Consider the following 55,503-nt stretch of genomic DNA (forward strand, 5'->3'; position numbering starts at 1 on the left):
ACCGGCCGTGAGCCGAGCGTCCGTACGGGTCAGCGCGCGGCCCGACGGCCGACCACCCCGCCGCGGTGCCACCCGGCCCAGCCGTCAGGGGTCCAAGGTCCCGGGCCGGTGCGGTCCGGTCGGCCCTGCCGCCCCGAGGGGCCGAGGGCGTCCACTGGAGGTGCCACCGGGAAGCGCGGTGCGAGGCTGAGAAGGGACGTGGACACCATGACCACGACGATCGACCGGACCACCGCCGGGACCCCCGCTGCGGCGACCGACACCACCCGAGCAAAGGCCGCCCGGTACGTCCTGGCGGGCACCCGGATGGCGCTCGGCTGGATCTTCCTCTGGGCATTCCTCGACAAGCTGTTCGGCCTCGGCCACGAGACCGAGTCGAAGAACGCCTGGATCAACGGGGGCAGCCCCACCAAGGGCTTCCTCACCTTCGGGGTCGCCGGTCCGTTCAAGGACATGTACACGAACATCGCCGGCGCCGCCTGGGCGGACTGGCTGTTCATGGTCGGCCTCGCCGGGATCGGCGTCGCGCTCCTGCTCGGTGTCGGCATGCGGGTCGCGGCCGTAGCCGGCGGACTGCTGCTGGTCCTCATGTGGACCGCCGTCCTGCCCCCGGAGAACAACCTCTTCATGGACGACCACCTGATCTACGCCGCGGTGCTGGCCGCCCTGGCGCTGGTCAACGCCGGCGACACCTGGGGCCTCGGGAAGGTGTGGGCGAAGCTGCCGATCGTCCGGCAGGCGCCCTGGCTCCGGTGAGCCCCTCCGACGCGGGCGTCACCCTCCGGGGTGACGCCCGCGAACGTGCGCGTGCGCCCGTGGGCCCGTGGGGAACCGTGTCGATCATCCGCAGTCGGTTCACGGGTGTGGCGTACATCGGCCGTCGGCGATCCGGCAGGATCGACGGTGACCGGACACATCACCGCAACACGGCAGGAGATCCCGCATGAACCAGGCAGCAGGCGCCCGATCGGGCAAGCCCGAGGTGGGTCCGATCGAGGGTGCGCCGCCGGCCGACCTCGTGATCGAGGACATCACCGTCGGCGACGGCCCGCAGGCCGAGCCCGGCCAGTTGGTGAGCGTCCACTACGTCGGCGTGTCGCACTCCACGGGCGGCGAGTTCGACTCGTCGTGGAACCGGGGCGAGGCGTTCGAGTTCCCGCTCGGCGGCGGTCAGGTCATCGCCGGCTGGGACCAGGGCGTGGCCGGCATGCGCGTCGGCGGCCGGCGGCGTCTCACCATCCCGCCGCACCTGGGGTACGGCGACCGTGGCGCCGCCGGCGTCATCAAGCCGGGCGAGACGCTGATCTTCATCGTCGACCTGCTCGGCGTGCGCTGACCGACACCTCGCGGGGGTCGTCCGGCTCGACGCCGGGCGGCCCCTTCGCACGTCAGACCCGGCCACAGAAGGTCAGCGTCGCTCCACAGGACTCAGCGTCCCCGGCCCTCGGCCCTGTCAGGGTCAGGCCGCCAGCACCAGGTCACCGGGCGCGGCCGGCGGACGGCGGACGGGCACGACCAGATCGGCCGGCGCCGCACGACGGGCGGCCTCGACCACCCGGGCGGGCTCGAGGATCGGCATCACCCGGTGCAGGCCGGTGGCGCGCAACACGCGGGCCACCACCGGCGTCGGATCGACCACGACCAGCTCGCCGCCCCGGCCCCGGACGCGCAGATGCGCGGCCAGCAGGGCCCGCACCCCGGCGGCGGAGAGCAACCGGAGCCCGGACAGCTCGAGCTGGACGACCGGACGCGCCGGCGCGGACCACAGCGCGGACCGGAACACGGCCACGGTGGCGATGTCGACCTCACCGGCCACCCGCACCTGGACCGCCTGGTCACCCACGCTGACCTGCACGTCGATCCGGTCGCTGCGCTCTTCCATGCCCTGAAATCTAGCCCCCACCACCGACAGTTTCGCCCGTCCGGGGAGTGATTCCGGGTACGTCCAGGGTCATCCCCCAGACTTCCCCTCATCCGCCCGAGGGTGGAGGCCAGGGGCGTCGGGGTCGGCCGAACGACCAGGTGGCGCGCCGTACCGGGCACGCCCCGCATCAGCGTCGGAGAATGGGGCGATGGTGATCCCCCGCCCCCGGCCGCCACGGTTGATCCGGTCCGTCCGCGAACCGGCCACCGTCCCGCCTCCGCTTCGCGGCGTGTGGGCGGCCACCGATCGCCGCCTCGACCAGGTCGACCTCCTGCCCCTTCCCGAAGGCGCCGTCGGGCCCGAGGACGTGCTCGTGGACCCGGCCGGTCGGGTCGTCAGCGGCGACGAGGACGGCAACCTCTGGTGGTGGCCGGTCGACGCGCCGGCCGGCACCCGGGGACGGCTGCTGGCCGAGACCGGCGGCCGGCCGCTCGGCATCGAGCTGGACCCGTCCGGGGAGGCCCTGGTCGTCTGCGACGCGTACCGCGGGTTGCTACGGGTCACGCCGGACGGAACGGTCCGCGAGCTGACCGGGACGGCGCCGCCCGTGCACCTGGCCAACAACGCGACGGTGGCCCGCGACGGCACCGTCTACTTCACCGACTCGTCGGACCGGTTTCCGGTCTCGCACTGGAAACGGGACCTGCTGGAGCACCGCCCCAACGGCCGGGTGCTGGCCCACCACCCGGGCAGTGGGCGCACCGAGGTCGTGGCCGAGGGGCTGTACTTTCCCAACGGCATCGCCCTGACGCCCGACGAGTCGGCGCTGATGCTGGTGGAGACCACCACCCACCGGCTGCTGCGCGTCGAGCTGAGCGGCGGGGTGCGGGTGCTCGCCGACCTGCCCGCGTACCCGGACAATCTCTGCGCCGTGGGCGACGGCACGTACTGGATCGCCCTGCCCAGCCCCCGCGTGCCCCTCGCCGAACGGCTGCTGCCGCACCCACGGCTGCGCCAGCTCGCCGCGCTGCTGCCCGACGCCATGCAGCCGCAGCCACGCCGCTACGGGCTGGTCGCGCTCGTCGACGGCGAGGGCACGGTCCGTCGTACGCTGCACGGCCCGGCCGGGCACTACTCGATGATCACCGGGGTACGACAACACGGCGACCACCTCTGGTTGGGCAGCCTCACCGGGTCCGGCGTGGCCCGCGTACCCCTGGGGTGACGAGCCTGGCCCGCGCCCGACGCCCCCGGGCGGCGGCCGGCCCCGACGGCGGCGGTCCCCGCCCCCGCGAAGGCGAGCGGGCCGGCCCACCGCGTGGGTGGACCGGCCCGAAGGGTGTCTGTCAGCGGCCGCTCACCGAGGGCGCCGGGGCGGGCGACCCGCCGGCGACCGCCCCCGGATGCGCCGGGGCGGCCGGCGCGGGCTTGAGCCCCGGAGGCACCGGCAACGCGCTGCCCCGGACGAACTCGTCCCAGCTCACGTTCCACGCCGTCCAGCCGTTGCCGGGCTGCAACTCGACCTCGGTGCCCTTGACGGTGACCAGGTCGCCGACCTGGGTCACGCCCATCAACCAGTCGGCGGCGGTGGCGGAGACGTTCGCGCAGCCGTGCGAGGTGTTGGTGTAGCCCTGCTCGCCCTCCGACCAGGGCGCCGAGTGGATGAACTCGCCGCCCCAGGTGAGCCGCTGGGCGTCGTCGACGTCGACCACGTAGCCGCCGTTCGGCTCACCCCGGGTGTCGAAGGTGGTCCGCTCGTGCTTCTCCATGATCACCATCTTGCCGCTGGAACTCGGCGTACTCGGCTTGCCCAGGCTGACCGGGATCCGGCGGACCAGCTTGCCGTCGCGCAGCACCGACATCTGCTTCGTGGCGTTGTCGATCTCCAAGGAGACCTGCTTGCCGATCTTCGAGGTGGCGGTCCGCTCGGCGTCCCCCATCAGTTTCTTACCGATCGGCAGCCCCTGCAGACCGGCCCGGACGCTGATCGTCGTCCCGGGTCGCCAGAAATCGGGTGCCCGGTAATAGACCTGACTCCCGTCGTCCAGCCACGACCAGGTGCCCGGCTGCGGCGGATTCGTCTTCACGAACAACCGGCGCTGCACATCCGCCCTGGCCTCTTTCGGAATTGCCGGGTCGAACGCCACCGTTACCGGCATGGCAGTACCGTACGTCCGGTTGCCGACGAAATAGAGCGTGCTGGTCACCTGCGGCTTCGTCGACGTGGCCATCGTGGTGAACGTGGTGGTCCGCGTCGTCGTCGCACCCGAGTCGCCGGTCGCCGTCACCTCCGCGGTGTACGTGCGCCGGGGTTGCAGCGGCGCGCTCGGCACCCAACCCGAGCCATCCTCACGCGGCTCCGCCTTAACCTGCGCGCCCTTGTCGTCGGTGAGTCGGACAGCGGTGACCCGTCCGCCCTTGACCACCGTGCCGACCTCGGCGCTGACCGGGATCTCGCGGGTCTTGTCGCCCGGCGTGACGGTGAGTTCCGGCGGCGCGGCGTGCCGCTTGGCCGGACCGGCCACCGGGTCCCGACCGATGGTGCACCCGCCCAACACGAGCGGTGCGGCCGCGACAGTTACCGCCAACAGCGTCAATCGCCGCCTAGACGTCATGTTCAGTCCCCCCGTTTTCGGCTTCCCTCACTCATATTCTGGCCGCCTCGACGGGAGCATTCAGGGCATTCGGAGATAATCGCGAGCGCATTTATCGACGCATTTTCCGCCACTGAGCCGCTTGCCGAGAAAGCGCACCACTGCCGGTTGTGGGTGCTCTCCGGCCGCCCGCATGCCCGCCGACCCCAACGTCCGGTCCGACCACGCCGCCGCCACTCCCGCCCCTATCGCCCTAGGTGCACGACTGCCGCAGCAGGCACACGACCGGCCGGACCGGTCTGGGCTGGGCTGGGCTGGTCAAGATCCGCACAACTTCCCCGATGTTGCTGCCTCCGGCCGGCGGGAGGCAGCAAGATCCCCGATGTTGCGCGGATCTTGGCAGCCCCACAACCCACGAGCAGCAGCTGAGCCCGCCCGAGGGAGCAAGTCCCGGGTCCCACCCCACCCGTCGCGCCGATCTTGCACTTTCGGTTGCCGTTATCGGCAGGCAAGTCCGGTATGTCGGCGCAGAAAGTGCAAGATCGGCGCGGCGGGTGCGGGGCGTGGGTTCTGGGGTCGCGCACCTGGTGGGCGGACTTTTGTCAGGTGGAGCGAAACTTCTGCTGATCGTGAGGGAGCTTTGCCTTTGTCCATGGTCAAGGGTAGGGTCGCTTTCCAGATAGAGGGTTGCCCATTCGTCGATCAGCCTGCCTGCCGCCCCTGCCGGGGTCGGCCGCGGTCCGCCCAGAGGGTCGCCGACCGCGGAATAACGCGTCGTCCACACCGTCCACGCCGGAGCACATCTCCGGCCGGTTCGGCGCGTCCCGGTACGGGCAGCCGGTTGACCGCTGCCGACGGCACGCCATCCGTCAGGAAGGAACCACCACCATGGATCACCAGGCCAACCGCTCGGAGTCGACCGGGGCGTCCGAGTCGGTCAGTCGGCGAGGGTTGCTCCGCGCCGCGACCGTCTCCGCCGCCGCTGTCGGCGCTGCCGGGCTTTTCGCCGGCCCGGCCAACGCGGCGCCCGCCGGTGACACCGCCGCCGCAGGTCAGTCCCACGGCCGGCGTCGGGTGCCGGTGGACCGCATCAGCATCCAGCTCTACACCCTGCGCGACCAGCTCGCCGCCGACCTGCCGGGCACCCTCGCCGCCCTGCGTCGCATCGGCTACCGACGGGTGGAGCACGCCGGCTTCGTCGGGCGTACGGCCGCGGAGTTCCGCGCCGCGCTCGACGCCGCCGGGTTGCGGGCCACCTCCGGGCACACCGGTATCCCGCAGCCGTTCGACGCCGCCACCTGGGAACGCGCCCTGGCCGACGCCAACACGCTGGGCTCCAAGAAGATCGTGCACCCGTACTTCGGTCGGGACGCCGAGGGCCGCCCGTACCGGGACCCGGCCATCTACCGGGCCCTGGCCCGGGACCTCAACCAGGCCGGCCGGCTCGCCGAGCGCGCGGGCCTCGACTTCGGCTACCACAACCACCAGTTGGAGTTCGTGCCGCTGACCGACGGCTCGACCGGCTTCGAGATCCTCACCGGGCAGACCGATCCCCGGCTGGTCCACTTCGAGCTGGACCTCTACTGGACCTGGCGGGGAGCGCACGACCCGGTCGACGTCATCCGGGAGAACCGGGGGCGGATCCGTCAGGTGCACGTCAAGGACCTGGACGTCGAGGGTGGCTTCGCCGATCTCGGCAACGGCGTCATCGACTTCGGTCGCATCTTCGCCCACGAGCGCGAGGCGGGCATCGAGGAGTACATCGTGGAGCGCGACGACGCGGGCACCTCGCCGCGGGTGCCGGCCGACGCCCTCGAGACCGCCCGGGTCGGCTTCGAATATCTCGCCTCGCTCCGGTACTGAGCACCGTGAAGGGCTATTTGATGAACAGAACCGCATTCGCGTCCGCCCTGCTCCTGGTGACCGCCGGCCTGGTCGCGCCGACGACGGCGGCGACCGCCGCGCCGGCTCCGCCACCGGACAGCAGCTTCCAGAAGGTGACGCTCAACGACTTCCCGGGCGAGCCGATGAGCCTCGCCGTCCTGCCCGACCTGCGGGTGCTGCACACCTCCCGGACCGGCGAGGTACGCATCAACGACCCGCGCACCGGGCTCAACACCCTCGCCGCCGACATCGACGTGTACCAGCACGACGAGGAGGGGTTGCAGGGCATCGCAATCGACCCGAACTTCGCCCAAAACAAGTGGGTGTACCTGTACTACTCACCACCCATGGACACCCCGGTGGACGACCCGGCCACGCCGGACGTCAACGAGGGGGACGCGCCGGAGGTCGGCACCGCGGCGGACTGGCAGCGGTTCAAGGGCGCGCTGCGGCTGTCCCGGTTCAAGCTGGAGGGGATGAAGCTCAACCTCGCCAGCGAGCAGCAGATCATCGACGTGCCGACCGACCGGGGGATCTGCTGCCACGTCGGCGGCCAGATCGACTTCGACAGCAAGGGCAACCTGTACCTGTCGACGGGTGACGACACCAACCCGTTCGCCTCCGACGGCTACGTCCCGATCGACGAGCGGGCCGACCGGAACCCGGCGTACGACGCCCAGCGCACCGCGGCCAACACCAACGACCTGCGCGGCAAGCTGCTGCGCATCAAGGTGAAGTCCGGTGGCGGGTACACGGTGCCGGCGGGCAACCTGTTCAAGCCGGGCACCGCGCAGACCCGACCGGAGATCTACGCGATGGGGCTGCGCAACGCGTTCCGCTTCGCGGTCGACCGGCGCACCGACGACGTGTACGTGGGCGACTACTCCCCCGACGCCTCCACGGCGAACCCGCAGCGCGGGCCGGCCGGGCACGGCCGGTGGATGGTGGTCGACAAGCCGGCGAACTACGGCTGGCCGTACTGCGTGACGCCGACCATCGCCTACCGCGACTACGACTTCGCCACCGGCGTGTCCGGTCCGAAGTTCAACTGCACGCGCCCGGTGAACGACTCACCGCACAACACGGGCAAGCGCGTGCTGCCGCCGGTCGAGGCCCCGCAGGTCTGGTACTCGGCGGCCGCCTCGGCCGAGTTCCCGCAGCTGGGCACCGGCGGCATCGCCCCGATGGGTGGCCCGGCGTACGACTACGACGGGACCAGCACGTCGCGTACCCGGTGGCCGGCCTACTACGACGGGGTGCCGCTGTTCTACGAGTGGACCCGGGACTACATCAAGGAGTTCCGCCTCGACGCCGACGGCGACGTCACGGACATCCGGCCGGTGGCGCCGTCGATCGTGGTGGACAACCCGATGGACATGGAGTTCGGTCCGGACGGCGCGCTCTACGTCCTGGAGTACGGCGACGGCTACTTCGCCGAGAACCCGGACGCGCAGTTGTCGCGGATCGACTTCGTCCGGGGCAACCGGACGCCGATCCCGAAGATCAGCGGTACCCCGACCGTCGGGCAGGCCCCGCTGACCGTCGCGTTCTCCAGCGCCGGCACCACCGACCCGGACGGCGACAAGCTGAGCTACGCGTGGGACTTCGACGCGGACGGTTCGGTGGACAGCACCGACCCCAATCCGTCGTGGACGTTCCAGGAGAACGGCTCGTACACGCCGACGCTGAAGGTGACCGACCGCACCGGACGCTCGGCCTCGGCGACCCTGCCGCTGGTGGTCGGGCCGACCGCGCCGGTCATCGAGTTCGTCGCCCCGGTGGCCGGGCAGCCCTTCCAGTTCGGGCAGACGGTCGCGTACGAGATCAAGGTCACCGACGACCTTCCGGTGGACTGCTCGCGGGTGAAGGTCACCTACGTGCTCGGCCACGATGAGCACGGGCATCCGCTCTCCACGGCGACCGGCTGCTCGGGCACCATCCCCACCTTCCTCGACGGTGGGCACAGCGGCGCGGACAACCTGACCGCGGTGTTCGTCGCGGAGTACACCGACGCGCCGACGGAGCCGGGCGTGCCGCCGCAGAGCGCCACGGCGACCGTGGTGCTCGATCCCACGCCGGTGGCCGGCCTGGCCGGCTGACCTGTCGACAGTGACGGCGGCGGCGTTCGGAGATACTTCCGGTCGCCGCCGCCTCGCGTCGCGGCCCGGGGCCTGCCGGCCGGAGGGCACCTCGCTCCAGTCGACGCGAGCGCCGGTCAGCTCCAGTCGTTGTCGACGTGGTTGTCGCGCCAGCGTCCGCCCACCGGCGGGGTGTCCAGGCACATCCCGTCGTCGGCGTTGCCGGCCAGGTCGTTGTCCTCGACCCGGCAGTCCACGCAGCTCCCCCGACCGGTGATCCACAGGCCGTGGGTCTGGGTCCGGTCCTCGTGGTTGTCCCAGATCCGGTTACCGCGGATGGTGGCCGAGTCGAACGCCGCGTCGATGGTGATGCCGGCCCGCCGCTCGGGTGCGGCGGACAGCTCGTACCCGCACCCCGGAGGCGGGATGTCCCCGCTCCACGCGCTGATGCCGTCGGGACGCACCGGGGCGAGGGTGAGTTCGTCGCCGGTGTTCGCGGCGACCATCGCCACGGCCCGCCCCACCCGCAGGACCTTGCCGCGGTGACCGTCGTGCGGCCAGTTCGCGGACCGGTCCACCACGGACCGTTCGGCGTAGCGGACGGTCTCGCCGCTACCGCTGGCGGCCTGCGCGTACTGTCGGCCGTTGTTGCGGATCCGGTTGTTGAGCAGCACCGCGTCGGTCATCTGGTGGCCGATCCGGATGGCGTCCAGCCCGTTGCCCCAGAAGTCGTTGCTCTCGATCACCACGTCCCGCACCGGGCCCTGGTAGCCCCGCCCGAGGTCGTACGCGTGGTAGCCGTGCTGACCGTTGCCGCTGATCCGGTTGCCCCGGATGGTGTACGGGCCCGGGGTGTTGCCGACGCTGACCCCGTCGCGGATGTTGCCGTCGATGACGCAGTCGGCGACCAACCCACCCCGCCCGGCCACCCCGGCGGTGCCCTGGGCGGAGATGTCGAAGCCGGCCTCCAGGTTGCCGGCCATGGTGCAGGCGGAGACGATGAGACCGTCGGCGCCCCAGTCGGAGATGCCGAACCGGTTGCCCTGGCTGTGGCAGCCGATGATGCGGTAGCCACGCGGCGGCGTCCAGTAGTCCTTCTGCAGTTCGAGGAAGATGCCGTTGGTGCCGTTGGCGAGGGTGGTGCAGTTCGCGATGGTGAGGCGCTCCACCGAGCCCCACCCGCCGATGCCCACGCCGATCCCGGCGCCGCCGATCTGCTCGCCGTTGTCCAGTCGGCCGCAGCCGACCACGACCACGCCGTCGATCAGCGAGTCCTGCAGGAAGTCGCAGCCCAGCCCGGTGGCGGCGGTGTGGTGGATGTAGAGGTTGCGGAACACGCCGCGCACCACGTACTGCAGGCCCAACCCCTTGGCGAGGTAGTTGTACTCGGCCATCGCCACGCCCGAGCCGTCGATCTGGAAGTCGGCGAAGGTGCAGTCGGCGATGTGGCGGTCCCGGTCGGCGCCGTGCTGCACGGTGGTCCAGAACGCCAGTGGGGTCGGGTCGGCGCGGTTGCCCTCGTTGCTGAGCATGAACCGGGTCGCCGCCGGGCCGGCCCCGACCAGCGAGACGCCGCTGCGCCACACCGTTCCGGCGTCGCGGATCGAGTAGATGCCGGGCGGGCAGTAGATGACGCGGGCCCGACCGTCCGAGGCGTACCCCGCACCGAGGCGGTCCACGAGGGCGGCCAACGCCGGCTGGTCGTTGGTCGCGCCGTCACCGGTCAGGCCGTACTCCCGGGCGTCGCAGTAGAGCGGCGCGCCGGCCGCGGCGGGCCGGCGGACGCGGATCGAGTTGAGTAGCAGCTCGTTCGCCACGGCCACGGGTCGGCTCCCTTCGACGCGTCCGGCGCGTACCGGCGGGGCCGACTTCCCAATGACACGGCCGGGAAACCCCGGGGCACGCGCCGGCCCCGACGCCGCGCGGGCGACGTCGGGGCCCAGGGGGTACGCGTCAGACGGCGGCGATCAGCAGCGCCGGGCGCTCCACGCAGTCTGCGACGTGCCGCAGGAAGCCACCGGCCACCCCGCCGTCGCACACCCGGTGGTCGAACGTGAGGCTCAACTGGGTGACCTTGCGGACGGCCAACTGCCCGTCGACCACCCACGGCTTGTCCACGATCCGCCCCACTCCGAGCAGCGCCGCTTCGGGGTGGTTGATGATCGGCGTGGAGCCGTCCACGCCGAACACCCCGTAGTTGTTGAGGGTGAAGGTGCCGCCGGTGAGCCGGGCCGGCGCGAGCGTCCCGGCCCGCGCCGCGGCGGTGGTCTCCGCCAGCGCGGCGGCCAGTTCGGCGGTGGTGAGCCGCTGGGCGTCCCGCAGCACCGGCACCAGCAGGCCCCGGTCCGTCTGCGCGGCGATACCCAGGTGCACGCCGGCGGACTGGACGATCCGCTGGCCCTCGGTGTCGACGCGGGCGTTGAGCTGCGGGTACCGGCGCAGGCCGCTGAGGCAGATCCGGGCCAGCAGGGCCAGGATGCTCACCGGGGCGTCGGGCGTCGCCGCGTTGATCGCCGCACGGGTCTCCAGCAGCCCGGTGGCGTCCACGTCGACCCAGATGGTCACCTCGGGGATCTCCCGCCGGCTGCGGGAGAGCTTGTCGGCGATGACCTTGCGGATGCCGGTGAGCGGGATGACCACGTCGCCGTCCCCGGTCGGGGCCAGGGCGACGTGGGGCTCCGGCACGGCGGCGAGCCGGGGCGCGGTCGAGGCCGCCTCCACGTCGGCGCGGCGGATCACGCCGCCGGGTCCGGTGCCCCGCACGGTGGCGAGGTCGACGCCGCGCTCGCGGGCCAGCCGGCGCACGATCGGCGAGATGACCAGGGCACTCGACGACTGGGCACCAACCGTCGCGCCACCGTCGGCGGCAGCGGAGTGGGAGGCCGGACTCGCGCCGGGCCGGTCAACCCCGACCGTGCCGGTACCGGCCGGGCCAGTGACGGCCGAGCCAGTGACGGCCGAGCCAGTGACGGCCGAGCCAGTGACGGCCGGACCGACACCGACCGGACCGGCGGCGGCCGAGCCAGCGCCGATCGCGCCAACCTCGCTCGCGCCAACGCCGGTCGGGCCGGTGGCGGTCGGCGCGGCGTCGGTCGGGTCGGGGGCGAGGGTCAGGCGCGGCCGGCGGCGACGGCGCGTCGCGCCGCCGTGCCCGGTGCCGTACCCGATCAGAACGTTGCCGGAGCCGGCCCGCTCCTCCTCACGGTAGGTGGCGTGCCCGGCGGGCTCGTCGCCGCCGCCGTCCAGCGGCGCGATGGTGATCAACGGCTGGCCGACCGGGCGTACCTCGCCGGCCGCGCCGTGCAGGGTCACGACCCGTCCGGCGTACGGGCAGGGCACGTCGACGACCGCCTTGGCGGTCTCCACCTCGACCACGCTCTGGTCCACCTCGACGACGTCACCGACGGCGACCCGCCACTCGACGATCTCGGCCTCGCTCAGCCCCTCGCCCAGGTCGGGCAGGAGGAAGACCTGGGTCCGCTCGACGGTGGTCATGCCGCCGCCCAACGCGCGTCGGGCTGGTCGTCCCACTGCAGGCGGGCGACCGCGTCGAGGACGCGGTCCACGCCGGGCAGGTGGGTGTGCTCCAGCATCGGCGCCGGGTACGGGATGTCCAGCCCGGCCACCCGCAGCACCGGGGCGTGCAGCGCGTGGAAGCAGCGCTCCTGCACCCGGGCGGCGATCTCCGCGCCGACGCCCGCGAAGCCGGGCGCCTCCTGGATGACCACGCACCGGCCGGTACGCCGGACCGAGGCGGTGATGGTGGCGTCGTCGAACGGCACGATGGTGCGCACGTCGACGACCTCCAGGTCCCAGCCCTCCTCGCGGGCGGCCTCGGCGGCCTCCAGGGCGACCGGCACCGCCGGTCCGTACGCCACCAGGGTGGCGTCGCGGCCGGGCCGGCGCACGACGGCCCGGCCGAACGGCTCGGTCCGCGTCGGCAGGGCCGCCTCGGCGCTGGCGAAGTAGAGCTTCTTGGGCTCCATGAAGACCACCGGGTCGGGGTCGTCGATCGCCTCCCGCAGCAGGGAGTACGCGTCGTCGACGGTCGCCGGGGTGACGACCTTCAGACCGGGGGTGTGCGCGTAGTACGCCTCGGACGAGTCGCAGTGGTGCTCCACCCCGCCGATCCCACCCGCGTACGGCACCCGGATGACGATGGGCACGCTGAGCGCGCCCCGGGTGCGGTTGCGCAGCTTCGCCACGTGCGAGGCGATCTGCTCGAACGCCGGGTACGCAAACGCGTCGAACTGCATCTCGACCACCGGCCGCAGCCCGGACATGGCGAGGCCGACGGCGAAGCCGACGATGCCGGCCTCGGCCAGGGGCGTGTCGAAGCAGCGGTTCTCGCCGAAGCGGGCCTGCAGGCCGTCGGTGATCCGGAAGACGCCGCCGAGCTGCCCGACGTCCTCGCCGAAGACGACGACCTTCTCGTCGGCGGCGAGGGCGTCGGCGAGCGCGGTGTTGAGCGCCTTCGCCATGGTGGTGGCCATCAGGCGTCACCCTCCTCGTCGCGTGCGGCGGCCAGCTCGGCGCGGATGAGTTCGCGCTGCTCGACGAGCTGCGGGGTGGGCTCGGCGTAGACGTGGTCGAACAGGCTCAGCGGGTCGACCGTGGGCTGGCTGTTCATCCGGGCGCGCAGGTCCGCGGCGTACGCCTCGGCCTGCTCGGCGATCTCGGCGACCGCCGCGTCGTCGAGCACACCACGGGCGCGCAGGTAGGCCTGGAGGCGGGCGACCGGGTCCCGGTCCCGCCAGGCGTCGACCTCGGCGCCGTCGCGGTAGCGGCTGGCGTCGTCGGCGTTGGTGTGCGGCTCCATCCGGTAGGTGTGCGCCTCCACCAGGAACGGCCCCTTGCCGGCGCGGGCGTGCGCGACCGCGCGGGTGAGCACGGCGAGCACGGCCACCGGGTCGTTGCCGTCGACCTGCTCACTGGGCACCCCGTAGCCGATGCCCTTGTACGCCAGCGACGGCGCGGCGGTCTGCCGGGACAGCGGCACGCTGATGGCGTACCTGTTGTTCTGCACGAAGTAGACGACCGGGGCTTTGAACACGGCGGCGAAGTTGATGCCCTCGTGGAAGTCGCCCTCGCTGGTCGCCCCGTCACCGATGAAGGCCAGCGCCACGGTGTCGCGCCCCTGGTACGCCTCACCGTGGGCGAGGCCGGCCGCGTGCACGCACTGGGTGGCGAGCGGGGTGCACTGCGGCGCGGTGTGCACCCGGGTCGGGTCGTAGCCGCAGTGCCAGTCGCCGCGCAGCAGGGTGAGAACCTCGACCGGATCGATGCCTCGGGCAACCAGCGCCATCGATTCGCGGTAGGTGGGGAACACCCAGTCGGTGTCGCGGACGGCGAGCGTGGCGGCCACCTGGCACGCCTCCTGGCCCCGGGACGACGGGTAGACGGCGAGGCGACCCTGCTTGGTCAGCGCGGTCGCCTGGGTGTCGAACCGGCGGCCGAGCACCATCCGGCGGTACAGCTCCCGCAGCGCCTCGACGGGCGGTTCCGGGTAGTCGGTGCGGGCCGGCAGCGGCGTGCCGGTCTCATCGAGCAGGCGGACCGGTTCGGCGTCCGGCAGCAGCGGACGCGCCGGGTCGGGCGGGGTGACCGTCCGACGGGCGCGCGGGGATGCCCTGCGGACCGCCTGGGGTGTGGTCGTCACGGCGGGACCTCCTGGGACGTGTGGTGAGCCTATGCTTCCGCCTGACGGATGATTGACTCAAGATCCACGAAGAAGGCGGGACGTCTGGCATGCGGAAGGCAGATCGGTGAGCCAGGAGACCGGAGACGGGGTGGGCCAGGCGACCGGAGCGGGACGATCGGTCCGAGCCTTGGACGAGGTCGACCGGCGGATCGTGGACGAGCTGGTCCGCGACGGGCGTACGTCGGTGCGCACGTTGGCCGAACGGATCCACATCTCGCGCACCAACGCGTACGCGCGGGTCGAGCGCCTGATGCGCGACGGCGTGATCACGGGGTTCCGGGCACAGGTCGCGCCCGAGGCGGCCGGGCTGGGCACCTCGGCGTACATGGCGTTGACGATCGAGCAGAACACCTGGCGGGAGGTGTCGGCCGAGCTGGCCCAGGTGCGCTACGTCGAGCACGTCGCGCTGCTCAGCGGCGAGCACGACGTGCTGGCCCTGGTCCGGGCGCCGGACAACGCCGCCCTGCGGGACGTCGTACTCGACCGGGTGCAGCGCATCTCCGGGGTGCTGTCGACAAGGTCGTGGCTGGTCTTCGAAGAGTTCGAGGGCACACAGAGCCCCTGGGCCTGAGGTGTAAGGAAGGGCCCCCTATTACCGCCTGGTGTCTAATAAGGGGCCCTTCCTTACACCTCGGGCGGAGCCTCCAGGCGCTCGCGGTCGGCCAGGGCCAGCAGCGGCTCCAGCGAGTGCCGGTCGCCGTCCAGGCCGGCGTGCGGGTCGCCGCGCTCGGCGAACCGGGCCGGCACGGTGAGCACGTCGAAGTCCTCCGGACGGGCGTCGTCCAGCTCCGCCCAGTCCAGCGGCGCCGACACCAACGCTTGCGGCGTCGGCCGGATCGAGTACGCCGACGCCATGGTGTGGTCGCGGGACATCTGGTTGTAGTCGACGAAGACCGGCCGGTCCCGCTGGTCCCGCCACCAGGTGGTGGTGACCAGGTCCGGCAGCCGACGCTGCATCTCCCGCCCCAGCGCGAGCACCGCCCGGCGGCACTCGCCGAAACTCCACCGCGGCTCGATCGACAGGTACACGTGCAGGCCCCGGCCGCCGGTCGTCTTCGGGTAGCCGGTCATGCCCAGCTCGGCGAGGAACGCACGCACCTCCCGGGCCACCGGCACCACCTGCTCGAAGCCGACGCCCGGCAGCGGGTCGAGGTCGATGCGCAACTGGTCGGGGCGCTCCACGTCGCGGGCGGACACCGGCCACGGATGAAACCGCAGGGTGCCCAGGTTGGCCGCCCAGATCACCACGGCCAGTTCGCTCGGCGCGACCTCGTCGGCAGTCCGGCCGCTGGGGAACGTGATGTGCGCGGTGCGCACCCACTCGGGCGCGCCCGCCGGCAGCCGCTTCTGGTAGAACGCGTCGCCGCGGTTGGTCTGCCGGGTGGCGATCGTCGCGCCCTCGAAGACGCCGCGCGGCCAGCGTTCCAGCATGGTCGGCCGGTCGCGCAGCGCCCGTAGGATCCCGTCGCCGACCGCCAGGAAATAGCGGACCACGTCCAGCTTGGTCAGCCCACGTTCCGGAAAGTACGGCTTGTCGGGGCTGGAGACGCGGACCAGCCGCTCCCCCACCCGGATCTCCTCCGCCCCCGTGGCCACGCCCCCGAGGGTACGACGTGGGGGCGGACCCGGTGGGCTACCGGCCGGTGACCAGCGTGGCGTGCTGCTGCGGCGACGGGCCGCCGACCGACTGCGTCGCGGACAGCTCGGCGCCGGAGTGTTCCCACAACTGCTCGTCTCGGTGTGCAGATCGTCGCTCGGCGACCAGCCGAGCACCTCGGCGGCGAGCCCGACGTCCAGCCGCTGCCAGGTCGACTCGACCGGACCGGTCTGCTCGGCCTCGACCAGGTCGGTCGGCACCCCACTGACGTCGATGAGGAGCTGGGCCATGTCACGGACGCTGGCGGCGACCCCGCGACCGATGTTGATCACGTAGCCGGCCGCCGCGGGCCGGGTCGTGGCCAGCAGCACGGCGGCGGCCACGTCGCTCAGGCCCACGAAGTCCCGCCGCGGGCCCGGCGAGCAACTGCGCGTCGTTGAGCCTTCACCTGCCGCCCGGCGGAGTTGATCACCACGTCCGGTTCGAGGTCACGCAGCAGCGCGGTGATCTCGTCGACGTCGGCGGCGGCGGCCAGATCCAGGGCGCGGACCGTGACGCCCGCCCCGATGTCACGCGGGGTACGGGCGCCCCGCGATGACGGTGTGCCCGGCATTGGCCAGCGCCCGGCAGATGGGGCGGCCGAGGAAACCGGTGCCGCCCAGCACCACCACCCGCCGCGACCCGCCCGCCGCCGGCTGCCGCTGCGCGACGATCATGACCGCCCCCGGTCGTGGTCGCTCATCGGCCTGGCCCGAACGCGTGCCGCGACAGGCTCTTCACACCGGTCATTCGGCCGGCGAGGATCGCCGTCGGCAGCAGCGTGATGGCGTGCAGCCGGGACGACATGTAGCGGCGGGCCGCCCGGGCCGCCCGCGGCCAGCCCTGCTCGTCCATCCGCCGGGCGACGTCGACGAAGAACGCCCGTGCCTCGGTGAACCGGGTGCCGGCGATCGCGTCGGCGGCAGACTTGCTCACCGCGTGCCGCCGGTACTGGAAGCACAGGGTGGTGTCGATCGCCATCTGCTCGCCCCGCTGGATGAGATCGATCACCAGCGCGAGGTCCTGGATGACCTGGAGCTCCTCGCGGAAGTTGACGGCCTTGAGCGCGTCCGTCCGCCAGCAGATCGACGGGAAGTATAACCAGCAGCCGCGCAGCAGGCTGGCCGCCAGATCCTCGCCACCCATCAGCGTCCGGGACTCGACGCGCGGTGCGTAGAGCCGCCGCTTGGCCTCGTCGACGATGGTGTTGACCACCGTGCCGTCGGCGTCGATGATCTCGACTCCCGGCTGCACCATGCCGACGCCCGGGTACTGCTCGATCACCGACCGCACGGTCGCCACGTAGTTGGGGTGCATGATGTCGTCCGTGCCCATCATCACCAGGTACTCGTGTTCGGCGAGGCCGACGCACTTGCGGAAGTTGCCGGTGATGCCGAGGTTGCGCTCGTTGCGCTGGTAGCGCACCCGCTCGTCGGTGATCTGCGCGAACCACTCCGGCACGCCCGGCTCGGTGCCGTCGTCGACCACGGTCAGCCGCCAGCCCGGGTCGGTCTGTGCCAGCACGCTGCGCACCGCCGCCTGCATGAGGGGCACGCTCCCGTAGTACGGCAACATGATGTCGACAATCATCTGCTCCCCGGACCTTACTGTGCGTGGTGGACGTGCGCGACGAGCGCGGGCCACATTATCAGTCATCCCACGCGAATCCCGTACCGGCGAGCCGGCCTGCCGGGCCGTCGCGACATTGCCCCGGGACGCCGGGCCGACGGGTCCGACGACGTCTACGCCGAGGGCTATCATCGTCGCGCCCGAACCGCACGCCCCCGGATTGGACGCAGATGCCAGACCGTGCCGTCATCACGGATGCGCCTCAGGCGCAGAACGACGTGGGCTCGCCCCCGCCGGCCGCCGAGCCGGCCCGCCGGCGACTTCCGTTCGCCCGCCGGCTGGCGCTCAGTGTCTGGTTCTGGCCGACGGCATTCGCGGCCCTCGCGGTCGGCTGGCGACTCGGCAGCCCGGAGATGTGGCAGGACGAGCTGGTCAGCATCGACCTGGCGAACCGCTCCACCAGCCAGATCCTGAGCATGCTGAAGAACGTCGACGCCGTGCACGGCGCGTACTACCTGTTCATGCACGGCTGGGCAACCGTCTTCGGCAGCGGGCCGACCAGCGTGCGGGTGCCGTCGGCGCTGGCCATGATCCTGGCCACCGCGTGCGTGGCGCTGGCCGGGCGACGGATCTTCGGCCAGACAGCCGGGATCGCCGGCGGGTTCACCTTCGCCCTCGTGCCCACGGTCACCCGTTTCGGGCAGGAGACCCGGTCGTACGCCTTCGTCGTCCTCGCCGCCGCCGCGGCCACGCTGTTCCTGCTCCGGGCCTTGGAGCGGCCGGGGTGGCTGCGGTGGGCGCCCTACACGCTCGCCGTGGCCGGTATCGGCCTGGTGAATGTGGTGGGGCTCACCCTGCTGATCGGGCACGGCCTGGCCGTGCTGATCCACTGCTGGCGGGAGCGTCGTTGGTGGTCGGTGGTCTGGTTCGGGCTCGCCGCGTTGGCCGGCGTGGGCATCGCCGCCCCGGTGATCCTGCGCGGCATGAAGCAGGCGGGCCGGCAGATCAGCTGGATCCCGGACAGCGCGCCCTGGACGGTCTGGGAACAGGTCCTCGGCTCGGTGTTGCTGGCCTTCGCCGTCACCGCGCTGGCCGTGGTCGGTGTGCTGACCCACCTGCGCCGCGGCACCGCCGCTCGGACCGTCATGTTCGCGCTCATCGCCGCCGTGCCGCTGCCGGTTGTCCTGCTGGCCTCCACCGGCGACATCAACTACTTCTTCTCCAAGTACCTGCTCTTCGTCCTGCCGGCCTGGGCGGTGCTCGCCGGCGCGGGCGTCGCCGCGTTGCGCCGCGTCCCGCTGGTCGTGGTGGGTCTGGTGGTGCTCGCCGGCCTGAGCGTGCCCGGCCAGCTCGCACTGCGCGCCGAGTACTCGCACAGCTGGTACACCTATCCGCAGAAGCGGGCGTTCGCGCCGTTCGGGTACTCCGAGGCGGCGCGGGTGGTCGAGTCCGGTTACCAACCCGGCGACGGGCTGGTGGCCGGTGGCGCCTGGTGGTGGGCGGCCGAGGACGGGGTTCGGTACTACCTTCCCAAGGACGTGAAGCTGCGCAACGTCTTCGAGCAGCGTTCCGCAGCCCAACGCAATGAACTCTTCAACGCGGCCTGCACCAACCCCGCCCGCTGTCTGCACGACGAGCCGCGACTGTGGGTGCTGCTGCCGGCGGTCACCGACACGCCGCTGGCCAGCCTGCCAAAGAAGCAGTCCGCCGTGCTCACCGAGCGCTACGAGGTGGTCCGGGTCGACCACGTGACCGGGATGACCGTGGCCCTGCTGCAACAGCGCGGCTGAGTCGACGCCCGGCGCGGCACGGTTACCCCGTGCCGCGCCCGGGTACCGGGGTCGGCATGGCGGAACTGTCGACGCTCTGGATCATCCGGCACGGGGAGAGCACCGCGAACGTGGCGGCCACCCGGGCCGAGGAGACCGGCGCGGACGTGATCGCCCTGAGCCACCGCGACGCCGACGTACCGCTCTCGGACACCGGCGAGGAGCAGGCGCGGGCGACCGGCCGCTGGCTCGCGGGGCTGCCCGAGGACCGGCGACCCGACGTCGCGGTGGTGTCGCCGTACCTGCGGGCGGTCTCCACGGCCAAGCTGGCGCTGCACGGCACCGGGATTCCGGTGAGCCGCGACGAGCGGCTGCGCGACCGGGAGCTGGGCATCCTGGACGGCCTGACCGGGCACGGGGTGCGCCGGCGGTTTCCCGACGAGGCGAAGCGCCGTGAACGGCTGGGCAAGTTCTACTACCGACCGCCCGGCGGTGAGGCCTGGACCGATGTGGCGCTGCGTCTGCGGACGCTCCTCGGTGACCTGCGCCGCGACCACGAGGGCCAGCAGGTGCTGCTGTTCGGCCACGACGCGCTGGTCTTCCTGCTGCGCTACCTCATCGAGGGATTGACCGAGCCGGAGCTGATGGCGTTGACCCGCGAACACGTGATCGCGAACTGCTCGGTCACCGACTGGTCGGCCGACGAACAGGGCCGCCTGCGGCTGGGCGGTTTCAACGAGGTCGGCCACCTGCACCGGCAGGGCGCCGAGGCGACCAGGGAGGACGAGATCCATGCCGAACCGGTCTGAGGTAAAGGTGATCACGCCGGCGCTGCTGCGGGACTGGGCGCTGCCGGTGCCGACCGGGGGCAAGGAGAGCCGGGGCACCGTGCTGGTGATCGGTGGCTCCCGCTTCACCCCCGGGGCGGTCCTGCTCGCCGGAGTGGCCGCGCTGCGCGCCGGCGCCGGGGTGCTCCAGCTCGCCCTCGCCGAGTCGACCGCCGCCACGCTGAGCATCCAGGTGCCCGAGGCGCTGGTGGTGGGGCTGCCGGAGACGCCCGACGGCACGGTGGCCGCCGACCGGGCCGGCCAGCTCGGTGAGTTGGCCGGCGCGGCCGACGTGGTGGCCCTGGGTCCGGGGTTGACCGGCATCGACGAGACCTCCCGACTGCTGGACCTCGTCCTGGAGGCGGCCGGTCCGGACACCCCGCTGGTCCTGGACGCGTACGCATTGGGCGCGCTCAGCCACGAGCCGAAGCTGCTGGTCGGCTCCGGCCGCCCGGTGGTGCTCACCCCCAACGTCACCGAGGCCGGCCACCTGCTGGGTCGGGACCCGGGTGACGACCTGAGCGCCGAGGCCGCCGAGTTGGCGCAACGGTACGACGCGGTGGTCTCGCTCTACGGTCACGTGGCCGCCCCGGACGGGCGCGGATGGCGGGAGGAGAGCGGCGACGCCGGCCTCGGCACGTCCGGCAGCGGGGACGTGCTCGCCGGCCTGCTCGCCGGGCTCCTGTCCCGGGGCGCCGACCCGGCGCAGGCCGCGTGCTGGGGTGCGTTCGCGCACGCCGTGAGCGGCCAGCGGCTGATTCCCCGGTACGGCCGGATCGGTTTTCTGGCCCGGGAACTGCTCGACGAGATCCCGCGCACCCTGGCCACCGTCTGACCAGGCGAGGTGAGCCGGGTTCGCCTGTTTCGTCACTCCGGCTCGGGGTACCGGATCGACACCAGCCGAGCTACCGAACAAGGGGGCACACCGGTGTCGACCGATGCCATCGTCCTGCTCAAAGAGGACCACAAGGAGATGCGCCGTCTGTTCAAGGCCTTCCAGGACGCCGAGGAGGGACCGGCGAGCCAGCGGCAGAAGCTGGTGGACCAGATCCTGGAGGCCCTGACGGTGCACACCTACCTGGAGAACGAGGTGATGTACCCGGAGGTCCGCCGGCTCCTGCCCGACCTGGAGGACGACATCCTCGAGTCGTACGAGGAGCACCACGTGGCCGACCTGCTCTGCCTGGAACTGGCCAGCATGGACGCCAAGGACGAGCGCTTCACCGCCAAGACGACGGTGCTGATCGAGAACGTCACGCACCACGTCGAGGAGGAAGAGGAGGAGTGGTTCCCCAAGGTCCGCGAGGCGTTGGGCCGTAAGCAGCTCCAGGAGATCGGCGAGAAGATGATCGCGCTGCGCGCGGACGCGCCGCGTACCCCCACCCAGCCGAAGGCGATCAAGAAGGCGCGCGACGCGGTGACCGCCTGAGGCGAGGCGTTCGCACCGAGGGGCCCGGCACATCGCCGGGCCCCTCGTCGGTTCGTTGGCTCAGTCGCCCGAGCCCGGCTCGGCCGTCCGGCGGTGCCGCTCGGACCTGCGCTGGTCCGGGATGATCTTCCCGGCGGCCGACTGCACCTTGCTGATCAGTGAACCCGCCGTGACGGCCTGGTCACCCCTCATCACCTCGGCGTACTCGCGTCGGGAGGTCGGCCGGGTCGGCCGGGTCGGCCGGCGCCGGCCCGGTAGGATCGGCGCGGGCCGTTACTGGCGCGTTGGGATGGAGAACCATCGGGGAGCGGCCCCGTCACGAGGACGTTTGCCGTGCGCCTGGGCCTTCCGCACATTCGTAGGAGGTCGCATGTCGCGCAACGCCGAGTCCACCGCATTCCGGAGCGCCCTCGAGGTGATCCGGGCTGTCGAGCCGCGGGTGGCCGACGCCATCGGCGCCGAGCTGACCGACCAGCGGGAGTCGCTCAAGCTCATCGCCAGCGAGAACTACGCCTCCCCGGCGACGCTGCTGGCGATGGGCAACTGGTTCAGCGACAAGTACGCCGAGGGCACCGTCGGCCGCCGCTTCTACGCCGGCTGCCAGAACGTCGACACCGTCGAGGCGCTCGCCGCCGAGCACGCCCGGGAGCTGTTCGGGGCCGCGCACGCGTACGTGCAGCCGCACTCGGGCATCGATGCCAACCTGGTCGCCTTCTGGGCGGTGCTCGCCGACCGGGTGGAGTCCCCCGCCCTGAAGAAGGCCCAGGTACGCCAGGTCAACGACCTCACCGAGGCGGACTGGTTCGAGCTGCGCCGCGAGCTGGGCAACCAGCGGATGCTCGGCATGTCCCTGGACGCCGGCGGCCACCTCACCCACGGTTTTCGGCCGAACATCTCCGGCAAGATGTTCGACCAGCGCAGCTACGGCACCGACCCGGCCACCGGGCTGATCGACTACGACCGGGTGGCCGAGGCCGCCCGCGAGTTCAAGCCGCTGATCCTGGTCGGCGGCTACTCGGCGTACCCCCGGAAGGTGAACTTCCGGATCCTGCGGGAGATCGCCGACTCGGTCGGCGCGACCTTCATGGTCGACATGGCGCACTTCGCGGGCCTGGTGGCCGGCAAGGTGTTCACCGGCGACTTCGACCCGGTGCCGCACGCGCACATCGTCACCACCACCACCCACAAGTCGCTGCGCGGCCCGCGCGGCGGCATGGTGCTCTGCCAGCCGGAGCTGGCCGACCAGGTGGACCGGGGCTGCCCGATGGTGCTCGGCGGCCCGCTGCCGCACGTGATGGCCGCCAAGGCCGTCGCCCTGGCCGAGGCCCGCCGCCCCGACTTCGCCGACTACGCCCAGCGGATCGTGGACAACTCGCAGGCCCTCGCCGACGGGCTGCTGCGTCGGGGCGCGAAGCTCGTCACCGGTGGCACCGACAACCACCTGGTGCTGATCGACGTGTCCGGCTACGGGCTCACCGGCCGGCAGGCCGAGCAGGCCCTGCTCGACTCGGGCATCGTCACCAACCGCAACTCGGTCCCGCAGGACCCGAACGGCGCCTGGTACACGTCCGGCATCCGGATCGGCACCCCGGCGCTGACCACGCGCGGGCTGGGCACCGCCGAGATGGACCAGACGGCGGAGCTGATCCACACCGTGCTGACCCAGACCACGGCCGGCGCGAACGCCGACGGCACCCCGTCCAAGGCGAAGTACACGCTCGACGCCGACCTGGCCGACAAGATCTCCCGCCAGGCCGCCGACCTGCTGGCCCCCCACCCCCTCTACCCCGCCGTAGACCTAACCTGACGGCCTCCCCACCCCCCACCCCCACCCCCGCCGCGGACGACCGCGTCGATCATGGAGTCCTGGTGCCCGAATCAGGGCGAGTGGCGACCTTTGTCCACCACCACAACTTCATGATCGACGGGGACGGGGACGGGGGCCGGGGCGCGGGGCGGGGCGGGGCGGGGCGGGGCGGGGGGGCGCGGGGCGAGGGTGGGGGTTAGTTCAGGGGGCGTTTTAGGTGGTAGCGGTGGACTTCGGTGCTGCCCTGGACGTTGTTGACGTCCTCGGCCGCTGAGACCAGCTCCCAGCCCTCGCGGCCGGCGCGGTTGAGGTGCGCGATGGCCGTGTCGCCGTAGGCGGTGATGTCCTTACGGGACCCGTCCGGGCCGTACCAGACGAACGAGACGGTGAAATTGCGACCCTGTCCCTGATAGCGACGAACGAGCAGGGCGTACTCCCAGGCAACCATGCGGCCCATTATGACCGTCCACGCAGGAGCTCGTCGGTGACGAGGGCGGCGAGTCGGTCCAACCCGACGTCGATCTGCTCCGGCGTCACCGCGCTGACCGACAGCCGCAGCGCGCGCACCGGCGCGGTGTCGTCGTAGAAGTGCGCCATCGGCGTCCACAGCACGCCGTAGTCCCGCCCCGAGATGTCCAGCAACGCGTCGTCGACGACGAACGGCACGGTCACCACCACGAAGAACCCGCCGGCCGGCACCGTCCAGCGCACCTCCGGCCGGTCCGCGAAACGCCGGGCCAGGCCGGCCACCAGGTGGCGCAGGTTGCGGGCGTACGCGGCCCGCTCCCGGGTGTTCGCGGGCACCAGGCTGCACCCGTGCTCCAACAGCCGCCCACCGATCACCGCCTGCGCGAGCGGTGAGGTGTTCACGGTGACCATGCTCTTGATCATGGCGAGTTGGTCGGCGAGCGGCCCGACGCGGCCGTCCGGTCCGGCCACCCGCTGATCGGCGACCACGTAACCGACCCGGGCCCCGGGCAGCACCGTCTTGGCGAAGGAGCCGAGGTAGACCACCCGCCGGTCGGTGTCCAGCGCCTTCAGCGTGGGCGGACGCGGCCCGTCGGCGACGGCGAACAGCCCGTACGGGTTGTCCTCCAGCAGCAGTAGGTCCTCCTCGGCGGCCAGCGCCAGCAGCCGCTGCCGGTCGGCGACGTCGATGCTGGTCCCGGACGGGTTGGCGAAGTCCGGCATCACGTAGCAGGCGCGGGGCCGTAGGCCCGCCTGGCGGGCGCGGCGGGCCTGGGCCCGCAGGTCGCCCAGGTCCACCCCGGACGGTCCACCGGCGACCGGCCACACCGGCAGGTCCACCAGCCGGGCCGCCCCGGTCAGCCCGACATAGGTCGGCGCGACCGCCAGCAGCACGTCCGTCGGGCCGGTCCGCAACGCCCGCAGCACCAGGAACATGGCCTCCTGACACCCGACGGTCACCACCACGGTCTCCGGGTCGACCGTGATCCCCTCGTCGAGGGCGAGGTTCCGGGCGACCAGGTGGTGCACGATGCCCTTGGTCCGGCCGTACTGCATCAGCAACCGGCGTGCCTGCTCGGGCGAGTGCCCCCGCTCGTCGACGAGGTGCCGGTGGAACGTGTCCAGGTGCCGGTGCACCGCGGCGACGTCGAGGAACTCCTCGTACGGGCGGCCGGCCGCGAGCGACACCGCCGCCGGATACCGTTCGGACACCTCGTTGAGGAAGTTCATCGAGGTCAGCGCCGGGTCCCCGAGCGCGGGGTGCAGATCGGCGACGGTGAGGTCGGCCGGTTCGGTGGCGTCCACCGGCTCAGCCCGTCCGGAGGGTCCGTAGCCCGGCCGCCGCCGCCGGGTCGGCGCAGCCGGCGAGGGTGAGCGCGTCCCGCACCTCGGCGGCGAGCAGCGCCAACGCGTCCTGCGCGCCGCGCCGCCCCCCGACGGCCAGCGCCCAGAGCAGCGGCCGGCCGACCAGGACGCCCGCCGCGCCCAGCGCCAGCGCCCGCAGCACGTCGGTGCCGCCCCGGATGCCGCTGTCCAGCAGCACCTGAGCACCGTCGCCGACCGCGTCGACGACCTCCGGCAGCATGGTGACGCTGGCCGGGGCGCCGTCCAACTGCCGGCCTCCATGGTTCGACACCACCACCGCGTCCGCCCCGATCCGTACCGCCTCGACCGCGTCACGGGGGTCCAGCACCCCCTTGACGACCAGCGGCAGGTCGACGTGCTCGCGCAGCCAGGCCAGATCCGCCCAGCGCAGGGCCGCCTCGAACGACGCGTCGGTGTGCGCGGCGATCGCCGAGACGCCGGGGACGCCCGCGTGGGCGAGCGTGTCCCTGCCGTACGGCAGGTTCGCGGCGACCACGTCCGGCGGCAGCCGGAACGCGTTGCGCAGGTCGCGGGGGCGTCGGCCGAGCACCGGGACGTCCACGGTGACGACCAGGGCACGGCAGCCCGCTGCCACGATCCGGTCCAGCAGGTCGCGGACCAGGGCCCGGTCCCGCAGCCAGTAGAGCTGGAACCAGACGTGGGCGCCGGTCGCGGTGATCTGTTCGATCGGCGTGCTGCTCAGCGTGCTCGCCACGAACGGCACGCCGGCCGCGCCGGCCGCCGTCGCGAGGCCTGCCTCGCCGTCCGGGTGTACGAGCCGCTGGTAGGCCATCGGCGCCACCCCGACCGGCAGCGCGTACGGCTCACCGAGCAGCCGTACGCCGGTGTCCACCGCATCCCTGCCGCGCAGCACCCGGGGCAGCACGGCGACCCGGTCCAGCGCGGTGCGGTTGGCGGCCAGGGTCACCTCGGCCGCGCCGCCGCCAGCGACGTAGTCCCACACGTCCGGGGCCAGCACCGCCCGAGCCTGTTCCTGGTAGTCGGCGAACGTCACCGGCCGGTCGGCCAGCACCCGCTCAACCACCGCGTACCCCCGTGCCCTCCGGCTGGGCCGGCGCCGCCTCCCGATTCGACGACACACCGAACCGGTCCCGCAGGAACGCCGCGGCGCTGTCCTGCGCGCGCCGGCCGTCGGTGAACACCCCGGGCATGGCGAAGAACCCGTGGATCATGCCCGGGTAGTGGTCGGCACGGACGGTCACGCCGGCGGCGTCCAACCGCTCGGCGTAGCGCTGCCCCTCGGCGCACAGCGGGTCCAGCTCGGCGGTGATCACCAGGGCCGCCGGCAGGCCGGACAGGTCGTCGGCGCGCAGCGGCGACGCCAGCGGGTCCCGCGCCTGCTCCGCGTCGGTGAGGTAGTGCGTCCGGTACCAGGCCACCGAGTGACGGTTGAACAGGGTCGGGTCGTCGCCGACCGGGCCGGACGCCTCGCCGCCGATGTCGGTGTTCGGGTAGACGAGCAGTTGCGCGGCCAGCGCGGGCCCGTCCGTGCGGCAGAGCAGGGTCACGGCGGCGGCGAGGTTCCCGCCGGCGCTGTCCCCGCCCACCGCCAGCCGCGTCGGGTCCACACCGAACCGGTCGGCGTTCTCGGCGATCCAGACGGTCGCGGCGTGGCAGTCGTGCACGGCGGCCGGGAAGGGGTGCTCCGGGGCGAGCCGGTAGCCGACGGTCACCACCTGACAGGGCACCGCGTTGGCCAGCCGACGGCAGATCCCGTCGGCGGTGTCGATGCTGCCGAGGGTCCAGCCGCCGCCGAAGAAGTACAGCAGGGTGGGCAGCGGACCCGACCCGGCCGGCCGGTACACCCGGATGGGCAGGTCACCACCCGGACCGGGAATGTGCTCGTCGCGTACCTCGGCGACCTGCTCGACCGCGCCGCCGCCGGCGCGGATCGCGGCCAGGTCCGCGGCGCGCGCCTCGGCGAGGGTCTGCGTGTACAGCGGCGGCGTGCCCGCCGCGGCGCGGGCGGCGCGGTAGGCCGCCACCTCCGGGTGCAGGGCCATGCTGATCTCCTATCCGCCGGTGCTGACCAGCAGCTTGTCGATGCCGCGCAGGAAGAGGCTGCCGCTGTACGTCGGGGTCTCGGTGACCGCGAGCCGGGGGAACCGGGCGAACAGGCGGGGCAGCGCGAGGCGTCCCTCCAGCCGGGACACCGCCGCGCCGAGGCAGAAGTGCAGGCCCACCCCGAAGGCCAGTGACGGCGGTCCGGCGCGGGTCGGGTTGAAGACGTCCGGGTCGGGGAACCGCGCCGGGTCCCGGTTGGCCGCGCCGATGATGATGAGCACGTTGTCCCCCTCGGCGACCGGCACGCCGGCCAGCACGGTGTCCTCGGGCGCGGCCCGGGCGAGGAAGTGCACCGGGCTCTGCAGGCGCAGCACCTCGTCGACGCACCCGGCGGCGAGGGCCTCGTCGGTGGGCAGCGCGGTGACCGCCCCCGGGTGGGCCAGCAGCAGCGGCAGGCCGTTGCTGAACATGTAGACGGTGGTGACGAAGCTGGCGTTGAACAGCACGATCAGGTTGCTGATCAGCTCCTCCTCGGTCAGCTCCACCTCGCCCGAACCGACCGCCTCGACCAGAGCGCTGATCAGGTCCTCGCCGGGCGTACGGCGGCGGTGCGCCAGCAGCTCCCGGTAGAACGCCCGCAGCTCCTGCGCTGCGGTGTTCGCGGCGGCCAGCCGCTGCGGGGTCTTGCCGGCCACGTCCAGGAACTCGTCGATACGCTCCACCCGATCCCGGTACCAGGTCAACTCCCCCGCCGGGATGCCGATGAACTCGGCCATGACCAGCGCCGGAATCGGGTACGCGAAGTCGGCCACGAAGTCGACGACACTGTCGCCGGCGTCGGCCATCCGGTCCAGCAGCTCGTCGACGACGCGCAGGATCACCGGCTCCAACGCGCCGAGACGACGGGGCGTGAACGTACGCGAGAAGACGTGCCGCATCCGGGTGTGGTCGGGCGGATTGATAAACATCATCGACGTCTGGAAGGTGCGCAGGATCTCGTGCTCCTCCCAGCCCGGCGGTGGCTGTTTGGTCCACCGTGGATCGCGCAGCATCGCGTCGATCAGGTCGTAGCCGACCGCCACCGCCGCCACGGTGCGGTGCTCGGCGCGCGGCGGCACCGCGCTGACCGGCCCGAGCCGGTGCAGGCGGGCGTACCACGGGTACGGATTTTGGCGGCCCTCTTCGCTGTAGAGGCCGGTGAGCAGGTCCTGCACCGTCACGACGTACTCCTCCCCAGGATGTCGGTGCTCCGGGGGCGGCGGGGTGGCCCGCCGCCCCCGGCGGTGTCACAGACCGAGCAGCCGTATCGGCACGGCGTCGGCCATCGCCTTGTTGCCGGCGTCGTTCGGGTGGATGTGGTCACCCGAGTCGTACGCGGGCAGCAGTTGGCTGGGCTTGGCCGGGTCACGCAGCACCCGGTCGAAGTCGAGCAGTCCGTCGAACTCCCGGCTGCCGCGCAGGTACGCGTTCACGGCCTGCCGGGTGGCCTCCTTCTCCGGCGTCCACACACCTGGCGCGCCGTGCCCCTCGTACGGCGTCAGCGTGGCCACCAGGCTGGTCAGGCCGCGCTGCTGGAGCTGCTGGTTGATCTGCCGCAGGGTGGCGATGATCGCCTCGGACGAGTCGTTGGACATCCAGATGTCGTTGATGCCGAGGTGGGTGACGACGGTCCGCACCCCGGTCTGGGCGAAGACGTCCTCGTTGAGGCGGGCCGCCGCGTTCGGGCCGAGCTGGAAGTAGCCGGGGTAGTCGCCCGCGCCCGGCTCGGTGCCCTCGTGGTTGAGGCGGTTGCCGGCCAGGCTCAGGTTGAGCACGCCCGGGGTGCGACGGTCGGGCCGGTCGGCGAGCAGCCGGTCGGCGAGCAGGTCGGGCCAGCGGCGGTTGGCGTTGACGGTGCTGCCGTTGCTGTCCCCGATGGAGTCGCCGAGCACGACCAGCGCCCCGGGGGTGCCCTTGCGCTGCACGTCGACGCCGGACAGGAAGAACCAGCAACAGGTGGGCCGGATGGTGAAACCGGCTCCGTCGGCCGCCCCGGTCAGGTCACCGGCGCCGATGAAGTTGGTCTGCTGGGACTGCCCGTGGAAGGTGGTCGGCCCGGTCGGCGTCGGGAAGTGCAGGGTGATCACCAGGTCGCTGTCGTCGGCGACGGCGAAGGTCAGCGGGTCGCTGAGCAGCTCGGCGCCCCGGTTCATGGTCGCCGAGGCGGCGCCGGTGAAGGTCAGCGGGCGCAGCGAGGCCGGGTCGATGTCGGAGACGTCGTCGACGGTGGCGGTATTCGGTCGGGCGACGGTGGCGCGACCCACCCGAACGGACTGTTCGCCGTAGAGGTTGCTCAGTCGTACACGCAGCGCCGGACCGCCCACCGAGACGTGCACGACCATCCGGACGCTCTGGTCGTTCAGACCGGTGTTGGTCAGGCCGACCGAGTTGCCCCGGGTGACCGCCGCGGCCCAACTGCCCGCCCACTCGCCCCGGTCCGGGCGATCGGCGACGGTGGAGGATCCGCCGGCGATGGCGACGACGGCGGGTGTTCCGGTGACCAGTAGCGCCGCGAGGGCGGTGACGACATGCCATCTCTTCGGGGTCGACATGGAACCTCCATCGTGTGGCAGCCCAGGGCCGTCCGCTGACGGCTCCCGCCTGGACGATGGTCCAGAAACCTAGCCGCCGCCGATGACGGGCGTCAATCAACTGATCGACGCGATCAAATGTCCGCCGGGCCTGCGGTTTCGCCCGTCGGCCCGGTCCCGGCACGTCTCCGTCGGCCTAGGCTCGCAGGCGGCGGCGGTGCGGTCGCCGAACGCGCGCCCACCGCCCGCGACGTCACCGGGAAACCGACCCGGAGACCGCCGCTCTCCTGCGATGGGGGTTTGCCGGATGACTGACGGACCCGGGCACGCGACCTATGTGGACCGGGCGCTGGACCTGTTCGCCGACTTCGGCGATCGGGAGGCGCTGGTCGGCGGTGGCCGCCGCCTGACCTACACCGAGGCCGCCGCGCGGGTACGCGCGATGGCCGCGACGCTGACCGGGCACGGCGTACGGCCGGGCGCGGCGGTGCTGGTGACCATGGCCAACGCCGTGGAGGGGCCGCTGCTCCAGCTCGCGCTGCACCTGCTCGGGTGCCGGACGATGTGGGTCGCCCCGGTCACCGCCCGCCGGGAGGTCGACGAGTTCGTCCGGCTGGCCCGCCCCGACGCCCTGGTCTACGACGCCCGCGACCCGGCCAGCCTGGGGCCGGAGCTGGCCGCCGCGCTGCCCGGCGTACCGGTGTGCTGCCTGGGCCCCGGCGGTGCGGGCCCGGACCTCACCGCCGACCCGGGCGGTTCCGTGCCACCGACGACGGAGGTCCCCGCGCCGGAGTCGTTCCTCCAGACCAGCGGCACCACCGGCGCCCCGAAGCTGGTGCACCACACCGAGAGCTTCTACGCCCAGATCCTCACCCTCGCGGCCGACTTCCGCGCCGCCGGCTTCCCGCTGCTGCGGCACCTGTCGCACTCGCCCATGTGGTTGGCCAGCGGCCAGATCACCACCCTGTTCAACCTGTTCACCGGCGGCGTGCTGTTCCTGCGCGACGACTGGGACCCGACGGCGTTCGTGGCGACCGTGCAACGGGAGCGGATCAACTCCACCTTCGTGACCCCGCCGATGCTCTACGAGCTGCTGGACCATCCGACGCTGGTGGACGCCGACTTCTCGGCCATGTTCATGTTCAACGTGGGCGCCGGGCCCGCCGCGCCCGCCCGGCTGCGCCAGGCCATCGCGCGGTTCGGCCCGGTGCTGCGCATCGTGTACGGCCTCAGCGAGGCCGTCGTGATCACCGCGCTGCCCGGCCTGACCGACGACCCGGAGCACCCGGAGCGGCTGCGCTCCTGCGGGCGTCCCTACGGCGACGTGCGGATCGAGATCCGCGACGACGACGGCGTGGTGTTGCCGCCGGGCCAGGACGGCGAGGTGTGGGTGCGGAGCCGGCTGAGCTTCGCCGGGTACCACGGGCAGCCCGAGCTGACCGCGCAGACGCTCGTCGACGGCTGGGTGCGCACCCGCGACATCGGCCACCTCGACGAGGACGGCTACCTCTACCTGGTCGACCGGGCGCACGACATGATCGTGACGCACCGGCGGAACTGGGCCATCTTCTGCCGCCCCATCGAGGACGTGCTGGCGGGGCACCCGCAGGTGCGGGCGGCCGCCGTGATCGGCGTGCCGGACGACGAGGTCGGCGAGGCGCCGTACGCGTACGTGGTGCCCGCGCCGGGCGCGACGGTCACGGCGACGGAGTTGATCGACCTGGTGGCCGCCGACCTGAACGAGATGTGGGCGCCGGTCGGGGTGCAGTTCGTCGACCGGTTACCGGTGAACCGGTCGGTCAAGGTGGACAAGCGGGCGTTGCGCGCCGAGTACGCCGCGCGGCGGGCGGCGGCGGTCGGGGCGTGACCCCCCGCCGGCAGTTGGTCGTCCTGGTCGGCGCGGACCTGATCTCCAACCTGGGCACCCGCATCTCGGTGGTGACCATCCCCTGGCTGGTGCTGGTCACCACCGGCAGCCCGACGAAGATGGGTCTGGTCGCGTTCGCCGAGACACTTCCGTACCTGTTGTCCAGTGCCCTCGGCACGCCCTGGGCGGACCGGATCGGCCTGCGCCGGACGTCGATCCTCTGCGACGCCGGCAGCGCCCTGGCGATGGTCGTCGTCGCGCTCACCCCGTGGCTGGGCTTCGCTCCCCTGGTGGCGCTGGTCGCGGTTGCCGGGGCGCTGCGCGGCATCGGCGACCGGGTCAAGCACGTCATGTTCCGGCCGGTCGCCGAGGCCGCCGGGGTGCCCCTGATCCGCCTCACCTCGGCGTACGACGGGTTGAGCCGGGTGGTGACGCTGTTCGGCGCGGCCGTGGGCGGTGTGCTGATCGCCGCGTTCGGGGTGACCCAGGCGATCCTCATCGACGCGGCCAGCTTCGCGATCTGCGCGCTGCTCATCGGCCTCCTGGTTCGCCCGCCGGCCGCCCCGGCGACGCCCGCCGCGCCGGTGGGCTACCTCCGCGCGCTGCGGGACGGCTTCGGCTACCTCGGTCGGGACCGGCCGCTGCTGGGCATGCTGGTGGTCGTCTCGGCGCTGAACATGGTGGCCAACGCGAGCGTGGCCGTCTACATCCCGTTCTGGGTCGCCCGCGAACTACACGGTCCGAGCGGGCTCGGGCTCGTGCTCGCGGCCTTCTCGGCGGGCGCGCTGCTGGGCAACGTGGCGTTCACCGCGCTCGGGCCCCGGCTGCCCGGCCGGCTGACGTTCCTGATCGGGGCGACGGTCGCCGGCACACCCCGACTGGTCGCCCTGGCGATCAGCGACGAACTGCCGGTCGTCCTCGTGGTGACCTTCCTGTCCGGGATCGGCATCGCGGCGGTCAACCCGCTGCTCGGGGTGGCGCTGTACGAGCGGGTGCCACCGGACCTGCAGACCCGGGTGCTCGGCATCGCCGGTTCGCTGGCCTTCGTCGGCCTGCCGGTCGGCGCGCTCCTCGGTGGCTGGTCGGTGGACGCGTTCGGCCTCACCCCGGCGCTGCTGCTGATGGCGGCGGCCTGCCTGTCGGTCACCGCGCTGCCCCTACTGGCCCGGACGACCACACCGTCGCGGCCCACCCCGGTCACCACGTCCTGACCGCGAAACTGGGTTGCGCACGGGGATCGGCGCCCGCAGGCTCGGGCGGATGAGCGCACCCGCACCGCACACCGACGAGCCGGCCGCCCCACTGATCGACGTCGCGTTGGCACGGCACCTGGTCGCCGAGCAGTTCCCGTGCTGGGCCGACCTGCCCGTACGCCCCGTCGAGGTCGGCGGCTGGGACAACCGCACCTTCCGCCTGGGCGACGAGATGACCGTGCGGCTGCCCAGCGACGAGGGGTATGTAGCTCAGGTCGCCAAGGAACAGCGATGGCTGCCGATGCTCGGCGCAGCCCTCCCGTTGGAGATCCCCGTGCCGCTGGCCCAGGGCCGGCCGGGAGCGGGCTACCCGTACCCCTGGTCGGTGTACCGCTGGATCGACGGGCACACCGCGCGCCCCGAGCGGATCGACGACCTGACCCGGTTCGCGACGGACCTCGCCGCCTTCCTGCGGGCCCTGCGCGCCGTCGACGCCGCCGACGGCCCCGCGGCCGGCCCGCACAGCTTCTGGCGGGGAGGACCGCTGTCCACCTACGACGCCGAGACCCGGGCGGCGATCGAGACACACCGCGACCGGCTCGACGTCGACCCGGTCACCGCCATCTGGCAGGACGCGCTCGATGCCACCTGGTCGGGCCCGCCGGTGTGGTTCCACGGCGACGTCGCGTACGCCAATCTGCTGGTCCGCGACGGCCGGCTCGCCGCCGTCATCGACTTCGGCTGCTGCGGCGTCGGCGATCCCGCCTGCGACACGGTGATCGCCTGGACCCTGCTGCACGGCGACAGCCGGGCCGCCTTCCGCGACGCGCTCGACGTCGACGCGGGCACCTGGGCGCGCGGGCGCGGCTGGGCCCTGTGGAAGGCGTTGATCACCCTGGACGGTCCCGACCCCGCCGGTTCCCGCCGCGTGATCGACGAACTGCTCGCCGAGCGCCCCTGAGCGTCAGCGGCCGGCCGCCGCCGGGGTGGCGTGTTCGGCGTGGCAGCGCGGGCAGCGCAGCCGCGACGCGACGGTCCGGGGCACCCGCAGCCGTTGACCGCAGGCGCAGGCGAACACCGGCTGGGCCGACCGCAGGTACTCCTCGCGCGTCCGCCGGGGCCAGCTCCCGTGGCAGCGGTGGCAACGCTTCGGCGGGTAGCTGTGGTAGTGGGCCAGCCCGAACGCGCCCAGGAGCATGACGGTGGCGACGACCGGCAGTCCCAGCAGGACCACCAGGGCCGGCATCACCGCGCCGGACACCACCGCGCCGACCACCGTCAACAGCAGCACCGGCACGCCGAGCAGCAGACCGGCGAAGCCCCAGGTGAAGGTGAGCAGGGACGGCACGAAGAGCGGCCACACCCCGCCGGGCGTCCAGCGGGCCACCCCGTACCCGCCGCAGCGCGGGCAGTTCGGCGAGGCGGCGTGCGGCACCGACCCCAGCGCCTTCGGCGCGAGCCACTCGACGACCCTCTTGAGGATCTCCTCGACGATTTTGCTGGCCAGTTGCTGCAGCAACGATGTGAGCACGCTGCCACCTCCCGACCGCCGCGTCCCACCGTCATCGTGACCGGCCGCCGCCACCGGCCCCGGCCCAGCGCGCCGACGCCGCCGCCAACGACGCCTTTCCGACACGCCATCGTTCGTCCTGCGTTCGCCGCACGGCCGTCCGGGCGTCGACGGCGGCGGCTAGCGTCGTCCGTCGTCACCGGGACGTTCCGCCCACCAGCGCCAGGAGGCCCGTCGCGCATGACGTCGTCATCCACCCGTCGCACCAGCGCCGAGGTCGTCGCCGTACACCGGATCGGCGACAGCGCGCCGCACAGCGCGTTCACCGACCTCGTCCGGCATGCCGGTACGTGGTTCTGCGCGTTCCGCGAGGCCGACGGCCACCTCTCCGACGACGGCGTGATCCGGGTGTTGACCTCTATGGACGCGCGGGCGTGGAGGTCCGCTTCCGTCATCCGGGCGGCCGGCGACCTGCGCGACCCACGGTTCGTGGCACGCCCCGACGGGCGGCTGCAACTGCTGGCCGCGACCCGGACCGGGACGTTCACCACACTGTCCTGGATGTCCGACGACGGCCACGCCTGGGGTGAGGCCACGCCGGTCGGTGAGCCGGACGTGTGGGTGTGGCAGGCCGCCTGGCACGACGACGCCATGTACGGCGTGGGTTACGCCACCCGGGGGCCGAGGTTCGCCCGGCTCTACCGCAGCGTCGACGGGCTCGACCTGCGGCCGTGGGTGCCGACGCTGTTCGAGGGTGGCTACCCCAACGAGTCCGGGTTGGCCTTCGCCCCGGACGGCACCGCGCACTGTCTGCTACGCCGCGACGGCGACGACGCCACCGCGCGGCTCGGTCGGGCGCACCCGCCGTACCGCGAGTGGACCTGGACCGACCTTGGCGTCCGGGTCGGCGGCCCTTCGTTGCGGCGGCTGCCCGACGGGCGGCTGATCGCCGGCGTACGCCTGCTCGACGGCGACGTCCGCACCGCGATCTGCGCCGTCGACGAGGAGCGCGGTGAGCTGACCGAGCTGGTCGCGTTGCCCTCCGGCGGCGACACCAGCTACCCCGGTCTGGTGTGGCACGACGACCGGCTGTGGGTCAGCTACTACTCCTCGCACGAGGAGCGAACCTGCGTGTACCTGGCCGAGGTGAGCCTGGCCGAGGAGGCGGTGGTCGGCTAGCGTGCCGGCATGCCATCGACGCCGAGCGAATCGACGGACCCGTACTGCCTGCGTCCCGGCGAGGCCGCCGAACTGCTGCACGACCACCCGTGGCGACGGTTCGTGGCACTCGGCGACAGCGTCGTGGAGGGCATGTGCGAGCCGACACCGGGCTACCCGGACGTGCAGTGGGTCGACCGGCTCGCCGCCGAGCTGAGGGCCGTACGCCCCGAGCTGGCGTACGTGAATCTGGGCCGGCGCGGTCTGCGCGCACACCAGGTACGGGCCACCCAGCTCGCTCCCGCGCTCGTCGCCGAACCGGACCTGGCGCTGCTGGTCTGCGGCGGCAACGACGCCTTCCATCCGGCGTACGACGCGGACGCGGTCGACGTCGAGCTGACCGCGATAATCGAGGCGTTGCGGGACGTGGGCGCGGACGTGATCACGATTGGCATGTTCGACGTGTCGCACAGCCCGGCCGTCCCCGAACACATGCGGGCCGGCCTAGGCGAGCGGACGCGCCGCCTCTCCGCCCACACGGGACGGTTGGCCGAACACCTCGGAACAATCCACGTACACCTCACCGACCATCCGCTCACGGCCGACGCGACCCTCTACAGCACCGATGGCCGCCACGGCAGCGGCCGCAGCGACGCGATAGCGACGGCCGAAACCCTCCGTGCCCTGTCCCGCCACCTCCGAGGCTCACCCCGACCTCGTTGATCATGAAGTTATTGCCGCCGTCCTCGGCATGTCGAGGCAACAACTTCATGATCGACGCAGAAAGGACCGGGTTAGTTGTACAGGAGGATTCCGGTTAGGAGGACTCCGTGGGCCAGGTTGAGGATGCCGTCGCCACCGGGGTAGCCGACCCGCGCCAGGCCGCCGGAGGCCGTTCGGCCGAACAGGTACGGGGCCAGGCTGTACGGGACGTCGGCCGTGACCGTCTCACCGGTCTCGATCTGCACGAAGTCCATCGGCACCCGGTCGGCCGGCAGGTACTGCTGCAGGATCGCCCCGCCCCGGTCGACGGCCGCCCGCAGACCCTCGACCCAGTCCGACGGGCTCAGCTCGGGGCCGATCAGCACGCCGTGCCCAGCCGAGCCGTCCGCCGGCTTCGCCACCAGCGAGGCCTGCTCGGCGATCGCCCGGTCGAGCACCGCGACGGTCAACGGCACCGTGTACGGCACGTGCCGGCGGATCAGCGTCCGGTCGTCGGCGGGCAGGGTGTCGACGTCCTCCCACAGCCAGGCGAAGGTGGTCTTGTTGCCGAGCAGCCAGGCCGCCGACGACACGTACATCGGCAGGGTGCCGGCGGCCAGCGCGCCGGCCACCGCGTCCAGACCGGCGGTCGGGGTGACCCGGTTGGGCACGAACAGCCGGAACAGCGCGTCGACCGGCGCGCCGTCCACGACCAGGCGGTCGTCGGCGTCCAGGGTGGCGCTGGACAGGGGCGCGATGACCAGGTCGAGGCCGAAGTCCCGGGCCCGGACGGCGAGCGGGCTGAGGATCCGGATGAACGTCTCCGGATCGTCCAGGCCCGGGTAGTCGGCGTCGAAGTCCATCAACAGGGCCAGCCGGGCGCCCTCGGGCAGGTCGAGTTCGTCGCGGATCGCCACGAACCGCTGGTCCAGCAGGGACGGCGCGGCCCGGAGCGGCAGGCCGTCGAGGAGCCCGTGCTCGGTGTAGAGCTGCGCGAACCGTTGGATGACGGTGTCGGCGTCGAACCCTCCCCCGAGGCTGCTGTCGATGTTGTACTCCACGAACTTCGGCACACCGTCGGTGAAGATCACATCCGGCCGGTACGCGGCCAGCAGCGCCTCGGTCAGCGGCTCCGACTCGTCCAGCAGGCGGGTCTCCCCCGCCGGAACGCCGAGCAGCCGGCGCAGCTCGCCGGCGGTGTCCACCCGGCGGCGGCAGGCTTCCAGGATCAGTTGGGCCAGCCGGTCGCAGACGTCGTTCAGCTCCCGCCAGGTGTCGGCGGCCAGCACCGGGGGGCGGGCCAGCCGCCACTGCTTGTTGTAGGTGGCCCGGCCGTGAAAGACGCGCTCCCAGGCGGCTGCGCCGGTGGCCACCATGGCCCGGCGGGCCGGCTCGGGCAGGTCCGTCCACGCTCCGTCAGCCGACGGCCAGGGATAGTTCGGGTCGATCATGAGCCGTCCTTCATGGTCAGGTGGATGGCGGTGGCGAGCTGCTCCCGACCGGGCTGCACGGCCCGGTCCAGGGCGGGGGCGAACGGCAGCACCGCGCCGTCGGGTCGGGTCACCCGGCGCGGTGGGGCGAGCAGCCGTACCCGCTCGACGACCGAGGCGATGACCTCGGCGGCGAAGCCGCAGGAGCGGTTGGCGTCGTCGATGACGACGAGGCGGCCGGTACGCGTCACCGACTCACAGACGCCGTCGATGTCGAACGGATAGAGGGTGCGCGGGTCGAAGACCTCCACCGACACCTCGTCGGCCAGCTCGTCGGCGACGGCGAGCGCGTCGTGCACGAGGTGCCCGACCGCGACCACGGTGACGTCGTCGCCGGGTCGGTGCACCCGGCCCCGCCCCAGCGGCGCCGGTTCCAACTCGGCGACATCGTCCCGGACGTCCATCGCGCCGGCCGGCGCGAACACGACCACCGGGTCGTCGTGCCGGATCGCGGTGACCAACAGGCCGTACGCGTCGGCCGGGGTGGACGGTACGACGGTGACCACGCCGACGTGGGCGAAGAGGCTGTACGGGTGGTCGGAGTGCTGCCCGGCCCAGCCGGTGCGCGACCCGGAACCGGGCACCAGGTAGGTGACCGGCACCGCGCACTGCCCGCCGGTCATCAGCGGGAACTTGTGCGCGTGGTTGACGATCTGCTCGAAGACGAGGAACAGCAGCGACGGGATCTGGAACTCGATCACCGGCCGGAGCCCGGCCAGCGCCGCCCCGGTGGCGAAGCTGGTGAACGCCTGCTCGGACAGCGGTGTGTCGCGGACCCGGTCGGTCCCGAACCGCTTGGCGAGCCCGGTCGTCACCAGCGACGCGCCGACCTGGACGTCCTCGCCGAGCAGGAACACCGTCTCGTCGCGGGCCAGCTCGTCGGCGAGGGCCCGGGTCAACGCCCGCCGGTACGACAGTCGGGGCACCTCAACCACCTCCGGTGCGGACGGTCAGGCCGCTGGCGTACAGGTACGCGAGCGCGTCGGCCGGCTCGGGGTGCGCGCTGGCCAGGGCGAACCGCACCGCCTCGTCGAGGGTCGCCTCGACCTCGGCGTCCACGGCTGCCCGGTCGCCGTCGGTGAGCCGGGCGCCCTGGATGTCCACCGGGTCCCGGGACCGACCCCGGGTCACCTCGTCGGGCGGCCGGTAGTCGAGGCGTACCGCGTGTTCGAAGGTGTGGTGGACGTCGAAGCGGTAGGTACGGGCCTCGATCAGCTCCGGGCCACCGCCGGCGCGCATCCGCGCGACGGCGGCGGACGCGGCGGCGCGTACCGTCTCGGGGTCCTGGCCGTCGACCTGGGCGGCCGGGATGCCGAAGGCGGCGGCGCGGCCGGCGATGCTGCCGGCGACCGCGCCGCCGACCGGCATGGTGGTGGCGTAGCCGTTGTTCTCGCAGACGAACAGCACGGGCACCCGCCAGAGCGCGGCCAGGTTGAACGCCTCCAGCAGCATCCCCTCGTTGACCGCGCCGTCGCCGAAGAAGCTCACGCCGACGGTGTCCCGGCCCTGCCGTCGGCAGGCCCAGACCGCGCCGGTGATGATCGCCCCGGACGCGCCGACGATCGCGTTCGCGCCGAGCACGCCGATGCGCAGGTCGGCGGCGTGCATCGAGCCGCCCCGGCCGGCGTTGAGGCCGGTGACCCGGCCGCACAGCTCGGCGAGCATCCGCGCCGGGTCCGCGCCCCGGGCCAGCACGTGCCCGTGCCCGCGGTGGGTGCCGGCGAGCACGTCGTCGACGCCCAGCGCGGCGCAGACGCCGGCGGCGATCCCCTCCTGACCGAGGTACGGGTGGATGCCGCCGGCGATCTGCCCGCCGTGGACCAGCTCCACCGCCCGCTCCTCGAACCGGCGGATCAGCCGGACCGTGCGGTAGAGCCGGACCGGATCGGCGTCGCTCACGCCAGGCCCTTGATGGCGGCGAGGATGTCGTCCCAGAGCCGGGCGCGGGCGGCGAGGGCGGTGTTGACCGTGTCGGCGCACTCCTGCCACCTGGCGTCGTCGTCGCCGCACAGGTCGGCGAGCATCTGCATGGCCATCGGCGTGTGCTGCTCGCCGTCGACCTCGATGTGCCGTTCCAGGTAGTCGACGAACGTGTGCAGCCGGTTGCTGCGTTCGTTGACGGTGACGACCTGGGTGAACATGTCGGGGATCAGGTCCTCGCGGCCGAACGCGAACGCCGCCGCCTGGCAGTGCACCGGGGTCGACTCGATGATCTGCCAGGTGGTCGCGGCGAACCGGGCGGACGCGGCCGGCGCCCCCGCCTCGGCGAGCGCGTCGGTCACCGGCCGGCCCGCGCGCAGCAGGTCGACGAGGGCGTTCACGGCGGTGGTGTCCGCGCCGGCCTCGGCCATGCCCCGCACGTACAGCTCGAAGTGGCTGAGGTAGCCCTCGCCCAGTTCGTCGCTCTCCTCGACCATGACGATGTCGTTGATGAGCCGGCGACTGCCGGTCGGGCCGGTGGGGATCCACGGCACGCTCACACAGGTCAGCTGCCGCTGCAACGACTTCAACAGGGACATGAAGTCCCAGACCGCGAAGACGTGGTGCTCCATGAAGGTGACCAGCGCCTGGTGGGTGTCCAGGTTGGCGTAGAGCGGGTGCTTGACCACGGCGTCGCGGCGCTCGGTCACCGCCGCCTCCAGCCGCTCGATGCCCGGGTGCGTCCTACCCCAGTCGTACCGTGACATTGTCAACCTCCCTGCTGGGCGCGGTCGCGCCAGATGACCGGGCAGTAGTCGGGGTCCGCGTAGTCCGGCCGCCCCTCGTGGGTGCGGCGGACCAGCACGTCGTGGTTGTACGCGGCGAGCGTGCCGTCCGAGAGGGGATACTCCCGCCAGGCGTTGTCGCCGTCCTGCAGGTGCAGCGAGATCGCCTGTCGGGGACGACCGCTGACGTTGGGGCCGCTGCCGTGGTAGGTGCGGCAGTGGTGGAAGCTCACGTGTCCCCTCGGGATCACCATGGGGATCTTGCGGATCTCCGCGCCGTTGTGCGCGGCGTTCTCGGCCAGCATCTCCTCGAGCTGGCTCCGGTCCCGGTCGGCGAAGTGCCGCACCACGGTGTCGTCGACGCCGATCTCCTTCCACAGGTGCGAGCCGTCGACCATCGTGATGGTGCCCATCTCCTCCCCGCAGTCGTGCAGGGGGATGAACGCGGTGAGCATCTTCTCCGACGACGAGGACGCCCAGTAGTGCTTGTCGAAGTGCCAGGGCACGATGTTGCTCGGCTCGCCCTCGATCGGTGGTTTGAGGATCAGGGTGGACTGGAAGACACGGATCTCGTCGGCCTGGGCCAGGCGGGCGGCCACCGCGCCGAGCAGCGGCTTGCGCAGGATCGCGCCGAGCCCGTCGTGTTCATGGTGGACGTAGTCGTTGTGCCGCTGTACCGGCCCGTTCGACGGCTCCCAGTAGGCGAGCTTCGGTGGGCGTACCGGCAGCCGGCGATCCCGCTCGCCGTCGTAGTAGCGCCGCGCGGCGGCGGCGAGCGCCTCCACCTCGTCATCGGTGAAGATCTTCTTGGACAGGTACCAGCCGTGCTCGGCGTAGTGCCGCACGTCCTCGTCGGAGGGCAGCAGCGCCTGCTCCGCGGCGGTCAGCGCGCTCACGCCCCCACCCCCTGCGCGGCCAGTTCCCGCTCCTTGGCCTCGTAGAGCGCCTTGATGTTGCCGCTGCCGAAGCCGCTCGCGCCCCGCCGCTCGATCAGCTCCAGGAACAGCGTGCGGCGCACGTGCATCGACTCGGCGAAGATCTGCAACAACTGTCCACCGTGGTCGGAGTCGACCAGGACCCCCAGCTCACGCAGGCGGTCCAGCGGAGCGTCAACCCGACCCACTCGTGCCTGGAGGGTGTCGTAGTAGGCGCCGGGGGTGCCGGCGAAGCGAACCCCCCGCCGTCCGAGGGACTCCACGGCCGCCACGATGTCGTCGGTGCGCAGCCCCAGGTGCTGCACGCCCCCACCGGCATGCTGGTCGAGGAAGGCGTCGATCTGCCCAGGCCGGCGGGTACGGTCCGGCTCCAGCAGGACCACGGTGACGCGGCCCGATGGGCTCTGCACCACCTTCGAGTTCATCCCCTGGCCGGCGACCTCGACGTGCTCCTCGAAGATCTGCGCGAAGCCGAACAGCTCCTCGAAGTGCCGGACCGTCCCGTCGAGTTCCCCGGGCGGCACGCACACCGCCAGGTGGTCGACCTCGGCGAGGACCGCCTCGGCGTCGTCCGGCCCCGGCGGCGTCGGCGTGATCACCCCGGGCAGGAACTCGCTTCGACTCCCCCGACGCTGCACCAGGCGGTGCCGCACGTCGGCGAAGCCCTGCACCTCGGCGGTCACCACCTCGGCGTCCGCGCCGGTGCGGGTGGTCGGTGGCGTCACGCCCGTCGCACCCCGGGCCAGCAGCTCGGCGTACGCGCCCACGACGTCGTCGACCTCGACGGCGACGACCGCGATGCCGTCACCGTGCCGGTGCACGTACCGGGCCGCCGGATGGTCGACGCTCAGCCCCGAGGTGAGCAGCAGTCGGATGTCGCCGTGGCAGAGCAGCAGCGAGCGCTGCCCGGTCAGCCCGGTCTCCGGGCCGCCCTGCCCGCAGAGCTGGAAACCGACGGCGGTGCTGAACCAGAACGCCGCCTGTCGGGCGTCGCCTACGTAGAGTTCGATGTGGTCGATACCACGGATGTCCATGTCGTCACGTGCCCTTCCCCATGCTTCGCCCGTGTTGCCGTCCGGACGCCCCCAGCCCGGGATGCGCGTCGCTCACCTCCTCGGCTCGGCGACCCGCGCGAGCACCAGGCTCACGTTCTGGCCGCCGAACCCGAACGAGTTGGTCAGCGCGTACTCCACATCGGACCGGCGGGGCGCCCCCCGGATGTGGTCACCCGGGCAGGCCGGGTCCAGGTCGTCGAGGTGGTACGTCGGCGGCAGCAACCCCCGACCGAGCGCCAGCGCGGTCGCCGCCGTCTCCAACACCCCGGACGCGCCGAGCAGGTGACCGGTGAGCGCCTTGGTGGAGCTGACCGGCACGCCACCGTCGCCGAACACGTCCGCGAGGGCCGTGGTCTCCGCGATGTCGCCGAGCTTCGTGCCGGTGCCGTGCGCGTTGACGTAGCCGACCGCCGCCGCCGGCACTCCCGAGCTGCGCAGCGCGCCCCGGATGCACGCCGCCGCGCCCGCGCCGTCCGGACGCGGGGCGGTCGGGTGGTACGCGTCGGTGGTCGCGCCGTAACCGGCCACCTCGGCGTACCCCCGGGCGCCGCGCGCGGCGGCGTGCTCGGCACGTTCGAGGACCAGCAGCGCCGCCCCCTCGGCCAGCACGAACCCGCTGCGGGAGGTGTCGAACGGCCGGCTCGCCCGGGTCGGATCGCCGCCGGCGCGGGCCAGTGCCCGCGCGTTGCCGAACGTGTCGGTGAAGGTCGGAAAGAGCGGCGCCTCACTGGCCCCGCAGACCACCACGTCGGCCTCCCCGCACCGGATCAGCCGGACCGCGTCGGCGACCGCCTGGGCCCCCGAGGCGCAGGCCGTGCCGACCGACGAGCTGTAACCCCGGATGCCGTACGCGATGGCGATCCGCGCCGCCGGCATGTTCGGCAGGATGCCGGTGAGCAGGTACGGGCTGACCGCCGACCGTCCCCGCGCCGCGCGGGCCAGCACCTGCGACTCCAGCGTGGCCAGCCCGCCGACACCGCCGACGATCACGCCGATCCGGGAGGGGTCGACGTCGCGGCCCACCTCGATGCCGGCGTCCGCGAGCGCGTCGGCGGCGGTGAGCAGCGCCAGGACCACGGTCCGGTCCAACACCCGGCTCTCCGGGCCGGGCAGGACGCTGCGCGGGTCGATGTCGGGCAGCAGACCGGCGACGTCCAGCGAACCCGACGCCGGATGGCCCTCGGGTGGGCGGGTCAGCCCGGACCGCCCGGTCGTCAACGCCTCGAAGGTCTCCTCGACGCCCCGCCCGACCGGAGAGAACAGGCCCATCCCGGTGATCAGCGCGCTCACGCCGGCGCTCCGCTTCGCTCCGCGCCGGCGCGAGACTCCGAGCGGCTGAGCTGCTTGGTTCGCTCGCTCCGCTCGCTCACGCCGGCGCTCCGACCCGCCCGCTCACGACGCGGCCTCGGTGAGGTAACGCTCCCGCAGGGCCACCTTGCGGACCTTGCCGGTCACGGTCACCGGAATGTCGTCGGAGCGGACCGGCACGACCCGGCGCAGCGTGGCGCCGACGTCCGCGCCGAGGGCGGCGCGCACCCGTTCGGTGCGGTCCTCGGCCTCGTCGGCGCCGGCGGCCAACTCCAGCAGCACGTCGGTCACCACCCGCCCGCCCTCGGCGACGATCACCACCGTGCAGTCGGTGACGTCCGGGCAGGTGGCGAGGATCCGCTCCTCCGACAGCGCGGTGAAGAACCGCCGCCCGTCCCCGGCGTCGACCGAGTCGACCGCGCGGTCCAGGTGGTAGTACCGGCCCTCGGCGTCGGCGCGGACCAGGTCGCCCGTGAGGTACCAGCCACGCTGGCGGAACCGGTAGGTGGCGGCCGAGTCGTTCCAGTAGCCCCGGAACAGCGACGGCGAGTCGACACCCAGGAAACCCACCTCGCCGACCGGCACCGGCTCGCCGTCGGTATCCAGCACCGCGACCCTGGTGAACTGGTACGGCCGGCCGATGCAGCGGCCGTACCGGTCGGTGTCGGCGCGGTGGGTGATGTGGAACATCGAGTGCCCCATCTCGCTGGAGCCCAGCCCGTCGATGAACAGCGAGCCGGGCACCCGCGCCACCCCGTCGCGGGTCACGGTGTCGTGCCAACCGACTGCGACGAGGCGGCGGATGTGCGGCTCGTGCGAGCAGTCGCCGGTGTTGAACCACAGCCGCACCGAGTCCAGGTCGTACCCGGACAGGTCGAACCGGGCCAGCTCGGCCCAGGTGACCGAGAAACCGAACACCCCGTCGGGACGCCAGCGTTGGATCGCGTCGAGGACCCGCTCGCCGCCCTGCTCGGAGAGCAGGAACATCTGGGCGCGGTTACCCAACGCCTGGTTGACCATCAGCACAGTCGCGGTGTGCGGTGCGGGAAGGGCGTTGAGGATCCGGCTGGTGCCCTGCGCCTGCGGCATGCTCAGCAGGTGCCGGGTGGCCGCGAAGAGGCTGGCGTGGGAGTGCAGCACCGCCTTGGGCACCCCGGTCGTCCCGGAGGTGTGGGTGATCACGATCGGGTCGTCCGGGTGGTGCCGGTAGTGCGGCGGGGCCTTCGCCGGGTCGCCGGTGCCGGCCCGCGCGGGCGTGCCGAGCACCGGTACGCCCAGCTCGTGCCCGGCCAGCAGCGCGGTGTGCGCGTCGTCGGCGAGCACCCCGACACCACGCAGCCGACGGATGTACTCGGCGGCGATCTCCGGGCGGAGCTTGCCGTTCATCAGCGCCGGGATCGCGCCGAGCCGGGCCAGCGCCAGGAAGCTGAGCACCATATCGGCGGCGGCGGTGGCCCAGACGGCAACCGGGTCGCGGGGGCGTATCCCCTGCTCGTGCAGCCACGCGGCGCGGGCGGCGACCCGCTCGTCGAGCTGACCCAACGTGAGCGGCGTCTCGGCTGGATGCCCGTCGACGGCGGTGTCGAAGGTCAGCGCCGGCCCGTCCGGGTCGGCGCCGTGCGCCAGCACGCGGGCCAGCATGTTGCCCGCGCCCAGCTCGGTGTCGGCGGCCAACCGGCCGCGCAGTCCCGGTGTCCTCATGGTCGTGCTCCTCCCCCCAGCAGCACCGCGACCGCCTCGGTGGACAGGTCGGGCGTCTGTTCGATCAGGATCAGCAACACCTCGTCGGCGTCGCCGTCGTCGTGCAGTAGTGCCGCCTGCGCGGTGCCCTCGGCGTACGGGTCGCCGGTGGGGCTGAGGCAGACCACCGGGCCGCGCAGTCCCCAGCGGGCCGCGAGGTGCCCGGCGACGCTGTTGGGCACGGACTGGTAGAAGAACAGCGGCCCGATCCGTCCGCCGGCCTCGACCGTCACGCGGACGTGATCGGCGCTGGCCCGGTCACCGCTGGCGCTGACCAGCACGATCGCGGTGCGTACCCCCTCCGGCACCGGCTGGTCCCCGTACCGCCGCCGCAGGCACCGCTCGCCGACCGCCACGACCGTGGGCGCGAACGCCGAGTGCACGAACCCCGGCACCCCCGGCACGACCCCGTCCCCCGGCTCGGGCCAGCGCGCCCGCGCGAGCTCCCGCACTCCCACCTCCCGCGATCTTGCGGTTTCTGTTGTGGATTCGCGTTCTTCGCCGGATTCGTCGGCGCAGAAAGTGCACGATCGCGGGGAGGTGGGGGTGGTCATGGCGCGCCGACCAGGAGCGCGGTGTTGGCGCCGCCGAACGCGGAGTTGAGGGTCAGGGCGTGGGTCACCGGCGCACGGCGCGACGCCGCCGTGATGACGTTGACCGGACACGCCTCGTCGGGGCCCCGCCAGCCGGCGTTGACCGGCAACTCGCCGGCCCGCAGCGCCATCGCCGTGACCACCAGTTCGAGCAGCCCGGACGCCTCCAACGCGTGCCCGTGCAACCCCTTCGTGGAGCTGACCGGCACCTCGTTGGCGTACCCGTCGAGGGCCCGCCGCAGCGCCGCGGCCTCGGCGGCGTCGCTCTGGGCGGTGCCGGTGGCGTTGGCGTTGACGTACCCGATCGCCCGCGGCGGCAGCCCGGCCCGGCGCAGCGCGGCGCTGGCCGCGCGGGCCAGCCCGGCGCCGGTCGGGTCCGGCTGGCACGGGTGGTACGCGTCCCCGGCGCGTCCCCAGCCCACGACGGTCGCCACCGGCTCCGCGCCCCGCCGCGCCTCGGCGCGGGACTCGACCACCACGGCGGCCACGCCGTCACCGAGCAGCAGCCCACGGCGGCCAGCGCTGAACGGGCGGACCGCGCCGTCGTCGGCGAGGGCGCGGCCGGCGTCGAAGAGCGCGAACTGGTCCGGCTCGACGAGATAACCGGCGGCCACCACCACCCGGTCCAGATCACCCCGGCTGATCAGGGTGGCGGCGTCGGCGACCGCCGTACTCGCCGACACGCACGCGCTGGTGTAGACCCGGGTGTGAGCGGACAGCCCACAGCGGGAGGCGAGCTGGCCGGCGAGCGCGGACGGGACCGGCTCCACGCCGGGGGCCGGGCCGCCGTGCACGGCGAGCAGCAGCGCACACCCGGCACGCCGGGCGCGGTCCAGGCCGGCCGTCCGGCAGGCCGCGTCGATCGCGTCGGCCAGCTCGTCGGCGAGGGTGCCGACCTCCGGCAGGGTGGCCGCCACGGTGACCCGGCGTGTGCTCGTGTCGAAGCGACGGATCGGTCCGAAGGCCGGCGTGGCGGCGAGCTGCGCCTCGGCGCCCCGCCCGAGGGCGCTGACCGCGTGCACACCGGTGAGCTGGACGACGGGCGGCTCAGCCATCTGCGGGAGCGGCCAACGACGCCCGCAGGACCGCCAGGGCGTCGTCGACGGTACGGATGCCGGCCAGGTCGTCGTCGGTGAGGTCGAGCTGACGCTGGTAGCGCTGCTCGACGAGGTGCACGAGCCAGGCCAGCTCCATCGAGCCGACCCGGTCCGGGACCTCGTCGGCCGGTTTCGCGGTGAGTTCGGCGAGCATGGTCAGCAGGTCAGCTCGCCCCAGGTCGGGCTGACCGGTCATCAGGCGGCGTCGCGCTTCGCCTCGGCGACGCGGTCGGCGACCATCGTGGTGAACTCGCCTACCGTCATCAGCGCGAGCTTCTCCGACTCGTCGTCGGCGAACGTCAGGCCGAACTGGTCCTCGACGCGGACGGCCAGATCGGACAGGGCCAGCGATTCCAGGTCGACGCCGGACGGGCCGAGCGTGGTGTCGTCGTCGAGCCCCTCGACGTCGTAGTTCATGTCGACGAGCTGCTCGACGACGAAGGCGCGGACCTCGGCTCTCATGGATACCCTCTCTGCGTAAGCCAGGTGACGGTGTCCGATCGGGACACCGCGTTGGTCTGGGTCGGTGGGGACACCGGCGGTCGGCCGGATCCCGCCGTACGGTCGCCGCGCGCGGGTGTCGGCGCGGTAGTCGGCGCGCTTGACGGCGCGGGTGTCGGCGTCGAGGTGGCGCAGCGGGCCGGTCACGACGTCACCGCCGAGCGCAGCGCGTCCGTCGAGCGGACCAGCTTGCCGGTGGTGGTACGGGGCAACGCGTCGAGCAGGCGCAACACCCGGGGTCGCTTGTAGCCGGCCAGCCGTTCGGCGAGGAGCTTGTCCAGGACCTCCTCGGACAGCGGGCCGTCGGGCTGGACGTAGGCGGTGATGCCGTCGTCCCACACCACCACGGCGGCGGCCACGCCGGGCAGCTGGGCGACGGTCGCCTCCACCTCGGTGAGGTCGACCTTCATCCCGCCCACCGAGACCTGCGAGTCGAGGCGGCCGCGCACGGTGACCAGGCCGGTGTCGGCGTCGACGGTGCCGGCGTCGCGGGTGTGCAGCCAGCCGTCGGCCCAGCGGGTGGGGTCGCTCAGCCCGACGTACGGCGACGCCGGACAGGACACCCACAGCTCACCGCCGGACTCGCGGACCTCGATGCCGGGCGCGGGGGCGATCGACGGGCGGTGCGCGCCGTGCAGGTCGGTGCCGATGACCCCGACCTCGGTCATCCCGTACATGTTGCCCAGCGGCACCCCGTACCGGTCGGTGAACGCCCGGACCACCGCGGCCGGGACCAGCTCGCCGCCGGTGGTCATCCGCCGGAACTGCGGCAGCGGACCGGTCGGCCGGCTGGAGGCGAGCAGACCGATGTGGAACGGCACGCCCAGCACCGTGGCCGGCGTGGCCTGGGCGGCGATGGCGGCCAGCACCGCGTCGCCGCTGAGCCGCTGCGGCGGCACCAGCTCCACACCGGCGTGCAGACCGTAGAGCAGGCCGCCGACCAGGCCGAGCACGTGCACCATGGAGGGCAGCAGGATGATCCGCTCGCCGGGCAACGCCACCCCGTCGATACGGGTGTAGCGGCGCACCTCGGCGACCAGGTCGGCGGCCGTACGGCCGATCACCTTGGACGGGCCGGTCGAGCCGGAGCTGAGCTGGATCACGGCGTGGCCGCTGACCGCTGGACCGTCCGCGTACCGGGTGACGCTCTCGGTGACGTCGACGAACACCTTCAACGCGCCCCCGCCGGTCCGCAGCGGGGCGACGACCACCTGCGGGGTGAGCCGGGCAAGCGCCCGGTCCACCTCGTGGTCGGTGAGCCGGTGGTCGAGCAGGATGGCCTGCGCTCCCGCCCGCCAGGCGGCGAGCAGGTTGACGACGTACGCCAGCGACGGCGGCAACCGCAGCGCGGCGGCGCCACCGGAACGCAGTCCGGCAGCGGTCAGCCGGTCCTGCGCGGCGGTCACCAACCGGTGCAGGGTGGCCCGGTCGATCGGTTCCGGCAGGCGGAGACAAACATCGGTTGGACGGCCGGCGAACAGGACTTCATCCACCCAGCCGGGGTCATCTACCGTAAGGTTTTCGGCGACATGATTCATTGCCCCCACCATTCGACCCGCAGCGCAAAGTAGGGCATAGGAGCCAATTTCTGGCATCTTTCGAGGTGCTGCCGGAACCCTACGACAGCCACGTTGAGCATCGCTAGATGCAAATGGCTAGATCAATTTGAGCGCCCGGACCGATTGCCGCATACCGCCGCCCACCACTCGTTCCCACCTGCCGACCATGATCGACTCGACTTCCTGGAAGTCGGGCCGTCCCAGCCGATCGGACACCGCCGTTTCCGGGATCCCGAGTCGATCAGGGATGGGTGAGGCCAATGAGGTCGGCCAGCCGGGCCACGCCGGCGGCCGCCGGTCCGCACTGGGCGATCTCGGCGACCAGGGTACGGACAGCAGGGCGACGGTGGATCTCGCCGGGCGCGACGGTGTGTGCGTCGGCCAGCGCGCGCCCGGCTCCGGTGACGTCGCCGCCGTCGAGGTGGGCGCGGGCGGCGTCGACGAGGTGGGCCGCGCGAAGGTCGGCGGGCAGCAGGGGCCAGTCGTCGCGGCGAACGGCCATCCGATGGTGGCGCAGGGCCTCGTCGGTGTCGCCGACGCGCAGTGCGGTCAGGAAGCGGGCGAGCCTCGGGAGCCAGGCTGTGCAGACGTTGACGGGGCAGGTCACTTCCGCCAGGTACATCAAGCACGTCGGCAACCTGGTGGGCGCGCGCCAAGTTCATAACGGTATTGAGCGAGGAGGCAGCCTCGCGCTGGTCTCGCTAACGTGCGGAGCCAGCAGATGCGCGCATCCTGAGCCTCGGTCAGTCCCGGGCAGACCGCTACAGGTGCTCGGCCGCAAGCTGCTCGGCTTCCAGGGTGAACTCGTCCAGTTCGGCCGGACTGAGGTCGGCTTCACGAAGAAGCTGGCCGAGCATGAATAGCTCGGCTCCGAGGGCGGTCTCGGGGGAGATTGAGTCGACCAGTTCCGGCTCCCCGAGGACTGCCCGGATAAGCCCTTCCATCTCAAGTACCGGCAGTGGATCTCCGCCCTGCTGCCGGGATCGGATTCCCGAGACCCAAGCAGCCACGTCACTCGGAGTGGCGTCCGCACCGAATCGCCGTTCGACAGCGACGGCAAAGGCAGCCCCAATGACCTTGAGACCGTTACCCAACCCGTGCCGGCCAATCTCGACTGACAAGGCATCGACCGCGTCCCAGTCCGCCCTGTGCAATGCCCGGATGAGTTCGCTGAGCGGCTGATCAATCACTTCTGGTTCAACCTGGCCTTCCACTGTCGGATCACTCCGGAAACTCGCTGCGCTGCCACGCCCGCCAGCAGCCCAGCCACCACGAGATGCCCCGCAGCCTCCGACCCATCGATCTTCGCGCGTGGTGACGGGCCAGGACCGGTGGGGGTGCTCGTTCCGGACGAGTGTGCACCGGAGGGACGGTCAAAGTCACGCAGGGCCGTAGATCCCTTCTCCACGGCGTCGACACCTGCCGAGACCTGGTCCTGCACGTCGTCGGCCCTTCGCGCCGCACGAATGAGGAAGGCGCCTCTTCTCCGGCCCAGGTCCCGTCGATCGCTGTCAGCCAAGAGTTCCTCCCCCGGCGGTGACCCGGAGGTGGCTGCCGCCGATCGTGGCGCCGAGCCAGGTGCCACGGCATTCAGGAAGTCCGCGACGTTCCGCGCCGCATCGCTGCTCAACCGGGCGATCCGGCGAGCCTTGTCGGCACCGGTGCGGCTCTGACCTACCGCCGCGCGCAGCCTGGGATGGTCGGTACCTCTCCCGACCGTGGAGTACCGGGCATGCCCCTGAGTGACGTCCGATGCGGCACGTGTCGCCTGGACCGCGATCGCGTCCAGGCGGTCGATCGTGGACCGGAGTTGGGCCACGACCTGAGCGAGCAGGTCGCTCACCCCAGCGCCCTGCGGAATTCGTCAGCACTTTCCTGTGCGGAGGTGATGACCCGCAGGGTCAGCGTCACCTCGCGTATCGCCTCAGCGAGAGCCCGGCGGGCCTTCTCGGCCTCCTCGCGCCGGCTGTCGTGCATGGTGGGGAGCATGACCCCAGCGGCTTCGTCCAGGGATGCGCCGATGCCCTCGATCGTCGTCCGGCTCTGGTCGAGAAGGTGACGCGCTTCGTCGAGGGCTGCCTTGACCTCGCCGATGCTCATAGTCAGCCAAGGATGTTGATGTACTGCCGGGCCGCCGCGGTGCTGCCCTGGAGGGTCGTGGCTGCCTCGGTCAGACGTTGCTTGCTCTGCTCGGCTCGGGCGATCGCCTCAGCGATGGCCGGATGGCCAGTGCCTGCGGATACCGCGCGCAGCCGAGCGAGCACCTGGTCGGTGCCGTCGATGGCGGCGCGGATCTGGCTCGTCGTCGTGACGCTCTGCTCGGCTGCCTGGGCGAGCGCGGCTTTGACTTGCTCGATGCTGGCCATGCCGTCCTTCCGGTCGATCGCACGGCGAGGGGCACCGGCGTTCTGCACGGGCAGTAGCGACGCAGACACTACCCAACATGAATCCCTCTCCGTAGCCCCGTCTCGGGGCGTCGCGCTAGCCCGGTTTGATGCTGGCGAGCTGGACGAGAAGTTGAATCAGCCGATATGCCTCGGCGGCGTCGACGGCGCGGAAGGCGACCGTCCGGCCGCCGCCGACCCGGGTCACACCCGGCACCAGAACGGCGAGGTCGACCATGTACGGGCCGTACAGATCGACCTCCACGTCCAACGGCCCGGACATCGTCCACGGAGGAATCGAGGCGCGGCGGGTGATGGCATCGGCGGCAGCGTGACGCAGCCGCTCGCGCACCTCCTGCGGATGCAGGGCCACCGCGGCGGCCTGGCCCAGGGTCTGTTTGACGGCGACGGTGACCGCCGAGGGCACCAGCTCACCGAACTCGGCGCAGGCGGCGTCGTCTCCGCTGAGCAGGACGACCGGCACGTCCAGGTGCCCTGCCATGGCGGTGTTGAGGCCGATCTCGCCTAGTGACCGACCCGCCACGCGTACGTCGAGGATCGCGTCACTCATCGTGTGGGCCAGCACGGCCGGGCCGGCACCGGCCCGAGCGTGATAACCGATGAACATGACGGCGCCCGTGTGCTCGTCCAGACCCGCGAGCATGCCCAGCGGGCGCGGTTTGCCGCGCACGAGGTGCGCCCGTCGGTCGAGGTCCTCCGGCAGGATGTTGCGGAACGTGCCGTGCGCGTCGGCAACCCACACGACGGCGTCGGGTGCGGCATCGAGAACGCCGGCGATCACCGCGTTCGCCTCGGCCGTCATGAGGGCCCGGCCGCGCTCGTAGTCGTACCGATCGGGATTCGTCTCGGTGGGATGCACGATCCCCGAGACGCCTTCCAGGTCGACGGAGATCAGCACCTTCATGACCTCGGGATCCTACGCGCTCCCGATGGTCACGAAGGTGGTCGAGTTGATCGACAGCAGGTCGCCGAGGTGGGGGCATCCACCCGCTCCGGATACCCCCACCTCGGCGATCTGGAGTGGATCAGAGCCCTGCGGCGGCGGCGAGACGGGCCTCGTCCGGGGTCTGGGCGTGGATGTGGAAGCGCAGCGACCGGGCGTCGGTGAAGCACTCCCGCATCGGCCGCACCAGGTCGCGGTGCTCCTCGGTGCGCTCCCACGCCTCGAAGTCGGCCAGGCTCGCCCACTCGCTGGTGATCAGCCACTGCTCCGGGTCGGTCGACGAGCGGCACACCTGGTCCACCAGGTGCCCCGGCACACCGTCGGCGACCAGGTGCCGGATCTGCTCGTACGCGGCCAGAAACGCCTCCGTACGCGGCGCCGGCACCCGGACCAGGAAGACCACTCGGGCCCGCTGTCCGCTCACGGCGTCTCTCCTTCCGTCGGCGCGGCGCCCCGCAGGACCAGCGCGCTGTTGAATCCGTCGAAGCCCCGCGCGCAGACCAGCGCCAGCCGGCTGCGCGGCCGGCGGTGCTCACGCAGGAAGTCCAGCTCGCACCCGTCGGCGACCTCGTCGGGGCCGGCCGAGGCGGGCAGCGTGTCGTGCGCGAACGCGAGCAGGGCGGTGGCCACGTCCAGTGCCGAGCCGCCCTGGTGGGCCCGGCCGGTCAGCGGTTTCTGGGTGGTGACCGGGGGCGGCCGGTCGGCGAAGACGGCGCGCAGCGCCGCGGCCTCGCTGCGGTCGTAGCGGAGTACGCCGAGGGCGTCGGGCAGCACCACGTCGATCGCGGTCGCCGCGACGCCGGCGCGGTCCAGGGCCAGCCGCATCGCCCGCGCGTACTGGATCGGGTCGCCGGCGCTGTCGGCGGTGGTGTGCGCGGCGTCGTGGGTGGCCCCCCAGCCGCTGACCTCGCCGTAGATCCGGGCGCCCCGGGCCAACGCGTGGCCCAACTCCTCCACCACGAAGACCGCGCCGCCCTCGGCCGGCAGGTAGCCGCTGGCCGTCGCGTCGAACGGCCGGTAGGCCCGCTCCGGGTCGGCGACGTCGCTGAGCAGCCCGGAGCGCAACTGGCAGGCCAGGGCGTACGGGCTCAGTGGACACTCGGTCGCCCCGGCGATGACCACCGGAGTCCCCCGGCGCACCGCGCGGGCGGCGTGCGCGAGGCTGTCCAGCCCGCCGGCCGCCTCCGCGACCAGCACGCCGCTCGGACCCTTGAACTGGTGGTGGATGGAGAGCTGTCCGACGCTCGCCGCGTAGAACCAGGCGATCGACTGGTACGCGCCGACGGTGCGCGACGGCCCACCCCAGAGCCGTTGCAGTTCCCGCTGCCCGAACAGGTTGCCCCCGGACGAGCTGGCCAAGGCGACCGCGTAGCCGTACGGGTCGGGTGCCCGCTCGGGCAGCCCGGCGTCGGCCAGCGCGAGGCGGGTGGCGGCGAAGCCGAGGTGTGTCCATCGGTCGGTCTGCACGAGTTGCCGGCTCTCGGCGTAGGACTCGGCCGCGAAGTCGGGCACCTCGCCGCCGAGGCGGGTGGGGTAGCCGGCCGGGTCGAAGAGCGTGATCGGCCCGGTGCGCCGGGTGCCGGCCAGGACGGTACGCCAGTGCGCGTCCGCGCCGACGCCGCTGGGCGCGACCACACCGATTCCGGTGACGACCGCCCGGGCGGTGCTCACGCCGCCGCCGGAAGTCGGCGGAACACCATCGCCGACTGGAAGCCACCGAACCCGCTGCCCACCGACAGGGCCACGTTCACCGGCACCTCCCGCGCCTCGTTGGGTACGTAGTCCAGGTCGCACTCGGGGTCACGGGTGCTCCAGTTGGCCGTCGGCGGCACCACCCCGAACTCGATCGCGAGGGCGCAGGCGGCCATCTCGATCGACCCGATCGCGCCGAGCGAGTGCCCGACCATCGACTTGATGGAGCTGATCGGCACCCGGTACGCGGCCTGGCCCAGCGCCCGCTTGAACGCGGCCGTCTCGTGCCGGTCGTTCTGCCGGGTGCCCGAACCGTGCGCGCTGATGTAGGAGACCTGCTCCGGGATGATCCGGCCCTGCCGCAGCGCGTCGCTGACGGCGAGGCCCATCTCCAGCCCGTCGGGGCGCAGCCCGGTCATGTGGAAGCCGTTGCTGCGGCTGGCGTAGCCGGCGACCTCGCAGTAGACGTGGGCGCCCCGCCGTCGGGCGTGCTCGGCCTCCTCGAGCACCAGCACGGCCGCGCCCTCGGCCAGCACGAATCCGTGCCGGTCGGCGTCGAACGGGCGGGAGGCGTGCGCTGGGTCGTCGTTGTCGGGACTGGTCGCCTTGATCGCGTCGAACGAGGCGACGGTGACCGGTGAGATCGGCGAGTCGGCCGCGCCGGCCAGCACGATGTCCGCCTCGCCGTCCACGATCATCTGGTGGGCGTAGCCGATGGCGTCGATGCCGGACGTGCAGCCGGTGGAGACGACCTGCGCCGGGCCGTGCAGGCCGTGCCGGCAGGCCACGTCGGCGGCCAGGCTGCTGGGCACCAGCGCCTGGTACAGGTATGGGCCGCCGAGTGCCGCGTCGACCAGCCACCGCCGGCCGTGCTCGCTGACCCGCACGTACTCCTCTTCCAGGGCCATCGTGCCGCCCACGGCGGTGCCGAGCACCACCCCGGCGCGGTCCCGCTCGGCGTCGGTAAGCACCAGGCCGGCGTCGGCGATGGCCTCGGTGGAGCAGGCCAGCGCGAACTGGACGTAGCGGTCGGCGCGACGCCGCTCGGCGTCGGTGAGCCCGGCGGCGACCGGGTTGAAGTCACACTCGGCGGCGATCTGCGAGCGGAACGGCGACGGGTCGAAGAAGCTGATCCGCCGGGTGGCCGTACGCCCCTCGGTGATGGTCTTCCAGAACCGGTCCCGGCTGGCGCCGCCGGGGGCCACGACGCCCACGCCGGTCACCACGGTGCGACGGCCGGTCACCGCGCCACCTCTGTTCGCGACTGCGGGGCTCGCAAACCCGGCTCACTCCTCGCGCTCACGACCCACCCCCTGTTCGACGAGTTCGGTGTCGACGTGCCCCAGCTCGGGGCGCGGGGCCAGGGGGCCCAGGTGGAAGACCACCTCGGCCGGCTCCGTGCCGGTGTTGCGCAGCCGGTGCCGCACGTTGACCGGTACGAACAGCGCCTCGCCGGTGGCCACC

Annotated in this window: 58 protein-coding genes and 1 riboswitch (2 of these 59 only partly in view); of the genes, 17 read left to right on the forward strand and 41 right to left on the reverse strand. The window is 72.6% G+C overall.

Annotated elements, in window-relative coordinates:
• The 3 genes from AB0I89_RS02700 to AB0I89_RS02710 form a co-directional block, all read left to right on the forward strand.
• On the forward strand, positions 1 to 11 hold the end of the coding sequence (locus AB0I89_RS02700; protein ID WP_357118973.1) for a hypothetical protein. Its footprint begins 544 nt before the window's first position; the window shows 11 of its 555 coding nt (coding positions 545-555); the start codon falls outside the window, past its left edge; its stop codon occupies positions 9 to 11.
• Positions 12 to 207: 196 nt separating this feature from the next.
• A complete protein-coding gene (locus tag AB0I89_RS02705; RefSeq protein ID WP_357118976.1) occupies positions 208 to 756 on the forward strand; it encodes a hypothetical protein in 549 nt (182 codons plus the stop codon).
• A 187-nt stretch (positions 757 to 943) separates the two neighbouring features.
• Positions 944 to 1,336, forward strand: a complete 393-nt coding sequence (locus tag AB0I89_RS02710) for an FKBP-type peptidyl-prolyl cis-trans isomerase (protein WP_357118979.1) — start codon at positions 944 to 946, stop codon at positions 1,334 to 1,336.
• 123 nt (positions 1,337 to 1,459) lie between these two features.
• On the opposite strand, the gene AB0I89_RS02715 is transcribed toward AB0I89_RS02710, so the two are convergent.
• Positions 1,460 to 1,882 carry an STAS domain-containing protein gene (locus AB0I89_RS02715; RefSeq protein WP_357118982.1) on the reverse strand — a complete coding sequence of 141 codons (423 nt, stop codon included), beginning with the start codon at positions 1,880 to 1,882 and terminating at the stop codon, positions 1,460 to 1,462.
• 190 nt (positions 1,883 to 2,072) lie between these two features.
• Here AB0I89_RS02715 and AB0I89_RS02720 point away from each other — a divergent pair, with 190 nt between their 5' ends.
• Positions 2,073 to 3,089 carry an SMP-30/gluconolactonase/LRE family protein gene (locus AB0I89_RS02720; protein ID WP_357118985.1) on the forward strand — a complete coding sequence of 339 codons (1,017 nt, stop codon included), beginning with the start codon at positions 2,073 to 2,075 and terminating at the stop codon, positions 3,087 to 3,089.
• A gap of 121 nt (positions 3,090 to 3,210) precedes the next feature.
• Here AB0I89_RS02720 and AB0I89_RS02725 read toward each other — a convergent pair whose 3' ends face one another.
• Positions 3,211 to 4,479 carry an Ig-like domain-containing protein gene (locus tag AB0I89_RS02725; protein ID WP_357118988.1) on the reverse strand — a complete coding sequence of 423 codons (1,269 nt, stop codon included), beginning with the start codon at positions 4,477 to 4,479 and terminating at the stop codon, positions 3,211 to 3,213.
• Between the two features lie 867 nt (positions 4,480 to 5,346).
• Here AB0I89_RS02725 and AB0I89_RS02730 point away from each other — a divergent pair.
• Both AB0I89_RS02730 and AB0I89_RS02735 read left to right on the forward strand, forming a co-directional pair.
• Positions 5,347 to 6,321: a sugar phosphate isomerase/epimerase gene (locus AB0I89_RS02730; protein ID WP_357118991.1), complete on the forward strand. Its 975-nt coding sequence runs from the start codon at positions 5,347 to 5,349 to the stop codon at positions 6,319 to 6,321.
• Between the two features lie 20 nt (positions 6,322 to 6,341).
• The gene (locus tag AB0I89_RS02735) at positions 6,342 to 8,441 is read left to right on the forward strand and encodes a PQQ-dependent sugar dehydrogenase (RefSeq protein ID WP_357118994.1); all 2,100 of its coding nucleotides are present in this window, start codon (positions 6,342 to 6,344) and stop codon (positions 8,439 to 8,441) included.
• A 116-nt stretch (positions 8,442 to 8,557) separates the two neighbouring features.
• On the opposite strand, the gene AB0I89_RS02740 is transcribed toward AB0I89_RS02735, so the two are convergent.
• From AB0I89_RS02740 to pdhA, 4 genes are all read right to left on the reverse strand, one after another.
• Positions 8,558 to 10,237 carry a right-handed parallel beta-helix repeat-containing protein gene (locus AB0I89_RS02740; protein WP_357119465.1) on the reverse strand — a complete coding sequence of 560 codons (1,680 nt, stop codon included), beginning with the start codon at positions 10,235 to 10,237 and terminating at the stop codon, positions 8,558 to 8,560.
• Between the two features lie 136 nt (positions 10,238 to 10,373).
• Entirely contained in the window at positions 10,374 to 11,915 is a 1,542-nt protein-coding gene (locus AB0I89_RS02745) for a dihydrolipoamide acetyltransferase family protein (RefSeq protein WP_357118997.1), read from the reverse strand.
• Positions 11,912 to 12,916 (reverse strand): alpha-ketoacid dehydrogenase subunit beta, encoded by a 1,005-nt coding sequence (locus AB0I89_RS02750; protein ID WP_357119468.1) that lies wholly within the window; start codon positions 12,914 to 12,916, stop codon positions 11,912 to 11,914. The genes AB0I89_RS02745 and AB0I89_RS02750 overlap by 4 nt, the downstream gene beginning before the upstream one ends.
• Positions 12,913 to 14,112 (reverse strand): pyruvate dehydrogenase (acetyl-transferring) E1 component subunit alpha, encoded by a 1,200-nt coding sequence (pdhA, locus tag AB0I89_RS02755; protein ID WP_357119471.1) that lies wholly within the window; start codon positions 14,110 to 14,112, stop codon positions 12,913 to 12,915. Before pdhA ends, AB0I89_RS02750 begins: the two co-directional genes overlap by 4 nt.
• 97 nt (positions 14,113 to 14,209) lie before the next feature.
• Between pdhA and AB0I89_RS02760 the strand changes: the two genes are divergently transcribed.
• On the forward strand, positions 14,210 to 14,692 hold the full coding sequence (locus tag AB0I89_RS02760) for an Lrp/AsnC family transcriptional regulator (RefSeq protein ID WP_357119474.1): 483 nt from the start codon (positions 14,210 to 14,212) through the stop codon (positions 14,690 to 14,692).
• 53 nt (positions 14,693 to 14,745) lie between these two features.
• Here AB0I89_RS02760 and AB0I89_RS02765 read toward each other — a convergent pair whose 3' ends face one another.
• The 4 genes from AB0I89_RS02765 to AB0I89_RS02780 form a co-directional block, all read right to left on the reverse strand.
• Positions 14,746 to 15,717 carry a DNA primase small subunit domain-containing protein gene (locus AB0I89_RS02765; protein ID WP_357119477.1) on the reverse strand — a complete coding sequence of 324 codons (972 nt, stop codon included), beginning with the start codon at positions 15,715 to 15,717 and terminating at the stop codon, positions 14,746 to 14,748.
• 389 nt (positions 15,718 to 16,106) lie between these two features.
• A complete protein-coding gene (locus AB0I89_RS02770) occupies positions 16,107 to 16,331 on the reverse strand; it encodes a hypothetical protein (protein WP_357119000.1) in 225 nt (74 codons plus the stop codon).
• On the reverse strand, positions 16,288 to 16,434 hold the full coding sequence (locus tag AB0I89_RS02775; RefSeq protein ID WP_357119002.1) for an NAD-dependent epimerase/dehydratase family protein: 147 nt from the start codon (positions 16,432 to 16,434) through the stop codon (positions 16,288 to 16,290). Before AB0I89_RS02775 ends, AB0I89_RS02770 begins: the two co-directional genes overlap by 44 nt.
• A 22-nt stretch (positions 16,435 to 16,456) precedes the next feature.
• Positions 16,457 to 17,347, reverse strand: coding sequence for a glycosyltransferase (locus AB0I89_RS02780; RefSeq protein ID WP_357119005.1), 891 nt, complete (start codon positions 17,345 to 17,347; stop codon positions 16,457 to 16,459).
• A gap of 209 nt (positions 17,348 to 17,556) precedes the next feature.
• Here AB0I89_RS02780 and AB0I89_RS02785 point away from each other — a divergent pair, with 209 nt between their 5' ends.
• The 4 genes from AB0I89_RS02785 (at position 17,557) to AB0I89_RS02800 (ending at position 21,351) form a co-directional block, all read left to right on the forward strand.
• Positions 17,557 to 19,116 (forward strand): glycosyltransferase family 39 protein, encoded by a 1,560-nt coding sequence (locus AB0I89_RS02785; RefSeq protein WP_357119008.1) that lies wholly within the window; start codon positions 17,557 to 17,559, stop codon positions 19,114 to 19,116.
• Positions 19,117 to 19,172: 56 nt separating this feature from the next.
• Positions 19,173 to 19,904: a histidine phosphatase family protein gene (locus tag AB0I89_RS02790; protein WP_357119480.1), complete on the forward strand. Its 732-nt coding sequence runs from the start codon at positions 19,173 to 19,175 to the stop codon at positions 19,902 to 19,904.
• Positions 19,888 to 20,757, forward strand: coding sequence for an NAD(P)H-hydrate dehydratase (locus tag AB0I89_RS02795; RefSeq protein ID WP_357119011.1), 870 nt, complete (start codon positions 19,888 to 19,890; stop codon positions 20,755 to 20,757). Before AB0I89_RS02790 ends, AB0I89_RS02795 begins: the two co-directional genes overlap by 17 nt.
• Positions 20,758 to 20,850: 93 nt before the next feature.
• Positions 20,851 to 21,351, forward strand: coding sequence for a hemerythrin domain-containing protein (locus tag AB0I89_RS02800; protein WP_357119014.1), 501 nt, complete (start codon positions 20,851 to 20,853; stop codon positions 21,349 to 21,351).
• A gap of 60 nt (positions 21,352 to 21,411) precedes the next feature.
• On the opposite strand, the gene AB0I89_RS02805 is transcribed toward AB0I89_RS02800, so the two are convergent.
• Positions 21,412 to 21,543 carry a hypothetical protein gene (locus AB0I89_RS02805; protein ID WP_357119017.1) on the reverse strand — a complete coding sequence of 44 codons (132 nt, stop codon included), beginning with the start codon at positions 21,541 to 21,543 and terminating at the stop codon, positions 21,412 to 21,414.
• A gap of 70 nt (positions 21,544 to 21,613) precedes the next feature.
• Positions 21,614 to 21,703: riboswitch (ZMP/ZTP riboswitch) on the forward strand.
• Positions 21,704 to 21,721: 18 nt separating this feature from the next.
• Between AB0I89_RS02805 and AB0I89_RS02810 the strand changes: the two genes are divergently transcribed.
• Complete coding sequence (locus AB0I89_RS02810; RefSeq protein WP_357119020.1) at positions 21,722 to 23,158, forward strand: glycine hydroxymethyltransferase; 1,437 nt, start codon at positions 21,722 to 21,724, stop codon at positions 23,156 to 23,158.
• Between the two features lie 196 nt (positions 23,159 to 23,354).
• Here AB0I89_RS02810 and AB0I89_RS02815 read toward each other — a convergent pair whose 3' ends face one another.
• From AB0I89_RS02815 to AB0I89_RS02840, 6 genes are all read right to left on the reverse strand, one after another.
• Positions 23,355 to 23,615, reverse strand: coding sequence for a hypothetical protein (locus tag AB0I89_RS02815; protein WP_007460594.1), 261 nt, complete (start codon positions 23,613 to 23,615; stop codon positions 23,355 to 23,357).
• The gene (locus AB0I89_RS02820) at positions 23,615 to 24,931 is read right to left on the reverse strand and encodes a PLP-dependent aminotransferase family protein (protein WP_357119024.1); all 1,317 of its coding nucleotides are present in this window, start codon (positions 24,929 to 24,931) and stop codon (positions 23,615 to 23,617) included. Before AB0I89_RS02820 ends, AB0I89_RS02815 begins: the two co-directional genes overlap by 1 nt.
• Before the next feature lie 4 nt (positions 24,932 to 24,935).
• Positions 24,936 to 26,036 carry an alpha-hydroxy acid oxidase gene (locus AB0I89_RS02825; RefSeq protein WP_357119027.1) on the reverse strand — a complete coding sequence of 367 codons (1,101 nt, stop codon included), beginning with the start codon at positions 26,034 to 26,036 and terminating at the stop codon, positions 24,936 to 24,938.
• Positions 26,029 to 27,015 (reverse strand): alpha/beta hydrolase, encoded by a 987-nt coding sequence (locus tag AB0I89_RS02830; RefSeq protein WP_357119030.1) that lies wholly within the window; start codon positions 27,013 to 27,015, stop codon positions 26,029 to 26,031. Before AB0I89_RS02830 ends, AB0I89_RS02825 begins: the two co-directional genes overlap by 8 nt.
• Positions 27,016 to 27,024: 9 nt before the next feature.
• Positions 27,025 to 28,236 carry a cytochrome P450 gene (locus AB0I89_RS02835; RefSeq protein ID WP_357119033.1) on the reverse strand — a complete coding sequence of 404 codons (1,212 nt, stop codon included), beginning with the start codon at positions 28,234 to 28,236 and terminating at the stop codon, positions 27,025 to 27,027.
• Positions 28,237 to 28,302: 66 nt separating this feature from the next.
• The gene (locus tag AB0I89_RS02840; protein ID WP_357119036.1) at positions 28,303 to 29,607 is read right to left on the reverse strand and encodes an SGNH/GDSL hydrolase family protein; all 1,305 of its coding nucleotides are present in this window, start codon (positions 29,605 to 29,607) and stop codon (positions 28,303 to 28,305) included.
• Positions 29,608 to 29,893: 286 nt separating this feature from the next.
• Between AB0I89_RS02840 and AB0I89_RS02845 the strand changes: the two genes are divergently transcribed.
• The 3 genes from AB0I89_RS02845 to AB0I89_RS02855 are packed head-to-tail and all read left to right on the forward strand — an operon-like array spanning position 29,894 to position 33,607.
• Positions 29,894 to 31,453 (forward strand): AMP-binding protein, encoded by a 1,560-nt coding sequence (locus tag AB0I89_RS02845; RefSeq protein WP_357119039.1) that lies wholly within the window; start codon positions 29,894 to 29,896, stop codon positions 31,451 to 31,453.
• A complete protein-coding gene (locus tag AB0I89_RS02850) occupies positions 31,450 to 32,664 on the forward strand; it encodes an MFS transporter (protein ID WP_357119042.1) in 1,215 nt (404 codons plus the stop codon). The genes AB0I89_RS02845 and AB0I89_RS02850 overlap by 4 nt, the downstream gene beginning before the upstream one ends.
• A 49-nt stretch (positions 32,665 to 32,713) precedes the next feature.
• Positions 32,714 to 33,607, forward strand: coding sequence for an aminoglycoside phosphotransferase family protein (locus tag AB0I89_RS02855; RefSeq protein WP_357119045.1), 894 nt, complete (start codon positions 32,714 to 32,716; stop codon positions 33,605 to 33,607).
• 3 nt (positions 33,608 to 33,610) lie between these two features.
• Here AB0I89_RS02855 and AB0I89_RS02860 read toward each other — a convergent pair whose 3' ends face one another.
• On the reverse strand, positions 33,611 to 34,177 hold the full coding sequence (locus AB0I89_RS02860) for a hypothetical protein (RefSeq protein WP_357119048.1): 567 nt from the start codon (positions 34,175 to 34,177) through the stop codon (positions 33,611 to 33,613).
• Between the two features lie 219 nt (positions 34,178 to 34,396).
• Between AB0I89_RS02860 and AB0I89_RS02865 the strand changes: the two genes are divergently transcribed.
• A complete protein-coding gene (locus AB0I89_RS02865; RefSeq protein WP_357119051.1) occupies positions 34,397 to 35,335 on the forward strand; it encodes an exo-alpha-sialidase in 939 nt (312 codons plus the stop codon).
• A 9-nt stretch (positions 35,336 to 35,344) separates the two neighbouring features.
• Positions 35,345 to 36,037: an SGNH/GDSL hydrolase family protein gene (locus tag AB0I89_RS02870; RefSeq protein WP_357119054.1), complete on the forward strand. Its 693-nt coding sequence runs from the start codon at positions 35,345 to 35,347 to the stop codon at positions 36,035 to 36,037.
• A 71-nt stretch (positions 36,038 to 36,108) separates the two neighbouring features.
• Here the strand turns inward: AB0I89_RS02870 and AB0I89_RS02875 are convergent, their stop codons facing one another.
• The 23 genes from AB0I89_RS02875 to AB0I89_RS02985 all read right to left on the reverse strand — a co-directional run.
• A complete protein-coding gene (locus AB0I89_RS02875; RefSeq protein ID WP_357119057.1) occupies positions 36,109 to 37,467 on the reverse strand; it encodes a hypothetical protein in 1,359 nt (452 codons plus the stop codon).
• Positions 37,464 to 38,432 (reverse strand): transketolase C-terminal domain-containing protein, encoded by a 969-nt coding sequence (locus tag AB0I89_RS02880; RefSeq protein WP_357119060.1) that lies wholly within the window; start codon positions 38,430 to 38,432, stop codon positions 37,464 to 37,466. The genes AB0I89_RS02875 and AB0I89_RS02880 overlap by 4 nt, the downstream gene beginning before the upstream one ends.
• A gap of 1 nt (position 38,433) precedes the next feature.
• A complete protein-coding gene (locus AB0I89_RS02885) occupies positions 38,434 to 39,405 on the reverse strand; it encodes a thiamine pyrophosphate-dependent dehydrogenase E1 component subunit alpha (RefSeq protein ID WP_357119063.1) in 972 nt (323 codons plus the stop codon).
• A complete protein-coding gene (locus tag AB0I89_RS02890; RefSeq protein WP_357119066.1) occupies positions 39,402 to 40,193 on the reverse strand; it encodes a DUF3050 domain-containing protein in 792 nt (263 codons plus the stop codon). Before AB0I89_RS02890 ends, AB0I89_RS02885 begins: the two co-directional genes overlap by 4 nt.
• A gap of 2 nt (positions 40,194 to 40,195) precedes the next feature.
• A complete protein-coding gene (locus AB0I89_RS02895; RefSeq protein ID WP_357119069.1) occupies positions 40,196 to 41,107 on the reverse strand; it encodes a phytanoyl-CoA dioxygenase family protein in 912 nt (303 codons plus the stop codon).
• On the reverse strand, positions 41,104 to 42,180 hold the full coding sequence (gene hppD, locus AB0I89_RS02900) for a 4-hydroxyphenylpyruvate dioxygenase (RefSeq protein ID WP_357119072.1): 1,077 nt from the start codon (positions 42,178 to 42,180) through the stop codon (positions 41,104 to 41,106). The genes AB0I89_RS02895 and hppD overlap by 4 nt, the downstream gene beginning before the upstream one ends.
• 72 nt (positions 42,181 to 42,252) lie before the next feature.
• A complete protein-coding gene (locus AB0I89_RS02905) occupies positions 42,253 to 43,491 on the reverse strand; it encodes a beta-ketoacyl-[acyl-carrier-protein] synthase family protein (protein ID WP_357119075.1) in 1,239 nt (412 codons plus the stop codon).
• 102 nt (positions 43,492 to 43,593) lie between these two features.
• Positions 43,594 to 45,210 carry a class I adenylate-forming enzyme family protein gene (locus AB0I89_RS02910; protein WP_357119078.1) on the reverse strand — a complete coding sequence of 539 codons (1,617 nt, stop codon included), beginning with the start codon at positions 45,208 to 45,210 and terminating at the stop codon, positions 43,594 to 43,596.
• Positions 45,207 to 45,701, reverse strand: a complete 495-nt coding sequence (locus AB0I89_RS02915; RefSeq protein WP_357119081.1) for a beta-ketoacyl synthase chain length factor — start codon at positions 45,699 to 45,701, stop codon at positions 45,207 to 45,209. The genes AB0I89_RS02910 and AB0I89_RS02915 overlap by 4 nt, the downstream gene beginning before the upstream one ends.
• Positions 45,702 to 45,799: 98 nt before the next feature.
• Entirely contained in the window at positions 45,800 to 46,897 is a 1,098-nt protein-coding gene (locus AB0I89_RS02920) for a beta-ketoacyl synthase N-terminal-like domain-containing protein (RefSeq protein WP_357119084.1), read from the reverse strand.
• Positions 46,890 to 47,135 carry an acyl carrier protein gene (locus AB0I89_RS02925; RefSeq protein ID WP_357119087.1) on the reverse strand — a complete coding sequence of 82 codons (246 nt, stop codon included), beginning with the start codon at positions 47,133 to 47,135 and terminating at the stop codon, positions 46,890 to 46,892. The genes AB0I89_RS02920 and AB0I89_RS02925 overlap by 8 nt, the downstream gene beginning before the upstream one ends.
• Complete coding sequence (locus tag AB0I89_RS02930) at positions 47,135 to 47,401, reverse strand: acyl carrier protein (protein WP_357119090.1); 267 nt, start codon at positions 47,399 to 47,401, stop codon at positions 47,135 to 47,137. The genes AB0I89_RS02925 and AB0I89_RS02930 overlap by 1 nt, the downstream gene beginning before the upstream one ends.
• A 182-nt stretch (positions 47,402 to 47,583) precedes the next feature.
• Positions 47,584 to 48,978: a class I adenylate-forming enzyme family protein gene (locus tag AB0I89_RS02935; RefSeq protein ID WP_357119092.1), complete on the reverse strand. Its 1,395-nt coding sequence runs from the start codon at positions 48,976 to 48,978 to the stop codon at positions 47,584 to 47,586.
• 262 nt (positions 48,979 to 49,240) lie between these two features.
• Positions 49,241 to 49,621, reverse strand: a complete 381-nt coding sequence (locus AB0I89_RS02940; RefSeq protein ID WP_357119095.1) for a hypothetical protein — start codon at positions 49,619 to 49,621, stop codon at positions 49,241 to 49,243.
• A gap of 139 nt (positions 49,622 to 49,760) precedes the next feature.
• The gene (locus AB0I89_RS02945) at positions 49,761 to 50,213 is read right to left on the reverse strand and encodes a hypothetical protein (protein WP_357119098.1); all 453 of its coding nucleotides are present in this window, start codon (positions 50,211 to 50,213) and stop codon (positions 49,761 to 49,763) included.
• On the reverse strand, positions 50,186 to 50,842 hold the full coding sequence (locus AB0I89_RS02950) for a hypothetical protein (RefSeq protein WP_357119101.1): 657 nt from the start codon (positions 50,840 to 50,842) through the stop codon (positions 50,186 to 50,188). The genes AB0I89_RS02945 and AB0I89_RS02950 overlap by 28 nt, the downstream gene beginning before the upstream one ends.
• Positions 50,839 to 51,099 (reverse strand): hypothetical protein, encoded by a 261-nt coding sequence (locus AB0I89_RS02955; protein ID WP_357119104.1) that lies wholly within the window; start codon positions 51,097 to 51,099, stop codon positions 50,839 to 50,841. The genes AB0I89_RS02950 and AB0I89_RS02955 overlap by 4 nt, the downstream gene beginning before the upstream one ends.
• A gap of 2 nt (positions 51,100 to 51,101) precedes the next feature.
• Positions 51,102 to 51,365: a hypothetical protein gene (locus tag AB0I89_RS02960; protein ID WP_357119107.1), complete on the reverse strand. Its 264-nt coding sequence runs from the start codon at positions 51,363 to 51,365 to the stop codon at positions 51,102 to 51,104.
• A 115-nt stretch (positions 51,366 to 51,480) separates the two neighbouring features.
• Entirely contained in the window at positions 51,481 to 52,308 is an 828-nt protein-coding gene (locus tag AB0I89_RS02965; RefSeq protein ID WP_357119110.1) for a M55 family metallopeptidase, read from the reverse strand.
• A 121-nt stretch (positions 52,309 to 52,429) separates the two neighbouring features.
• Entirely contained in the window at positions 52,430 to 52,771 is a 342-nt protein-coding gene (locus tag AB0I89_RS02970; RefSeq protein WP_357119113.1) for an antibiotic biosynthesis monooxygenase family protein, read from the reverse strand.
• A complete protein-coding gene (locus AB0I89_RS02975) occupies positions 52,768 to 54,018 on the reverse strand; it encodes a beta-ketoacyl synthase N-terminal-like domain-containing protein (protein ID WP_357119115.1) in 1,251 nt (416 codons plus the stop codon). The genes AB0I89_RS02970 and AB0I89_RS02975 overlap by 4 nt, the downstream gene beginning before the upstream one ends.
• Positions 54,015 to 55,283 carry a beta-ketoacyl-[acyl-carrier-protein] synthase family protein gene (locus AB0I89_RS02980; protein WP_357119118.1) on the reverse strand — a complete coding sequence of 423 codons (1,269 nt, stop codon included), beginning with the start codon at positions 55,281 to 55,283 and terminating at the stop codon, positions 54,015 to 54,017. Before AB0I89_RS02980 ends, AB0I89_RS02975 begins: the two co-directional genes overlap by 4 nt.
• Before the next feature lie 42 nt (positions 55,284 to 55,325).
• Positions 55,326 to 55,503, reverse strand: the 3' end of a protein-coding gene (locus AB0I89_RS02985) for a cupin domain-containing protein (protein ID WP_357119121.1). 239 nt of this gene lie beyond the right edge of the window; 178 of the gene's 417 nt are visible here — the last part of the coding sequence; the start codon falls outside the window, past its right edge; it ends in the stop codon at positions 55,326 to 55,328.

This window comes from Micromonospora sp. NPDC049801 (genome assembly GCF_040656575.1).
Taxonomy (GTDB): domain Bacteria; phylum Actinomycetota; class Actinomycetes; order Mycobacteriales; family Micromonosporaceae; genus Micromonospora.

Coding starts and splice junctions, on each gene's coding strand:
- AB0I89_RS02705 (WP_357118976.1), top strand. CDS start 208: ATGACCACGACGATCGACCGGACCACCGCCGGGACCCCCGCTGCGGCG.
- AB0I89_RS02710 (WP_357118979.1), top strand. CDS start 944: ATGAACCAGGCAGCAGGCGCCCGATCGGGCAAGCCCGAGGTGGGTCCG.
- AB0I89_RS02715 (WP_357118982.1), bottom strand. CDS start 1,882: ATGGAAGAGCGCAGCGACCGGATCGACGTGCAGGTCAGCGTGGGTGAC.
- AB0I89_RS02720 (WP_357118985.1), top strand. CDS start 2,073: ATGGTGATCCCCCGCCCCCGGCCGCCACGGTTGATCCGGTCCGTCCGC.
- AB0I89_RS02725 (WP_357118988.1), bottom strand. CDS start 4,479: ATGACGTCTAGGCGGCGATTGACGCTGTTGGCGGTAACTGTCGCGGCC.
- AB0I89_RS02730 (WP_357118991.1), top strand. CDS start 5,347: ATGGATCACCAGGCCAACCGCTCGGAGTCGACCGGGGCGTCCGAGTCG.
- AB0I89_RS02735 (WP_357118994.1), top strand. CDS start 6,342: ATGAACAGAACCGCATTCGCGTCCGCCCTGCTCCTGGTGACCGCCGGC.
- AB0I89_RS02745 (WP_357118997.1), bottom strand. CDS start 11,915: ATGACCACCGTCGAGCGGACCCAGGTCTTCCTCCTGCCCGACCTGGGC.
- AB0I89_RS02770 (WP_357119000.1), bottom strand. CDS start 16,331: ATGCCGGGCACACCGTCATCGCGGGGCGCCCGTACCCCGCGTGACATC.
- AB0I89_RS02775 (WP_357119002.1), bottom strand. CDS start 16,434: ATGATCGTCGCGCAGCGGCAGCCGGCGGCGGGCGGGTCGCGGCGGGTG.
- AB0I89_RS02780 (WP_357119005.1), bottom strand. CDS start 17,347: ATGATTGTCGACATCATGTTGCCGTACTACGGGAGCGTGCCCCTCATG.
- AB0I89_RS02785 (WP_357119008.1), top strand. CDS start 17,557: ATGCCAGACCGTGCCGTCATCACGGATGCGCCTCAGGCGCAGAACGAC.
- AB0I89_RS02790 (WP_357119480.1), top strand. CDS start 19,173: ATGGCGGAACTGTCGACGCTCTGGATCATCCGGCACGGGGAGAGCACC.
- AB0I89_RS02795 (WP_357119011.1), top strand. CDS start 19,888: ATGCCGAACCGGTCTGAGGTAAAGGTGATCACGCCGGCGCTGCTGCGG.
- AB0I89_RS02805 (WP_357119017.1), bottom strand. CDS start 21,543: ATGAGGGGTGACCAGGCCGTCACGGCGGGTTCACTGATCAGCAAGGTG.
- AB0I89_RS02810 (WP_357119020.1), top strand. CDS start 21,722: ATGTCGCGCAACGCCGAGTCCACCGCATTCCGGAGCGCCCTCGAGGTG.
- AB0I89_RS02815 (WP_007460594.1), bottom strand. CDS start 23,615: ATGGGCCGCATGGTTGCCTGGGAGTACGCCCTGCTCGTTCGTCGCTAT.
- AB0I89_RS02830 (WP_357119030.1), bottom strand. CDS start 27,015: ATGGCCCTGCACCCGGAGGTGGCGGCCTACCGCGCCGCCCGCGCCGCG.
- AB0I89_RS02840 (WP_357119036.1), bottom strand. CDS start 29,607: ATGTCGACCCCGAAGAGATGGCATGTCGTCACCGCCCTCGCGGCGCTA.
- AB0I89_RS02845 (WP_357119039.1), top strand. CDS start 29,894: ATGACTGACGGACCCGGGCACGCGACCTATGTGGACCGGGCGCTGGAC.
- AB0I89_RS02855 (WP_357119045.1), top strand. CDS start 32,714: ATGAGCGCACCCGCACCGCACACCGACGAGCCGGCCGCCCCACTGATC.
- AB0I89_RS02865 (WP_357119051.1), top strand. CDS start 34,397: ATGACGTCGTCATCCACCCGTCGCACCAGCGCCGAGGTCGTCGCCGTA.
- AB0I89_RS02870 (WP_357119054.1), top strand. CDS start 35,345: ATGCCATCGACGCCGAGCGAATCGACGGACCCGTACTGCCTGCGTCCC.
- AB0I89_RS02875 (WP_357119057.1), bottom strand. CDS start 37,467: ATGATCGACCCGAACTATCCCTGGCCGTCGGCTGACGGAGCGTGGACG.
- AB0I89_RS02890 (WP_357119066.1), bottom strand. CDS start 40,193: ATGTCACGGTACGACTGGGGTAGGACGCACCCGGGCATCGAGCGGCTG.
- hppD (WP_357119072.1), bottom strand. CDS start 42,180: ATGGACATCCGTGGTATCGACCACATCGAACTCTACGTAGGCGACGCC.
- AB0I89_RS02910 (WP_357119078.1), bottom strand. CDS start 45,210: ATGAGGACACCGGGACTGCGCGGCCGGTTGGCCGCCGACACCGAGCTG.
- AB0I89_RS02920 (WP_357119084.1), bottom strand. CDS start 46,897: ATGGCTGAGCCGCCCGTCGTCCAGCTCACCGGTGTGCACGCGGTCAGC.
- AB0I89_RS02925 (WP_357119087.1), bottom strand. CDS start 47,135: ATGACCGGTCAGCCCGACCTGGGGCGAGCTGACCTGCTGACCATGCTC.
- AB0I89_RS02930 (WP_357119090.1), bottom strand. CDS start 47,401: ATGAGAGCCGAGGTCCGCGCCTTCGTCGTCGAGCAGCTCGTCGACATG.
- AB0I89_RS02935 (WP_357119092.1), bottom strand. CDS start 48,978: ATGAATCATGTCGCCGAAAACCTTACGGTAGATGACCCCGGCTGGGTG.
- AB0I89_RS02940 (WP_357119095.1), bottom strand. CDS start 49,621: ATGTACCTGGCGGAAGTGACCTGCCCCGTCAACGTCTGCACAGCCTGG.
- AB0I89_RS02955 (WP_357119104.1), bottom strand. CDS start 51,099: ATGAGCATCGGCGAGGTCAAGGCAGCCCTCGACGAAGCGCGTCACCTT.
- AB0I89_RS02960 (WP_357119107.1), bottom strand. CDS start 51,365: ATGGCCAGCATCGAGCAAGTCAAAGCCGCGCTCGCCCAGGCAGCCGAG.
- AB0I89_RS02965 (WP_357119110.1), bottom strand. CDS start 52,308: ATGAAGGTGCTGATCTCCGTCGACCTGGAAGGCGTCTCGGGGATCGTG.